This is a genomic window from Leptospira jelokensis (genome assembly GCF_004769635.1).
GTDB lineage: Bacteria > Spirochaetota > Leptospiria > Leptospirales > Leptospiraceae > Leptospira_A > Leptospira_A jelokensis.
Genome location: NZ_RQGH01000009.1, coordinates 1 through 57,671 on the forward strand (window position 1 = coordinate 1; position 57,671 = coordinate 57,671).

The following is a 57,671-nucleotide window of genomic DNA, read 5'->3' on the forward strand; positions in this document are numbered from 1 at the left end:
CATGCAGGGAATGCCTTTAATGTTATTCCGGAGACTGCCGTTTTACATGGAACAGTGAGAACGTATTCCAAATCAGTTTATGAAATGGTCCCTAAAAAAATGAAACAATTGGTGGAACAAATCGGATTAGGATTTGGAGCAAACATTGATTTGGAATACGTTCTCACTGTTCCATGTAAAACGGCAGTCTCCGGAATAACATTAAAGGCATTCCCTGCATGAAATGAACCAACTGTCACAACACAAGGTTCCAAAGGATCAACATTCCTTGAAACTAATGTTTGCAATGCGGTGACAAGATGGCTTCCCACAACGATTGGATCAACGGTATGTTGTGGCATAGCCCCGTGGCCTGAAGTACCTTGCACAGTGATTTTAAATTCGTCAACCGAAGCCATCATGGTTCCGTTTACCACACCCACCTTGCCAAGATCGATATGATTCCAAACATGAAGGGCAAAAACAGCATCCACTTTGTAACGATCTAAAATTCCTGAAGCGATCATCCTGTCGGCACCAGAACCACCTTCTTCGGCTGGTTGGAAACAAAGTAAAACTCGACCCTTGGGAACAAAACTTTGGAAATCATTTTTTAGATCAGATGATAACGCAAGTAAGATGCTCGTATGCCCGTCATGCCCACAAGCATGCATTTTCCCGTCTGTTTTACTTTTGTATGAATGTGTATTTTCTTCGTGAATGGGAAGGGCATCCATATCAGCCCGCACCAAAATGGTTTTTCCCGGTTTTCCCGAATCAAAAAGTGCGACAAGTCCAGTTTCTGCAATTCCTTCTTCCACTTGGAAACCCAATGATTCTAAATGGGTTTTTGCAAAATGGGCAGTTTCCCTTTCTTCGTATTTGAGTTCAGGGTTTGCATGGAAGGTTCGTCTGTAACGAACCATTTCGTCTTTTCTATGAGTGGGAAAGGGTTTCATAATTTGTCTGTTTCAAGTTTGGCACGTTTTTCGACTTCTTCCAAGATGGAATAGAGGTCTAGTCCATACTTTTCAAAAAGTGAATTTTTCGCCAACTCATAACGAACCAAATTGATATTAAAATTGATTTTGGCTTGGGTGACCGCAAGCTCCGTATTTGCCAAACTATCCAATGCATTTTTTACATTGACCGCTGTATATCGACCTTGTTTGAATCGTTCCATAAGCCCGTTGTAAAAAATTTCCGTTTCACGTTTCGTTTTGAGTAAGTCTTTTAAAAGTGCATGGCTTGCAACCAGAGCTTCGTAACGAATTTCGATTTCTTGTTCAATTTCTTGTTCTAAGTTTTGGATTTTGAGTTCGTTCACTTTTAGATTGGTTTCTGCATCCCGAATCCCTGCTTTGATCCCTAAATCCCATAAAGGGTATGACATTTTTAATTCGGCATTGATTTGCGGATAAAGGAAGGAGGTGACCCCACGTTGCCTAGCAATGAAGTTTTCTTGGGGAGATAAAAAGTTTTGTCCAATGGAACTATAAGATACCGTTGCAAGGAGAGATGGGTCATCTTCTGCTAGTGCTGTCTTTAACGCGAGTTTTGCGATCTCTCTTTCGCGTTTTAATATCAGATAATCAGTTCGATGGGAAAGTGCATACTCTTTATCATTTTTAAGATTGATTCCAGTGGGTAAGGTTTCACTTAAATCCGTAACACCTTCAATTGAGGAAGCCGTATCTACATTTAAAATACGAATTAAGTTCCGTTCCGCTTCAATCCGATCTACTTTTGCTTTTTCAAGAAGGGATTGGGTTTTTAGATACGCTTGGTTCCATTGGTTCACTTCAAAACCTTCTGAAAGCCCAAGTCCTGTTTTTCGTAAGGTCAACCGACGGATCTCTTCCGTGTTTTTAGAAACCTTTTCGTAAGTAGCAATCCGAGAATCAACAATGCTCAAAGACCAATAATCGACTAAAATCTTTACCACAAGTTGGGTGAGGGTATTGATGTAATTTTCACGAACGAGTAATGTTTGGTTTTTCAGTAATTTTTCTTTGTCTTCCTCGGTTTTTCCAAATCCATACTTCAAAAGTTCTTGGGAAAGGGTGACAGAAAGGGCACCTGTGTACATGGGAGGAGCTGCCAGGAGACTAGCAAATCCAGCTGTCGCAGGGTCTGGATTTTCAAACGCATTTACGTCGTAACGCACGGTGCTAATCTCTGTTTTGAAATACGTACCGGTTCTAAATTGTTTTTCAACCCCTGCGGCAATACGGTCTTGGGACCTGATGGTTCCGGCAAAGACGTTGTTTCGATTGTTTGGTAATAATTGTTTTGCGGATTGGATGCTTGCAAGAGCCTTCCATGAAAATTTAGATTCGTTTTTCCACTCTGGGCTATCCGCTTTTACGATTTCTAATTTTGCATTTTGTACGATGGTGTTGTTTTCGATGACTTGTTCAATTGCTTGGGCAATGGACAACCGAAGTTTTTTGGGACCAGTGCCTTGTAACTCCGAAGGCAGCACCTCTCCATTTTCCCATTGGGCAAGTTGCATCCTTTTGATTTCATCATCAAAATCGGTTTCTGCAAAGATTGGTAAACTGAAAAGACTTAAAGATATTAACCAGCTGGTCAACTTTCGAGAATTTATGGCAAATGGTGGGGAAAAAAATTGATACACTTTCAATGGAAACCTTTTGAACCCCTTACTAGAACAAGATGAAAAAATCAATCTTGTCAATCAACCGAAATTGCAAAAAGCTTGGGTGGGAATGCCTATTTTCTAGGAGAACATTGTGGCGAATTTGTCTAAAAAACCGAATCGATTGGTCCATGAAAAAAGTCCTTCTTTGTTACAACATGCACACAATCCTGTCGATTGGTTCCCTGGGGAAATGAGGCTTTTGAAACAGCCGAAAAGGAAGATAAAATCATCCTTTTGTCCTAGGATATTCAACCTGTCATGGGTGTCATGTGATGGAAAGGGAATCCTTTGAAGACCCATCCACCGCAGAACTTTTAAACCGTGACTTCGTATGCATCAAGTTAGACAGAGAAGAAGTCCAGACATAGATAAAATTTATATGGATGCCCATTATGCCATGGGAACGCAAGGTGGTTGGCCTCTTGCATCTGTTCCTCACTCCCAAAAGAGAACCAATCCTAGATGGTACTTATTTCCCACCCGAAAATCGTTATAGGTAGGGAATGGAATCCCTGATTATGTATGCCAAAACTTCTATTGTGAACTCACCCGCAGAGATATGGGAAGAAACCATCGCCCTTATATAGAAATAGGGCTTGCATCCCCCCAAAGTCGGTCCAGTGAGTAATAAGTTCTCATCTCGTCCGTCATGATATGGACACAAATTTCACCGTAGTCGAGTAAAATCCAACCCGTTGCATCTTTTGGTAAATCCGCAAAATTTTGGCGTTTGACCGCGAGTTTTAATGGTTTCATGTATTTATCGATTTCTTTGGCACAAGACCTACCTTGAGTTTCGGTTTTGACAGAAGCAATGACAAAAAGAGATAAATAAGAATGCACATCTTTTAAATCAAGAAACTGAATGTTTTCACATTTTTTCTCAACTAACGTTTGTTTGATTTTTTTTAAATGTTCTAATGTTTCCGCGCTGATGTTTGGCATTTTAATCCTTGGAATTTTGAAAGTCTTCCCCAACAATAACAGTAGCATCCAAGCCTAAATCCTTCCGAAGGGAAAAGAATACCTTTCTTCCTTGGAAAGTATCTGAGATCATATCTGTATAATGGGTATTTCCGGATCGGTTTAGGATGACTGTGGATTTAAAATTTGAATCCCAGGCGTTTTCAACGGTGAGTACTTTCAGACCCTTATCATTGAGTAATACTTTTCCATATTTGGCAAGTCCATTTTTTGAAGTTCCATTTAAGACTTCAATCCGAGCACGTTCTCCTTCTGCAAATGTTGGGGAACGCAAATCACTGGAAAATTTAAAAAAAGCAACTTTGATTGTCTCTTCGTTTGCCTTTATGACTTGGTCTTTCAATTTCAAACGAGCTACCGGTTCGCCAGGCACTTCAGAGACACCAAATTGAAGTTTTTCTTTTTTTAAGAAATCGAAAAACGTTTCCCATTCTTTTTGAGACATGTTGGTTGTCATTTGGCTATGGAGGTACACGAGTTTTTGTTTTCCAATTAAATCTCTTTTTTCATGGATCGTTTCAAAAAGTGTCAACATTACCGTTTCTTGAATTTCTAATCTACGAAAGTAAGATAAAATGGAATCATCAGCCAAAGAACTCATCCAATCAAAACAATCCTGGCCATCCAATAGATAAGATTCTTTGTTCCTAGAATAGTTTTGTGTTATGTGTAATGATTTTGGTTCGAAGAATAAATGCAATCCACCAAGCAAATTGATCCAATTTTGAAACTGTTCTTTTGTCCAAACAATCTTAAACGGAATATTGGAATCCAAAGTATCCTCAAGCACGGATTCTACATAGGAAGGAGCTCCATTCCCTTTTTCCTTTAAGGATTTTTCACCATCATCAAAACTCGTTTTAGGATTAACAAAAAAAAGTGCTGCCTTTTTTTCATTGGGATAAAATTCAGCATATATAGAAAAAAGATATTCATCTTTATCACCAAGGACGGAGAAAAGAATCGGCATTCGTTTGCTTTGTGCAAATTTTTGATCGAGTGAAAATCCAGTTTTTGATTTCAGCACTAAAAAAATTAAGGCAAATAAAAAAAAGGAACCTGCTGCTATCAAAAGTGTTTTTGCAGGGATCGTTTGTTTTTTGGGAGCTTCGCGTAACATCTATTTGGTTTCCTTTAGCGATTGTAATGCATGATTGTATGTAAAAAATGTATTAGGATGGATGACTTCTTTTTTTTCCATGAGAAAGGAGATTGTCTGGAATGCTTTCATAAAAATCCCAAAATATAAGTTTTCTTTCGTTTTTTGAATCCAATTTGGTAACTCAGTTTGTTTTTGGCAATAATCGGAACCCAAAAAATCGGCTGCATAAACGATTTGGTCGAGGAGTGAGGGACTCTCACTGCCTAAAGTATGGTTTTGGATGGCAGAATGGATTTCTTTGTCATAAAATCCAAATTCCCTTTGTAAAAATAAGGGAACGGAATACGCATGATAGGCCTGCCGAGGAATCCCGTCTACATTCAAAGAAAATTCAGAAAATAAAGTTTCGTGCACTTCCCAATGCTTTTGTTTGGTGGTGTCGTGGATAAGCCCTGCCAAGTAAGCTCTTTTGGGATCAGGGAAACCATGAACTTCCGCCAATTGATTTGCAAAATTTGCCACTCGTTTGATATGTTCCCACCGGTTTTCTGTTACATGGTTAGGGACTTCCGCTTCAAAAAACTGAATCCATTCCTCTGTGGATTTGGTATGAATACGACTCATAAAAGGGTTGGATCTCTAAAATTTGTTTCGTTGGAATAAGCATCAAATAAATCTTTCGTTTTTGGTTTTACCGAATCCTTTTCCCAGGAAGAGCCAGGTTTTTCTCTTAATTCACTACTACTCATCGAGCGGATCGGATTGTTTAAAACCAAGAGTTTACCCATCGGTAGGCTCGTTGGAATTTGTATTGGCAAAGGATGGGGAGTAAATCGCCGAACCACAATTAACGATTGGATACTATTTAAAATCTCTTCGTAAGATTTCCATTTGTCAAAGGAGGGCAGATTGTCTTCTCCCATCACAAGGGAAATTGTTTTATCTGGCTCTCTTATTTTTAATGCCTTCAAGGTATCGATGGTATAACTAATTTGATTTTGTTTAATTTCTTCGTCCCAAAGTAGAACCCTGGTGGAAAGTAGAGATTCAAATTCAGTTTTGCACAAATTCCAAACTTCTTCCTTTGAAAACTTTTTTACATTTTGTTTGAAGGGGGATACGGAATTGGGACAAATATAGATTTTCGCGTTTGGGAATTCTTTTTGTAAGATGGAGATCACATGCCTATGCCCAATGTGAGGGGGATTGAAACTTCCACCAAACAAAATCACATCCATTTTACCCTCGGACTTGACCTTTCCCTGTTACATAAGTTGTCGTAGTAGTTAGGTGGATGAGCCCCATAGGACCTCGCACATGTAGTTTTCCTGTTGAAATTCCAACTTCTGCACCAAGCCCATATTCACCACCATCATGAAATCGGGTGGAACAGTTTACAAAAATGGCAGCACTGTCCAATCCTTGTTGGAATGTTTGGATCTCGGATACGTCTTCAGAGACAATGCATTCCGTGTGGCCCGAACTAAACTTTTGGATGTTTTCCATGGCATCCGTGACAGAATCGACTAGTTTGATGCTGAGTCTCGTGTCCAAAAACTCAGTATAAAAATCTTCCTCTGAGGCTTGTTTTGCCGTTGGCAAAAGTTTTGTAATCGATGCGTCACCCAAAACCTGGATTCCCGCCGACTCCAAATCCTGTAATAATTGTTTGATGTTTGGGTAATCTTTATGAATGAATAAATTCTCCAAAGCATTACAAACCCCAGGTCTTTGTACTTTCGAATTGATGAGAATGGGAAGTACTATGTCTGAATTTGCTTTGTTTGATAAATATAAATTGGTAACACCTTTGTCATGTTTGATGACAGGAATTTTACTATTTTCCGAAACAAAACGAATGAGTGCTTCCCCACCACGTGGAACAATGACATCAATCAGGTCATCCATTTGGAAAAAGGGAACCATTGCTTCTCGATTTGTATTTTCGACAAAACTCACAACATCTTTGGTAATGCCTGGCAAATTGGATTCTTCGATGGCTTTGTGGAATAAGGAAGATAGGATCAAATTCGAATGAAATGCCTCACTGCCACCGCGTAAGATACAAGCATTCCCCGATTTAAAAGATAAGGAAGCTATGTCTACAATCACGTTTGGTCTTGATTCAAAAATTGTCATCACTACACCAATAGGAACTCGTTTGGTGAGTAGTTCTAGACCATTGGGTAGGATTGTCCCTCGCACCACTTCTCCAACTGGATCTGGTAGGTTTCGTATTTCCTCAATACTTTTTGCCATGGCCTTAATTCGTTTCGAATCGAGTAACAATCGATCCATCATAGAAGATGAAAGATTTTTTTCTTTTCCATTTTGTAAGTCGATTTGGTTCTTTTGAATGATTTCCGATTCATTTGTTAGTAATAGAACTTCCATTTTTTGCAAAACCGCATTCTTTTGTAAGGTGGTAAGTTGTTTTAAAGCACGGCTTGCCAATTTTGTTTTAGTGGCAATTGATTTTGCATAAGTGGTATCGTCTAAAGCCATAATTTACTCCGCCTGAAATGAAAAGAAGTGGGATTGGATTTCGGAAGAAGTGGGAATACGATGGGGATAATTCCCATTGGCTATCAAAGTCCCAAATGATTCCTTTGTAAAAAATTCTGCAATTGCATGTTTTGTTTCTCCATTGACAATGCCAGTTTTGATACCAAAAGGTAACAACAGTTTGGCGGCGTTGATTTTTGTAAACATTCCACCTGTTCCAGGTCCAGATGGTCCCGTCGCAAGCGCTTCTGTTTCTTTGGAGATTTCGGTGAATAAATCGATTTTTTCTTTTCCATTTAAAAATCCATCCACACCGGTGAGGATAAGGAGGAGGTCTGCTCCCACAATGGATGCGACTATGGCTGACAGGATATCGTTATCTCCCAAATTGATTTCTTCTGTGGAAACAGAATCATTTTCATTTACGATCGGTAAAATTCCCCAGTCGAGAAGTTGTCGAAAGGTTTGTTTGAGGTTAGAAAAACTTTTTTCTTCGTTTAAGTCTTTTCTTCCAAATAGGATTTGTGCAATGGGCACATTCACTCGACTGAAAAAACTTTCGTAAAGATTCAGGAGTTTGTTTTGGCCCATGGCAGCAAAGGCTTGCTTTTCCGCTAAAGTGGTTTTTCCATTGGGAATTAGGTCTGGTCCACTTTTTTCAACTAAAAGTTTTTTCCCTTGCGCAATCGCCCCAGAGGAAACAAGGATGACTTCCTTTCCTTGGTCACGCAGAGACCGAATGTCACCCACTAAATCATATAAAAAATCATTAATTTTGGTTTCTTCACCGGAAACACGTGCGCTTCCGATTTTGACAACAATGAGTTTTGCTTTCTTTATGGAATCTAAAAAATCCTTACGTGTTTTCATAAACTAACTTTGCTTTTTCGGGAAAAAATACCTTGTCGATTCGTTCCAGTAAGGAATCTAAATTCAATTCTTTGTCTGCTGAAATACAAATGATTTCACCGAGGTGAGAATACTTTTTTTGGATATCTTCCGTGAAACTTGGATCATTGTCCCATATATCCATTTTGTTGATCACAAGAAGGAATTTTTTTTGGAGAAGGGAAGTATTATAATTCCCAAGTTCACTTCGTAACATTTCCAATTCTTCTTCCAGTTGTAAATTCCCGCCATCAAAAAGAAATAAAATCCCTTGGACCCGTTCAATGTGTTTTAAAAAACTGATCCCAAGTCCCACACCGCGCGATGCCCCTTCGATAATTCCAGGGATATCTGCTACTGTATAACGAAATAAATCTTCATGTCTATGCACCACACCAAGGTTCGGTGAAAGAGTCGTGAATGCATAACCCGCAATTTTAGGATGTGCATGGGTAATTTTAGCAAGTAAAGTCGATTTCCCTGCATTGGGAAGGCCTACGATCCCAATATCAGCTAATAATTTTAATTCTAATCGTAAGGAAAATGCGCCACCGTCTTCCCCAGGTTGGCTATAACGCGGGGCTTGTTGGACAGAGGTTTTAAAAAATGTATTCCCTTTTCCACCGCGTCCGCCGGTTGCGATAGTAAAACTCTCGCCGTCAAAACTGAAATCATAAATCAGCTCCATTGTCACAGCATCAATGATCTGGGTTCCAATGGGAACTTTGAGAATGAGGTCTTCACCATTTTTTCCATTTCGGTTTTGTCCAAGGCCAGGTTCTCCGTCTTGGGCCGCGTACATCCGATCGGGTAGGTAATTTTCCAAAGTCATCATACGACCTTCCGCAACGAAGATCACATCACCACCTTTGCCTCCGTCACCACCATCGGGCCCACCAAATTCAACAAACTTCTCTTTGTGGAAATGGACAGAACCTGCCCCTCCGTGTCCGGCTCGAATTTGAATGGGTACTTCGTCGATAAATCCGCTCATATCATCCTTTGGTCAAAAAAAAACCCGTTTAAGGGAGATCCTAAAACGGGTTTTGTCCTCTCATTTGTGGGAGAGGATTAAGCTTTCGGGTAAACGGAAATTTGTTGTCTTTCTTTGGTTACATGTTCGAAAGTCACAACCCCGTCAACGAGTGCATACAAGGTATGGTCACGACCAATCCCTACGTTTTTTCCAGGTTTGTATTCAGTCCCTCTTTGGCGAACGATGATGTTCCCAGCAATTGCTTGTTGGCCACCATAAACTTTAACACCAAGTCTTTTTGATACCGAATCACGACCGTTCTTTGTGGATCCACCACCTTTTTTTGTAGCCATTGTTTACCCCTTTATTAGTTCGTCGTGGATGGAAATCGCAGATGCATGAGAGTGTTCTATACTTCTCAGTCCAAATTCCACCATGAGGAGTAGGTTTTGGAAACCATCCCTTTGGTTCTCTTTGACTAAAAACGATAGATAACCGTCTCGTTTTGTTTCTGATTCCAAACTGCCTTGTGATGCGAGAAACGAGTGAGCACTCTGGACTAGAGTGGATACCCCTGCACACAATAGGTTTTCGCCTTTCGAACCAAAGTTCGATGGAGAATGCCCTTCTAGTTGGAACCCTGCGACTTTCCCTCCTAAATCTTTAAAAATTGTACTATAAATCAATTAACCGCTGATCGAAACAACTTGCAGTTTTTGGAGTTGTTGTCTGTGACCCCAAGACTTCTTGTAGTTCTTTCTTTTTTTGTATTTGAAACCGTGGATTTTATCACCCTTACAGTCTTCTAATACCTTCAAAGTGACTTTGGCACCAGACAATGCTGGGGAACCGATGTTCACTTTGTTATTATCGGAAAGGAGTAGGACTTTCGTTTCTACTGTGCTTCCAACCGAGTTTCCTGTTTTTTCTGCGACGAATACCTGGTCAGGAGACACTTTAAATTGTTTGGCTCCAAGTTCAATGATGGCGAACATATAACTATCCTAATCTCTTTCTCGAATGTAGTTCTTACCAGGATTTCTGACAGGCACCTCTTGTCAAACTGAAATCCCCATTTACAGCCTAACTGGATTAGAATTTCTGGTAAAAACAATGGAAATTCGCAACATAGCCATCATCGCACACGTCGACCACGGTAAGACGACACTCACAGATTGTATCCTTCGCCATACGGGCGCCGTAACCGCAAAAGAAGACCGAGAAAGAATCATGGATTCCAACGCTTTGGAACAAGAAAAAGGGATCACGATCCTTGCCAAGAACACTTCGGTAAAGTACAAAGGCACACGCATTAATATCGTAGACACTCCAGGCCACGCTGACTTCGGAGGGGAAGTAGAACGAGTTCTGTCCATGACAGACTGTACACTCTTACTTGTCGATGCTTTTGACGGACCGATGCCACAAACTCGTTTCGTCCTTGGAAAATCACTGCAACTTGGTCACAAACCAATTGTAGTTGTGAACAAAGTAGACCGTGAAGGGGCAAGGCCTGGTTACTCGGTGGACAAAGTATTTGATTTGTTTAGTGACCTCGGTGCCACGGAAGAGCAGTTAGACTTCCCGATTGTGTATGCATCTGCAAAACAAGGTTGGGCAGTGAATGATTTGTCTGAAGTTCCAGGTGTGAACATTGAACCAATCCTTGATAAAGTCCTCGCCCATGTGCCACCTGTAAAACGAGACAGCGACAAAGCACTCCAATTCCAAGTCACAGCACTTGATTATAATGAATATGTGGGTCGTATCGCCATTGGTAAAATCTACCAAGGAACCATGAAAAAAGGGGCAGATGTTACCCTTGCGAAAACCAATGGAACCACTGCCAATTATAAAATCACAAAACTCTACGGATACGAAGGCCTCACTCGTTACGAAATCGACGAAGCTGGTTCAGGTGATATCGTTGCGATGGCTGGAATCCCAGACGTATTCATTGGGGATACTGTTTGTGATTTAGGAAATCCACTCCCTCTCCCTGCCATCCAAGTAGAAGAGCCAACGGTATCCATGTTCTTTATGGTCAACAACTCACCATTTGCTGGGAAAGAAGGGAAGTTCGTCACAACGCGTAACCTCCGCGAACGCCTTGACCGAGAACTGGAAACAAACGTAGCACTCCGTTTGGAAGAAACAGAAGACAAAGATCGTTTTAAAATTTTAGGACGTGGAGAACTCCACTTATCCATCCTCATTGAAAACATGAGACGAGAAGGTTACGAACTCCAAGTATCGAGACCTGAAGTGATCATCAAACACAATGAAGCTGGTGAAAAAATCGAACCTTACGAAACCTTAGTCATGGACTTACCTGACCAGTACACAGGTGCTGTCATCCAGGAGCTAAACCGCAGGAAAGGGGAACTCACAGGAATGGACGCCCATACTTCAGGGATCACTCGTGTGGAATACATCATTCCAACCAGAGGGATCATCGGATTTAGAGGCCATTTCATCTCGGAAACGCGAGGAGAAGGGGTTATGTCTAGCCGATTCCTTCGATTTGATAAATATAAGGGAGAAATTCCTGGTCGTAAAAACGGAGCCCTTATCTCTATGGATTCCGGTGAATCGACAGCGTATGCGCTTTGGAAAGTGCAAGAACGTGGAGACCTTTTCATTGAACCACAAGTAGCAGTTTACCCGGGTATGATCCTTGGAATGAACAGCAGGGATTCTGATTTGGAAGTAAACCCAGTGCGTGAGAAAAAACTCACAAACGTTAGGGCTTCTGGCTCGGACGAAGCCATCCGCCTTGTGCCACCGAAAAAACTTACCTTGGAACAATCGATTGAATTTTTGGATGACGATGAATTGTTAGAAGTCACTCCTCAAAGCCTACGACTCCGTAAAAAGGTGTTGGATTCCAACATGAGAAAAAGGTCGAATAAGTAACGAACGTTTATTTAAAAAAACAAAACCAAGATGCTTTGGCTTAAGGGCCAGTGTCTTGGGAACAAAAAAGGGACCAAAAAGATCAAACTCTTTGGTCCCTTTTTTTGTGCTAAAGCGGAGTGGTGAAGGACTTTTGATCTATTTTGTTAGAATCCTAGTCCTTTTAAGGCATCACCCGCACCAGGGATTTTTTTCAAAGCATCACCAGCTTTCCCTTTGATCACTTCTTTTACTGCCCCACCAATGAGATCCGTAAGGGTACCGAGACCCACTCCCAGTTCTACATTGGGATTACGGATATCTCCATAGGTGCGAAAGGGAATGAACAAGCGGTCATCCTTTACCAAATTCCCTACAATTTTATTGCGGAGTGCTTTGGGGTCCCCTTGGCCTTTTGTGGCTTGTTTGATTTTTTCATCTACAGAAGCGAGGGATTTTTTGGACTCATCTTCGTCATACAACATTCCCATTCTCATTTCATGGTAATTGGTTGTGGTGACGATGTACGATCCCTTTGTGATTTGTAGATCGTAGTTCTTTGTTGGGAACGTAGGTTCGTCAAGAAAAGTAACCTTACCGTTGCTATATTCTACCTTAAAACTGACGTCTTTTTTTAGTTCGGCTTTTTCTTTTAATTTATCAAGTTTGAGACCGGCTTGGTTCATCGCAGGTAACTCCCCAGCGATGGCATCAAATGCAGCAAATCCAGAAAGAAACGAATCCTCTTTCATAGTGACTTCATACATTACTTTTGGATTTACGAGTCCTGTTTTTACGACAAACGGTGTGACCTTTCCACCGGTTTCGAGTAAAAACTTTGCTGCTTCTTTTTTATTCCTTCCAATGATCGTAACATCTGCATCAAAGTTCACATCTAGACTGTTATGCGAAGCGAGATCACTGCCATCAATATCAATATCAGTAATTTCTAAATCTAATTTTTGAACAAGGATTTGTTGTCCTGTTTTACGCATATTGACTTGGATGTTCCCTTCTTGGATCCCAACAAGTCCCATTTTAATGGCAATGGGAACATCTTTGATGGAAAAGGGACCCGAAGGAGGAGCACTTGCTTTTTCTTTTGCTTCTTCTTCCTCGGCAGCTTTTTTCTCAGCTAAGGCCTCGGGGGATAGGGCTGGATTTTTTTCCCCATCCACAATTTTAGGCGTTTTGAAAAGAGAAGTTAAATTATTCCCCCCATCTTCATTCATTGTAAGGGAAATTTCTGGCTGCTTTAACACCAGTTTGTTCACTTTTACTGTTTTTGTCAATAGAGCAAGGAAAGAAATTTTGACATCCACTTTGCCTAATTGGATCGTACCTTTCGGTTTTGATTTCCTTTCATCGAGAGGAGTGCCTTTGTTTGCGACTTCATCCCTTGGGGCAAGGATGATGCCTTCGATTTCTATCCCCGATAAAACATTGAAGAGATTGATATTTACTTTTTCGACATGGGCACGAACATTTAGGGATGATTCGATTTGTTTTACAAGGAAACTTGGAGTGATGATACTCCCAGCCAAAACAAATGCAATGATAATGATTAGAAGAATTGCGCCAAAAAATGCGCCAATTCCATAACCTATTTTTTTCATGGTGACTCCTAATTCCAACTAAAACGGTGGACTAGAAACTATAGAGATTTAGGAATCTGTAAAGTAGAATTTAGCTTAAAAATCTGACAGAACTGATGATATTGGTTAATTGTTGGAAAAGTTCATCTCCGACTTCTTCGTCGGAATTGTAGGTGAGTAAAATCATTCTTTCCTTATTGGCAACCATATACACCATCCACACTCTGTCTTCCCTCATGAATTCACAAGCACGGATCGACGAACCTTCGTTGTTTTCAAATACCGCTACTTTTTCTGGGTCATAATCTATTTCATGAATTTTTAAGTAGTTCTCCAGTTCTTTGTCAATGTCGAAGTGTTCGGCTTTGGATTCAAAGGCATACACCTGTAAGGCACCACCACCATCAGGGTGGAAAAAAGCAGGAATCTCTTCCACAACCATATGTTCCCAAGTAACGGGAAAAAGGAAAGAGTACCAACCTTGGGGGGAACGAAATTGTTTGTACATTGGTTTTGTCATGAGAAATCCCTTTTCTTTCCAGTAAATCTATGAAGGAATGGCAGTAAATGATTTTCAAATCAAAATGGGTTCGGGCCTTTTTCCTTTTTTCTCTCTCTGTTTTACCTTTTTTTTCGATTTGGGCTCAGATTACTGGATACGATGTCGCCTATCCATCTGCCTATTTATTAGGTTTGTCTTCCCAAGGTGTTGTCACAAAGAACCAAATGGGAAGTTTGTATGGAAACACTGCCTTTTTATCATACCAATCAAAACACATTATGGATGTTTCGCTAAACGGTAGTCATGCGAATGGAAAAGGTTCTCCCTTGTACATATCTGGTGCAGGTTATTATTCGTTTTCAGACTCTTTAGGATTTGGCCTCCGAGGAAAACCAGTTTACTTACGTTCCTTTCCTTCTGATGAACGATATTCGAATTATGCGTTCCAAACTTTTGCCAACTGGAAAGTAAGTCCCTATATAAGTTTTGGTCTCCAAATTGGCCCAAGTGTCTCGGGACGATTGGGGGGCTATAGTTCGTATTCCTGGAATGTCTCTCTTTCCACCGCCATCCAATATGAAAACTTTCGACTTGGAATCTTACTCGAATCTCCTGGTAAGTATCGATTTGATGAATACTTAGGTTCCGAACGACTTAAAGAAAAACTCCCCGAACGGGCATTAGTTGGATTTGGATACCAATGGAATGATTGGGTAGATTTACAACTAGAGTTCTCTCGGAAATTTTACGAAAGGACCAGTGTCAATTTAAACAATGCAAACCAATACATCTCATACCCAATTCGGACAATGTATTCGGGTAACGTAAGTTTGGCGATCGGAAAACAAGATGTATTCCAATTTATAACTGGTGTTGGAAGGGAAATTCGAATGGAAACGGAATTACGTGGATTTTATACGGCTTCATTGGGTTTTGCTGGTGCCTTATTTCCAACTTGGTTTGGGGAAGGGTATCTATATACAGTTTCCTTGCAAAGATCGGGACTCAGTGTACACGAAAGGGAAGGTGCCGAATCCAGAATGGCAGTCCAACTCCAAGCCCAATTCTAAATACGAACACCATTTGTTTATTTTATAAGCATTTTGGTTGTTTTCCATAAACACTCCCAAGACGATTTGCACAGAATTTCTCCAGTTTGTAGAGAAATATAGGATAATTTGACTTCTTTAGGCGAGATGCATCGTCGGTACGATACTTGCATCAATGTAAGAAAGGTATCCAATATGGTTGATTTCAAAGTTTCCAAACGAATGCTCGTCAACTTCCGCGGACAGAACAAAGTTGTGGGAGGATTAACAGATAAAGATAAAATTGCAATCCTCCTTTATATCTCCAAAGAATTTGCCAACTTAGATAGAGAAGACCAACTCTTTTCCAAGGTCATCCTGATTTGTCAGGAGATTTTTGAATCGGATAACACCACACTCCGGTTATGGGACGGTGAATATTTAGTCCCTGTAAAATTTGTAAAAGAAACAGAACCCCCACGAAGGAATTTAAACAGTGGAGAAGGGTATTCGGGAACAGTTTTCGAAACAAAAGAACCCATCCTCGTAAATGATTTATCAAGGTCAGCACATTACTTTGATGAGGGGGAAAAAACCAAATCGGTTATGTGTGTTCCCATCATGCAAAAAGAGGAAATTTTAGGAACCCTTGCGGTGGAAAGTGAAAGGGAGAACTTTTACATCATCGATGATTTGGAAATTCTAGAAGCACTCACTTCTCAACTTGCGCTCGCTTTGTATGGTGTCCGCCTCATTGAAGGGCTTGTGACAGCAAGGGCAAGAGAAGCTGCCATCCTCAACCAATTAGAATGGGATTTGAAAATGGGTCGCAATGTCCAAAGCCAAATCTTACCTCAAGACTTAAGTGCATGGAACGGAATCTATTTTGCAAGCCACTATGAACCAATGGCGGAAGTCAGTGGGGATTTAGTGGACATTGTCAGACAAGGCCACTCGCTAACAGCGATTAACATCGATGTATCAGGGCATGGAATTCCTGCAGCCCTTGTTACGATGGCAATCCACCACCAATTCAGAAGGTCGGTGATGGCAGGTCTTGGGCTTACAGAAATCATGGAGGAGTTAGGCGAAAAGTTACGTGAACAACTCCCTGAGTCCACGTATTTCACTGCCTTTATGGTACGGATTTTTAGTGATTATACCTTTGGGTATGTAAACGCAGGACACCAAAGGATGTTACATTACAAAGCATCTGATGATACCTTCATCCAATACGATACCAAAGGGGTTCCTCTTGGAATTTTACCTGTGCGCAAAGCTGATTATGAAGAGAAACAAGGGAAATTAGAACCCGGTGATTTTTTACTATTGATTTCTGATGGTTTCAGTGAACAGCGAAACCACTTAAAAGATGAAGTAGGTGTTGAAAGGATCCAAACTTGGTTACATGATGAACGGGAAAAACTCGTCATTGAAGGACGGGGGAAAGTGGATTTAAAAAAATTATCTGCATCCTTTATCAAACGTTTCCGTGCCTACCAAGGGGAAGTTCCCAACGGAGATGATTTGAGTTTCCTTTTCTTATATTGTGGAGATTCCATTCCTGAAGCTTCGCATTACATCCAGTTAGCGAAACAATCCAATTCTAAAATGAAAATGGAAGAAGCATATGCACAAGCGCTGAAAGCGTTTAGTATTGATTCTTCTTTAAAAGAAATTTTGGTTTTTCTCGGCAAAATGTATTACCGCGACGGCAAATACAAAGAGGCGATTCGGTATTTAGAAGAATACTTACGAACCTCAGGTGATAATACTGCCGCCTCCCATTTTATGATGGGTAGGGCTTACTACAAAGCAGGAATGATATCAGAAGCAAAACGTGCACTCAAGATGGCTCTTTCGAGTGATCATAGTTTTGCGAAGGCAAGTATTTTACTTGCACAATGTTATTTGAAAGAAAATGCGAAACCAAAAGCAATTAAGGTATTGCAACAAGGCGTAAAAAATACACCTCAAAGTTTAGAATTAAAATCTTCACTTCTGAGATTAGAATCACATACACAAAAAGCCAGTTAAGGAAAGTTATATGAAACATTTCGGAGTTTATTTTACAATTTTGGTTATGGTTTTATTTGGCACTTTGACTCTTGGTGCAGAATCAGCTGCACCTACAGAGAAAGAAAGCCTTGAATCTTTGGCAAAGGATTTGGCTGATATCAAATCCTCACTTGCCGAAACGAAATTAGCGCTCGAAACAACAAAACAAGAAGCCAATTGGGTTTGGACTTGTATTGCGGCTTTTTTAGTTTTTTTTATGCAAGCTGGATTTGCTTACGTGGAAGCAGGTTTTACGAGAGCTAAAAACGCGGTGAACATCCTGATGAAAAACTTCTCCGACCTCACCGTTGGTGCAATCGCCTACTGGCTCATTGGTTTTTCCATTATGTTTGGACCACAAGTATTGGATGGATTTGGGATTGGGGTTCCTTCCTTTGCAGAATCTCTGATCAATGCGGAAGATGGGAGCATGGACCCAAGTAAGTATACGTTTTTTATCTTCCAAATCGTGTTTGCAGCAACGGCGGCAACGATCGTATCAGGGGCGATGGCAGAACGAACAAAGTTTTCGGCCTATTTGATTTTCTCTGTGATCATCACTGCTTTTATTTATCCAGTATTTGGATCTTTTGCCTGGGGGAGTTTACTTGGCATCTCCACCGGATTTCTAGAAACTCTTGGACTTGGTGGCGGCGAAGGTGTTGGGTTCCATGATTTTGCAGGTTCTACCGTTGTCCATAGCATCGGAGCTTGGGCAGGCCTTGCTGGTGCCATCGTTGTAGGTCCAAGGATGGGAAAATTCCAAACTGACGGTAGGGTGTATCCAATCCTGGGTCATAATATGTCCATGGCAGCCCTTGGTGTTTTCATTTTATGGTTTGGATGGTTTGGGTTTAACCCAGGTTCCACTACCTCCATTGAAGGGGGGAGTTTTGCAAAAATTGCTGTGGTAACCCATATGGCAGCCTGTGCGGGAGCTCTGAGTGCCATGGCCCTCACTTGGTATCTTTTCAAAAAACCTGAAATTGGGCTGACACTGAATGGTGGACTTGCGGGCCTTGTGGCGATCACGGCGCCATGCGATAATGTGAGCATTCTTGGTTCGGTGATCATTGGGCTTGTGGCAGGCGTCCTTGTCATCATTTCCGTACTCTTTTTGGACAACCGAAAAATTGACGACCCAGTGGGTGCGGTTTCCGTCCACGGGGTGTGTGGGGCCTGGGGGACTTTGGCTTATGGTTTATTCAGTTTGGATACGGGGCTCTTTTACGGAGCAGGGTTCGCTCAGTTTGCTGCACAAGCCATTGGCGTGGCCACAGCTTTCTTTTGGGCATTCCCTGTGAGTTTACTTATGTTTTACCTGATCAAAAAGACGGTGGGTCTACGAGTTTCCGAAGAAGAAGAACTGTTAGGTTTGGATATCCTCGAACACGGAAACGAAGCGTATCCTGTTTCGAAATAGTCCTTGACCCTAGATTTTCTCTATGGGGAAGTCTAGGGTGTGTTCCGTTTTGTTTTATTTTTACTCGTTTTTTGTTATGGATGTTTTGAATACGAAGAGACCATTCTCTTTCGCAAATTGAGTTCAGGTACGGTTGAAATATCCTATACCGTACCTCTCAAAAAAGATTCCAATGAATCTCTCGTTAAATTTTTACCAACTTCAAAAGACGAAATCCTAACATCCGTTAAAAAGAAATCAAACAACAATTTACAGGTAAGGGATTTTACCTTTCGTGAATTAGAGAAATCGGAAACAACCGACATGTATTTCAAACGGAAAGGAAAAGTTTCATACAAACTTGACTTTGAAGACCCAACACATTTGGAAGGCGTCCTCATTGGAACCTTTACAATCAAAACAAAACCTCGTTCACTTTCAGTGAAACGAGATTTTCCGAATCTCACTGACAATGCCATTCTTGATTCGAGTGCAGGTGAGAAAAAAATCATTTCTGAAACTTCCCGTCTGCTCCGAGAAGGGAAAATTCAATTTAAAGTTTTATTTCCAAAAGATTCCGAATGCAGTTCTAACAGAGGTTTTATTGGACTTGGGAATTTGGTGTACCAAATCCCTTTGCAAGATACCTTAGAGAACCCGGAATCAAAATCTTGGGAATACAAAATCCGTTTTTTTTAATTTAGAGTAAGTTCAATTCTTTTGCAGTTTTGACGAAAAGTTGAAACCCATCCAAGTTCTTTTTTTCGGGAATATAGTGTAACTCTTGTTTTAGGTAGCGATCCGTGATGGCAATGGGCAATCGTTTTTCCTCACTGATGATACTCGGAAGTTCTTTTAACCCATATTCCAAAGCCGTCAAAAAAATCTGATTGTCCCAGCGTTTCCCTTTTGGATAAGCCCAAAACGCAAAACAGAAATAAAGACCTGTGATCCGATTCCACCATTCCGCGAGGTCCACAACTTGGTAACCGGGGACTGGGGTTTGGAGGAGTGCATGGTCACCAAATAACAAATGGGAACCATTCCCTTTTTCCATCATTTCCGAAATCTCTTTTGCATCGGTTGGGATCACTTCAACGGTTTTTCCATATTCCAAGTGGAATAAACACTGTAAAAGGCAAACACTCGACCTTGAGCCTTTGTCAGTAAAAACTTGTTTGGGAACCCCTGTTTCCTTTTCATTTTGGAAAAATAAAACAGAGCGAACGATATCCTTCGCACAAACACCTACAATTTTGGTATGGTCGAACCTGTCTTCGTTCCGGATACATTCGATGGAAGACACAAGCGCACAGTCGAGTTCGCCCTTTTTTAAGAGCTCAATGAGGACACTTGGGTTCTCATATACGGGAAAAAATTCAGGAGACCTTTCAAAATAGAGGGTAAGCGGGCGCGCATTTAGGTGTTTTACGATGCCAATCTTCATGAATGAACCTTTATTGGAAAAAACAACTTGTCAGATGGAAAAAACTCTGTTGAATCTTCGTGAGGGCAAATTGGACTTTCGAACATCTTTAAACACAATCGGTGATGCCGAGTTTGAATTCATCAAAAATTTAGTGTACAAACAAGCAGGAATTTTCCTCGCTCCACACAAAAAGATCATGGTGCAATCTAGGCTGAATGCAAGGTTACGTACGCTTGGGATTCCTAGTTTTGAAGACTACGTGGCAAAACTGAAACAAGATCAAAACTTTGCGACCCAAGAGATGCAGGAACTCATCAATCGCATAACAACGAATAAAACTGATTTTTTCCGTGAAAACCATCACTTTGAATTCTTAAAAAATGATTATTTCCCTCAATTGGAAAAACTTGTCGCAGAATCAGGTGCTCCAAAATCATTACGGATCTGGTGTTCGGCTTCTTCCACGGGTGAAGAACCATATTCCATTGCCATCACTGTGTATGATTATTTCCAAAACAAACCCGGTTGGAATTGTAAAATCTATGCATCAGACATTGATACCCAAGTCTTAACCACTGCAAAAAAGGGAGTGTACCGGGATGATCGGTTGGAACCTGTCTCCGAGGCCTTAAAGAAAAAACATTTTAACGAATTCAAAGAAAAAGACCATATTTACTTTGAAGTGAAACCTCACCTTAAGGCACTTGTTGACTTTCGCCAAATCAATTTGCTGCATTTTCCATTTCCGATTACAGACAAACTTGATTTGATCTTTTGTAGGAATGTTGTGATCTACTTTGACAAACCCACGCAAAAAACCTTATTCCAAAATTTTGAAGTGAGTTTAAAACCAAAAGGGTATTTGATCCTTGGCCATTCAGAAACCATGTTTGGGATCTCAGACCAATTCAAATTCCTTGGTCATACCATTTACCAAAAGAAAGTATAGTTGGATTAGTCTTCCATCACCCAAAGTTTTTTTAGGTCTTCCCACATTTGGTAAGGTTCGTAGATGACAATCCTTGTATTGGATAAAACATCAAGAAAACCCGCTTCATTGGGAAACCTAGGAACTATATGTTCGTGGATATGGGGGATGGAACCACCACTGTTTTTGCCAAGATTATAACCTGTATTAAACCCTTGCACCTTCCACTGTTTCTCTAAAATCCGCATGGTTTTTTGGGTTAACTGATGAATGTCCAAGGCTTCTTCATCTGTAAGTTCCAAATAACTGATGATATGGCGCTTAGGAAAAATGATGATGTGCCCAGGGTTGTAAGGAAATAAATTGATGGAAACAATGGATAGATCTGTTTCTGCAATGGTGAGGTTCGGGACAATTTCATTTCGATCCCTAACCCCACATAGGATGCATTCCACATTGGGTCTGTCCCCTTTGGCATATCCCAATTTCCCAACACTAAATAGGTTTTTACGTATGGAATGTTCTTCGAAGGAACTCATCGATACTTTCAATCTCGGGGAAGGATTAAAGGATTGCAAGGATTTTGACAGGAATACAGTAAGAAAGTAACAGTGTTAGAATCTCCCCACATACCCGTCCTCCCAAATGAAGTCATTGCCCTCTTACAACAGACCAAAAACCCAAATCCAAAATGGTTTCTGGATGGAACGGCAGGAGAAGGTGGTCATTCCAAACTCATACTCAAAACCTTCCCCGAAGCAAAATTAATCCTAATCGACCGTGATGCTGTGATGCTGGAACGAGCAAAAAAAGAAATCCAAAGGGAACTTGGCTCCCTTGAAAGAGTCCATGCCTTCCAAATGAACTTTTCCGAGGTGGATGAGTCGATCCTTTCAGAAGTTGGTTGTGAAGGCCTTGATGGGGCACTTGTGGACCTTGGAGTTTCTCTCTTCCACTTCTTACATTCAGGAAGGGGATTTACCTTTAAAAATGAAGAACCTTTGGACATGCGACTCGAACCACAAGTAGGGATGAAAACGGCAGCCGATGTCGTGAATTATAGCTCCATCCTCCATTTAAAAAAAGTATTTTGGGAATATGGAGAAGAAAGATGGGCTTTAAAAATTGCAAATAACATCGTACAGACGAGACACAAAAAAAAATTTGAAACAAGTACTGACCTTGCCAAACTTGTGGAAGCATCCATTCCGAGGAAATTTTGGCCCAAAGAATCCCACCCCGCCACAAGGATCTTCCAGGCCCTAAGGATTGAAGTGAATGAAGAGCTTTTGCATGCTGATAAAGGGATTCGTGCCTTAGCAAAGGTTTTAAAGATTGGAGGTGTTCTTACTTGTATCTCCTTCCATTCATTGGAAGATCGCATTGTGAAGTGGACCTTTCGGGATCTAAAAGCAACTGACCATTTTGAAATCCTCACCAAAAAACCCATTTTACCCACCGACCAGGAAATCAGAGAAAACAGAGCTTCTCGGTCTGCAAAATTAAGAGGGCTAATGAAAATTGATCCGATAAAAGAAAGTAGATGGGAAAAATGACACATTCAATCAAATCGATGCCAAAATTGGTATTTGATTTTTTGGAGCCAATCCAATCCTTGTTTGTCCTTTTTCCATTCCTTGGTTTTTTTTTCTTTCATGTGTGGCAAGGTTTAGAGAAAGCAAAACTGCAAAGGACAATCCATGAACGGAGTGCCACCAAAGAAGAGTTAAAGCGAAAAAATGACGAACTCAAAATTGGAATTGTATCCTACACTTCCGCGGAACGCATTGAAACTTTATACCGAAGGACCTACCAATTTTTACCAATCAGTTTGGGTAACCGAACCGTTACCATTGAATTACCTCCCATTCCAGAATCACCATCCCAAGTGAAACCATGAAACTCGCAGATATCTTAAAAAAAATTCCTGAAATCAAACTCATCCAAGGTGAAGTAGGCCAAGACATCCATTACATTTGGGCAGACAGCCGGAAATTAACAAGTTCAGATCTTTTTGTTTTACCTGATGGGAAAGAAGAAGTTTTAGAATCGTACATCCAGATGGCAAAGGAAAAGGGTTGCCAAGCGATTTTGGTTTCCAAACGACATTTCAAATTAAAAGGTTTGGAGTCAATAACCACCATATTGGAATCCGAAGACTCGTTAGGTGACCTTCATGGAAAGATCGCTTCGTTATTAGCCGGTTATCCTTCTAAAAAATTAAAAGTTATAGGGATCACTGGCACAAATGGAAAAACTTCCCTCACATTTATTTTATTTCATATCGCAAGAAAACTTGGGAAAAAGGCAGCACTGATTGGAACTGTCCAAATCCAAATATTAGACCGGATCTTAGAATCAGGGTACACAACACCTGACGCTTCTTCACTTAACTTGTTACTAAAGGAGATGTTAGAAGAAGGTGTGGAATATGTGTTTATGGAGATGAGTAGCCATGGATTGAAATTAGGGAGAGTGGCTGGTGTGGAAATCACATGCGCTGGATTTACGAACCTTACACAAGACCACTTAGATTTCCATGAAAGTATGGAAGATTACTTCGAAAGCAAATTTAAAATTTTCCAACTCCTGGAACAATCATCAGTCAAAAACAAATTTGGACTTGTGGCAGGAGATGTTTCCTTTGGTGATCGGATGATCCAAAAAATCAGAGAGGCCAAACTCAAATCCCCCATATATATCTTAGGAAAATCGGGCGAATTCCATTATAGTAATACAAAATTATCCTTACTCGGCAGTGAATACCGTTTCCATAAGAAAGAGAAAAATCTACCATTTATTGAAGTACGAAGTGTTCGTACCAATTTACTTGGAAATTTTAATGTATTTAACACAGCCTTTGCCTTATCCATTGCCTATGAATTAGGATTTCCCTGGGAAGAAGTAGTTTCTGCAATGGAATCCATTCCCACAGTTCCAGGTCGATTCCATGTGGTTCCTTATCCAGATCGTTCTAGGATCGCGGTTGTCGACTATGCCCATACACCAGATGCCCTTGAGAACATCTTAAAAAGTTGTGTAGAAATCGGACCAAAACAACTCATCTGTTTGTTCGGGTGTGGTGGGGACAGGGACAGAACCAAACGCCCACAAATGGCAAAGATTGCAGAAACTTACGCTGATTATGTGATCCTCACTTCTGACAATCCTAGAACGGAAAATCCTGAATCCATTTTGGATGAAATCGAGTCAGGTTTTTCCAGAGGATTCAAACGATATGAAAAAATAACGGATAGAAAAATTGCAATTGATAAAGCCGTTTCCCTTCTCGATAAAGATGGAATTTTGGTAGTAGCAGGCAAAGGGCATGAAACCTACCAAATCATCGGGAAAGAAAAAACAAAATTTGTTGATTTTGAAGAATTAGAGAAAGCTTTTATAAATTTGAATAGCGGAAGATAGAGGATACAGTATGTTCCAATGGATTTATGAATCATTTGGTAATGATTATGGTTTTTTACGAGTGTTTAGTTATGTAACACTCCGAGCAATGATGGCTGGCCTCACATCCATGTTCATCACCTTTATCTTTGGAAAATCGTTAATTTCCTTTTTATTGTCTTTGAAATTTCGTGAGTCTGTACGAAATGATGGGCCACAATCCCATGCTACCAAATCGGGAACACCGACAATGGGTGGACTGATCATGATTTTATCTCTTACCATCTCCACACTGTTATGGGGAAACTTATCCAATTTAAATGTGATTTTACTTTTGGTTTCTGCGATCCTTTTTGCCGGACTTGGATTTACAGATGATTATATGAAATCGGTGAAAAAAATCAAAGGAGGGATGCGGGCCCGTACGAAATTCATTGTGACCATTGTTTTTGCCGTGACCATCACCACTTTATATTTTTATTTCACGGGAAAATCCAACACAAATGGAAACAAAGGGATTGTATTTACCATTACTGATTTGTTTTTACCTTTTGTAAAGGGACCAGTTTGGAATTTAGGATTCCTTGCAGTACCATTCGCTATACTCGTGTTAATCGGTAGTTCCCATGCCGTGAATTTGACCGATGGATTGGATGGTTTGGCTTCGGGAACGGTTGTAATATCCACAGCCACTTTTGCCTTGATATCCTATGTATCGGGTACACCTTCTGCTGCAAATTATTTACACATTCCTTACCTTCCTGGTTCCCACGAATACTCTGTTTTTCTTGCAGGACTCTCAGGTGCCTTATTAGGTTTTTTGTGGTTCAATTGCCACCCTGCCCAAGTATTTATGGGAGACACTGGTTCACTCTTTTTAGGTTCCACATTGGGTTTAGTGGCCATCATGTTAAAAAAAGAAATACTACTCGTGATCCTAGGTGGAATCTTTGTTGCGGAAGCAGTGAGTGTGATATTACAAGTTGGTTCTTTTAAACTCACTGGAAAACGTATCTTTAAAATGGCTCCTCTCCACCATCATTTTGAACTCATTGGTTGGTCAGAGGAAAAAGTTGTGATCCGATTTTGGATCATTGGAATCATCCTCGCGATCATCACACTTTCAACATTAAAAATCCAATAATGGAATTGATTCGTTCCATAAAATCCATATTGAGAATTGGTTCATCAAGGTTTGATGGACCATTATTATTTTCGATGTTTTTATTATTTGGAATCGGCATCATTGTGATGTTTAGTGCATCTGTCATTCCTGCGGAACGCGAGTTTTCAGATTCTTATTATTATCTAAAAAAACAACTGTTATGGGGTGGGATTGGAATTTTTTTATTCCTCATTTTTTGTCAGATTCCCTATCAGTTTTTGGTAAAGTGGTCTTTTGTATTTTCCTTACTGAGTTTGCTATTACTCGTTGCAGTGTTTGTCCCAGGGCTCGGCAAATCAGTAGGAACCAGTTATGGTAGGAGTTTCAATCGTTGGATCCAAATCGCAGGATTCCAAATCCAACCTTCTGAATTTTCAAAAATTAGTATCTTACTCTTTTCCTCTTATTTTTTTTATAATTTTGATTTTAAGAAAATCAAATGGGACAGAAAAAAAATCATCTCACTCGTTGTTATCTTTTTAACACTTTTACTCATTGTGATTGAACCTGCCTTTGGAACCACTGTTGAATTACTTTTAGTTTTATTTTTCTTTGTTTTGCTAGCTGGTTTTCCATTGAAACGACTTTTTATTTTAGGTGCTTCTGTGATTCCACTTCTTGTGGTACTTGTGACCCAGGTAGGTTACCGGAAAAAACGTTTAGAGATTTGGCTTGATCCTTATAAATTCCGGTTTGATGAAGGCCACCAATTGGTCACTAGTTTTCGGGCTTTTTTTGATGGGTCAACAACAGGGAAGGCTGTTGGAACAGGTTATGCACACAGATATCTCGCGTACAGCCATACAGACTTTGTTTTATCATCCTTTGTCGAAGATTTTGGATTTCTTGGGTTCCTATTTTTTATCCTCGTCGTAATCTTTCTTATGGTGCGTATCTTTTTATTATTAGAACGAACGAAAGACAAACTAGGATTTTTTTTGGGTTCAGGGATTCTCATTCTATTTGGATTCCAAACCATTTTAAATTTATTTGTGATCACAGGGATTGTACCTGTGACAGGGATTTCCCTTCCTTTTATGAGTTATGGTGGGTCGTCACTGCTTACAATTTTCATCCTCTTCGGAATTCTTGCCAACATTACAAGTAAAGAGAATTTGGTCGTATGAGTGGATCTGTCGTAATTGCAGCGGGTGGGACTGGAGGTCATATTTCTCCAGGAGTGGCTCTTGCCGAAATTTTAAGTGAAAAAGCAAATGTGTTTGGATTTGAAAACGTTTACATCCATTCTCTTGTCAGAAACAAAAATAACCCAGATCTTTTGCAACCACCTTGTGAAGTATTATGGCACAATGTACCACAACTAGGTGGTCTAAAAACAATCTTCTATCCAGTTTTATTTTTGATCCCTTTTATCAAAACTGTCTTACAATTTCGACGTTTGCACGTGAACGCAGTCATTGGCATGGGTGGGTATTCAAGTTTACCTGCGATCCTTTATGCCATTTTATTTCGTAAGCCATTGTATTTATGTGAACAAAACTGTGTTCCAGGAAAAATCACGAGGGTCTTCTCCAAATTCTCCAAAAAAATTGCCTTTAGTTTTCCTTTAGCCGAAGAGTTCCAAATCCCTGGCAAAACGATTGGAAACCCAATCCGTGGTCGTGTCATTCCTGAACATTTAAATATCAGACAAAATGAAAATCTCCATGAAGGAAAAAAGAATACAATCAACGTTCTTGTGTTAGGTGGCTCTCAAGGAGCAAGGCAATTAAACCAGATGATTCTTAAAACAATGGAAAACTCTGAAATTGCCTCCAAATATAAATTTCGATTGTTGACTGGAACAAACCTTTATGAAGAAACAAAAAGTCGGGCAAATGATGGTGCAGAGATCATATCCTATGCAAATGATATGAAACCTAATTACGAATGGGCCAATTTAGTAGTGGCAAGGTCAGGAGCTGGGGTCGTAGCAGAGTGTTTGGTTTTTGGATTGCCCATGATCCTTATCCCATATCCGTTTGCCGCAGATAACCACCAAAAGGCGAATGCCGATTATTTAGAGAAAGAAGGGGCAGCAGTCACCATCCATTCTACAAGTGATGACCCAACACCTCTTGTTAAGTATTTATTGTCTTGGAAAGACCATTCAGAAGTTTTAAGAGAAATGGGTCACGTGAGTTTGGCTCTGTCAAATGTAAATGCCGCTTACCAAACCGTTTCCTATTTTTTTTCTGAAGCAAAGTAGGACAGGGTAACAAGTGAAAGGTCCGATATTATTTTTAGGAATCGGTGGGAGTGGGATGTCTAGTCTTGCCCATATGGCCCTCGACTTAGAAATCCCAGTCATCGGTTACGACAAAAAAAGTTCGGAAGCCACTGAATTTTTACAAGAACGGGGAAGCACCATTTACCATTCGATTGAAACAATTCCTCTGGATGGAATGCAAATGGTTGTCTATAGTTCGGCGATCAATGATAAACACAAAGATGTTTTTGATACTATCAAGGGACTTGGGATTCCTTTGAAACATCGATCTGAGTTTATGCACTTACTTGTATCCAAACAAAAATCTATTTCTGTTGCCGGTAGCCATGGGAAAACATCCACAACCACAATGGTATCCCAAATCCTAACAGAAAAGGGATTTGATCCGACCATCATGATTGGCGGTGATACAAGTTTACTTCAAAAACGTGGTGGAAAAATCGGATCTGGAAATTTTGCTGTTTATGAATCAGATGAATCTGATGGGACCTTCCTTGGGCATAAAGCGGAATATAGACTCCTCACGAATATTGACAATGACCATCTTGATTACTATAAAACTCGAGAAAGGTTAGAAGATGCATTTTTTGAATACATGGGATTCCAATCAGCCGGAGAAACCATTCTCTTTTGTGGTGACCCTGGAATCAAAGCGGTTCTGCAATCAAAACACAAAGACTTAGCTTTTCATAAAGGATTCCACATAAGCCTTCTCGTCACAGAAGATATTGTAAAAGAAGAGTGGTTCCAAAATTTACAAAACCATTGGGCAAATCAAATCACAACGATTCTCTACAAATTAGGAAAGGACGAATTAACATTTCAATTAGGAAATGAAACGTATCGATTAACATTGCCATACCCTGGTGTTCATTACCTGACCAATGGACTTGTGGCACTCACTTGTGCATTCAGGATTGGTATCAGTCCAAATGATTCCATTGCAATCCTCTCGCGTTACATTGGAGTGAAACGGCGCCAAGAAATCTTAGGCCAGTGGAAAGCTGTGACTGTGGTAGATGATTATGGCCACCATCCTACGGAAATCAAAATGGTCATCCAATCCTTGAAAGACAAACACGCAACCAAAGGCAAACTCCATGTTCTGTTCCAACCACATCGTTTTACGAGAACAAAATTATTATTAGAAGACCTCGCAAATTCACTATTAGGTGCAGACTTTCTATATTTACTGCCTATCTATTCGGCAGGAGAAACTCCAATACCAGGAATCACGTCGATGAGTTTTTTACCATTTTTAGAGGCAAATCCTCCAAAAATGCTAAGTGGGGAACTCACGGCAGATTTAGAAATATTAAAACAAAATTTAAAACCAGGAGATCTGCTCTTGTGTTTAGGTGCAGGGAATGTGAGAGACTGGGGTGTAAGTTTGCTATCAGAACCCGAAGCCAGGTGAATTTTTTCGCTACAGTTCATGGAAAAGGGGATTCACCTCTTCTAAATTTCCTTTAAAATTCATATGACCCATCTTCCTTCCTGGTTTTGCATCCTCTTTTGCATACAAATGCAGTCGGTAACGATCATCTTTTAACAATTCATCCGCAATTTTTAAACTTTCTTGATACGAATTCCCAAGAATGTTTTTCATAAGAGTTGGCTTTGGCCTAACATCTGTTGGGGGAAGTTTGCCAGTAATGGCTTGTACATGCAAATAAAATTGTGAAAAACTTTGGCAATCTTGTGTGTAATGACCAGTGTTATGTGGTCTTGGTGCAAATTCATTTAAATACAATAAATTGTCCTTTAAAAAAAACTCAACACCCATGGTTCCCACATACTGCAAGGACTCAGCAAGTTTGGATGCCATTTCAATTGCTTCCAAATTTAAACTCACAGGAATCCTTGCAGGAAAAATAGACAGATCCAAGATATGGTCTTTGTGTTCGTTTTCCACTGCACCGTAACAAACGATGTCACCATTATGAAAACGAGTGAGGATGATACTGATCTCTTTTTGGAATGGAATCACTTCCTCAATCAAGTATTCGGAACTTTCAGATGGAAATGCAGAAATTAAAAATGCATCGTATTCGGTTTTGTTTTTAATTTTGACTTGGCCTTTGCCATCATATCCAAACCGTAATGTTTTGATGATCCACGGAAATTCGATAGCCACTTCTATGTGTGAAGTCTTTTTAGTAAGGTGAAAAAATTCTGCCGTGCGAAATCCTAATTTTCGAAAATGTGATTTCTCCAAAAAACGGTCTTGGGCAATGATTAGGGCTTTTGGTGGAGGGAATACATTCACAATTGTTTGTTCATTTAAGTATTCCAAAGTTGGCTTCGGTATGTTCTCAAACTCAAAGCTAAGAATATCCACTTGTTCTAAAAAAGTTTTGATCTCTTTTTTAGATTCGTAAGGGGCGATGGTACCTTTTGCTCCTACTTTTTCTGAAGGGGAATGGGGATCGGGGGAATAACTATAAAATTCATACCCAAGTGGAATGGCTTCCAAACACATCATTTGGCCAAGTTGGCCAGAACCCAAAACACCAATTTTCATTGGGCATCCAGATTCAATTGGTCATTTTTGGAGAGCGCTGCGATTCGGTTCGATTCCGCATATGTCTCTAGTTTCTTTGAAAGCTCTGGACTTGTGATGGAAAGAATCCTGACAGCAAGTAATCCAGCATTGGCGGCGCCACTTGTGCCTATGGCAAGTGTACCAACAGGTACACCTTTAGGCATTTGTACAATAGAGAGTAAACTATCCATTCCATTTAATGCCTTGGAAAGTACGGGAACACCTAATACAGGCAAGGTGGTAAGTGAGGCGGTCATCCCAGGTAGATGGGCAGCGCCTCCCGCGCCCGCAATGATCACACCAAATCCATTGTTTTTTGCATTTTTTGCAAACTCAAACATACGTTCTGGAGAACGATGGGCAGAGACAATTTCCTTTTCAAAAGGAATACCAAATTCTGTAAGGATTTCACATGTTTCCTTCATGGTTTCCCAATCAGAATAGGAGCCCATGATCACGGCTACTTTAGGTATTTGGTTTGTCATACGTTGAATCTAAAAAAGCCTCTCTCCCTTTCAACCTTTAAATGTTTGGAGTTCCGAAACGATTTCTTCCATTTTCATAGATCGTGAACCCTTTACGAGAATGACACTATGTTTTGGGATTTCGGTTTTGATGAATTGGATCAGTGCTTTTTTATCTAAAAAATGTTTTCCTCCATTTACTTGTTTTACCATAGGAAGTGTATCTTCACCTAATCCGAGTAAAGTTCCCTTTCCAATTTGATTGAGTTCTTTTCCAATTTGCTCGTGGTAATACTTTGAAAAGGTTCCCAATTCCTTCATCGTCCCAAGCACCCATACAATTTGTTTATTTTCAGCAAATTGTAAGCTGGCATCGATACTAGAGGACATAGACTCTGGATTCGCATTATAACAATCATCGATGATGGTATAATATCCTTTGGTGATATTCAAACGTTTATTCGGGCTTTTATAGGAAGTGATTGTTTTTAAGATTTGATTTTTTGAAATGCCAAAATAATTTCCAACTGCAAACATCCCTCTGACATTACTCAACAATTTTTGGCCAGGGATGTTCCAATGGACCAACTCATTTTTCCATGAAAGGATGAATCCATTTTTTTTAACAGAATTCACTTTGAGTTCTGGTTGTTTGGTATGTTTCCAAATCATAAGGTTTCGTTTGCTTTGTTTTGTCCTAACCTTTGCAAGCTCTAAAAAATCTAGATCGTCAGGTACAAAGAGTACACCACCAGGTCTTAGGCCCGAGATGATATCAATTTTTTCTTCTGCTATGTTTTTTCTAGATTTTAGATTTTCAATATGGGCTGAACCAATATTGGTAATCAGTGTATGAGTGGGTTCTGCAATGAGAGAAAGTCTTTTGATTTCACCTCTATGGTTCATTCCCATTTCACAGATGACAACACGTGTGTTCTCTGTGATCCGAAACAAAGTGAACGGAACTCCAATTTCATTATTAAAATTTTTTTCGGTCACAACCAAGGTTTTTGGATTTAAAAATCCAAAAAGGCCACCTAACAAATCCTTTGTTGTTGTTTTTCCGGATGAACCAGTGATGGCAATGAGAATTGGAGAAAAACGATTTCTGTGGTAGTTTGCGAGTCTTCCCAGAGCATGCAGCGTATCGTTTACAAAGATTGCTTTTTTTTGATCTGCAGTGGGTAAAACCTTTAGGACTGGGTGGTTTGGTTCACACAAAAAGCCTGTGGCACCATTTTTTAAGGCATCCAAAATAAACTCATGACCATCCCGATCTCCACGTAAGGGAACAAAAAGTGTATTTTTTTTGATCTCTCTTGATGAGGTGGAAATCCATTGGAATTTTGGATTCAAAGGGTTTTCCCAATCAGGTTTCGAGGAAAACAAACTTAGAATAGTTGACAGGGAATATTCAAATGGTGCGATCATAGCTTCTAAGCCAGATTTTCGGATGAAAGATAGATTTTAAAGAAAAACTTACATGAAACCACCCAAAATCAATGTGATTCTCATCGGCTTAGGAAGGATTGCCTCAAAACTGGAAAAGGATCCATACCGCAAAAAACCTTGTACCCATATGGGAGTGATCTCTTCTCCATGGGGGAAAAAAAACTTCAATTTTATTTCTGGGTATGACACAAAACGAGAAACATGTGAGGAGTTTGCAAAAACTTGGAAGGAGCAGGCACAAGTTTTACCAAAAGAACTTCCATCCGGTTTTGTTTTTCCAAACGCAGACCTTGCAGTTGTCGCAACACCCAGTCTCACTCATGGATTTTTTGCCAAACTTTGTATGGCTTCCGGAATCAAACATGTACTCATTGAAAAACCTGTTGCGATGGATGCAAAAGAAGCAAAATCCCTAGAAAGAATGGCAAAGGCAAAGGGATGCAAACTTTGGATCAACCACGAAAGGAGATACCACCCTAGTTACCTTTTTGTCAAAAATGAAATAGGAAAAGGTAGTTTTGGAGTTTTAAAATCAATTAGAGCTTCCGTATTCACTTCTGCCAAAAATCCTGGTATCGCATTTTCTAAGTTTGGTGGTGGACCATTATTGCATGACGGAACCCATGCTGTCGATTTAATCCACTGGTTGGTGGGAAAACCCAAACTCATCCATGCCTCTCTAGAACGTCCTAAAAAGGGGTTCGTGGAAACAAGAGCATTTGCAAATTTTCGCACAAAAAACCAAGTGGAAATCAATTTGGATGTTTCAGGGGGTCGTGAGTACTTCCAATTTGAACTTGATCTCCATACAGATTCCCACCGGATCATTTGCTCAAATGATGGGTTCCAATTCTATCGTTCCATTCCATCCAAATTGTACAAAGGATTTCACAGCTTGCAGTCCTATCTACCCAAAGGTTTTCCGAAACCTGAAGTTTCGAATGCTTTTTTAGGAATTTATTCCGAAATTGTAAATGTAATCCAAGGTAAGTCAAAACATATGGAAGGAACCATTGGAGAGAATGTGCAAATATTAGAAAGTATTGAATCCATTTACAGGTTTCCGAAATGAACCCAAAACAAAATCGTTCCATTTCCATTTATTTTTTTGTTCTCAAAACCTATTTTCAATACTTAGTTCTATCAAAAATTACGAAACGAATCCATTCTAAAGAAAACTTCCAAACAAAAAGAATTCAGTTTCTAAAAACGAAAGGCATCGAAACGAAACATCTTTTTTTCCAATTAGGTGGTGTTTACATTAAAATTGGCCAATTCCTTAGCAATTTATTCCATATCCTGCCTGAGGAATACTTATGGGAGTTACAAGATTTACAAGATAAAATTCCTCCTAGAGATTTTAATGAAATCAATGCTAGGTGGGAAAAGGATTTTGGAAAGTCCTTACACCAAATTTTTGATTCCCTTGACACGAATTCGTATGCCAGTGCCTCAACTGCCCAAGTTCATATTGGTTATTACCAAGAAAAAAAAGTAGCAATCAAAACATTGTACCCAGGCATCGAGGAAACTGCGAAATCTGATCTCGGAACAATATCAAAGGTCATTTGGTTTGTGGATCGATTTGTGGTAAAAGTTTCTGGGAAAGAAGTAGTCGAACAATTACAATCAATGATCCATGCGGAACTCGACCTGAGAACCGAACTTAAAAATTTAAAAATCTTAAAACAGTTGTTTGCACTCGAAAAAGATTTTTACATTCCAAATCCAGTCGAAGAATTTTGTAACCGCCACACACTCGTGACTGAGTTCGTCGAAGGCAAAAAAATTTACGAATTGGAATTGGACTTAGCACCAACAAAACGTAGCCCTCATTTAGAAAAATTAATACGCGCTTTCATCCTGATGATTTTTGAGTATCGTTTCTTTCACGCTGACCCACACCCTGGAAATTTGATTTTTATGGAAACGGGAGAACTCTGTTTGATCGATTTTGGTGCGGTCCAATCCATTTCAGAAGAAGAAACCCAAATTTTGGAACGTATTTTGGTTGGGGCAATGCGAAAAGACTACCACCTTGTTTCGGAATCCTTGGTAGCACTTGGTGCTGTAACAGGTACTTTGTCGAAAGAAGAATTAACACAAATCGTAAAGTATTCACTTGAAAAACTAAACCGCATTTTAGCAGATACCAATCATTTTCGTAATTTAAGTTTTGAGACTCTGAAGCCAGGCGAAGACTTACGATTTTTAAAAGAAATCCAAGTCAGTTTGAAACGCTTGTTATCGAGTTTGAAACTGCCTCCAAATTTCCTCAGTTTGCACCGAGTGCTTGCCTTATTACTTGGAAATTCCTCTTATTTGGATCCATCCCGTTCCATGATTGAATATGCGGAAAAACCTTTTTCACAAATTGTATTAAAGGGAAGTAGTTTCAAACGCCTCTGGAAGGATGAAGGGGAAGAATTTTTAACAAGTTTGTTTTCCTTACCAAAAGAACTAAACGAATTCCTTTACAAATGGAACCGAGGTGAATTGACGAACCAAAACCAAACCAAAACGGATGAACTCAGATTGAGGGAAATATTTACCTTTGGAGTTCTCGGATCATTATTTTTCTTTTTTGGAATGTATTATGCGGAAAAATTCTGGAAAGAACCAAGCATAATATTTTATATACTATCAGGACTTAGTTTTTGGTCTCTTGCTAAATCGAGTCTAAGTTATTGGAAACAAAAATAAACGGAAAAATTCAAACACCATCTTTATGAAATTACCTAACATTCCCTTTTTTTCAGTATTTAAGCCTGGTTATTTGGCATTTGTTGCTTTTGGTCTATTTTTAGACTTACTTACAAAATACATTATCATCGTAAAAATGTCCGCTGATGAAAGTATCTCAGTCCTTGGGGACTTTTTTAGACTCTCACTTACGTTTAACACAGGTTTTGTTTTTGGCCTTTTCCAAGACAATGCTTTACCTTCTTTATTTGCGACAGGTTTTGCCATTGTTTTTTTGATTTTTTACCGATGGCAAAATTCTGATTTGGGAAATGTATGGGGATGGAATTTTGTGATGGCCGGAGCCTTCGGAAATTTTATTGATAAATTTTTTGTGAAAATCCCAGGCAGTGGGTTTCGATTTGGATTCACACCTGAAAAACCAGGGATAGAATTCATCGGTGTTGTTGACTTTTTGGATTTCGATTGGCCAAACTTTTTACTGTTTACCAGATGGCCTGCATTCAATGTCGCAGATTCTTGTGTTTCCATTGGTATTGTCATTTTACTCTTTACCATGGATTGGAAGGAGATGGATAAAAAATAACCAAAGGAGGAATCGAGAAAACGCATTCCTTCTTTCGTTCAGCCAAGGATCCCTTGGAATTAGGTTCCAATTCCTGGGGTTCCTTCTTCGTTTTGATTCTTTTTAGATAATTGTCATTGTTAGAGGGACTGGTTTTCCTTTTTTTAGTTAAAAAGTTTTCCGTTCCTTCCTTTTTTCTAAAGCAAATAACTTCTCATCACATTGACGGAAAGTGTTTTGAAAACATCTTTGTCTTCCTCAATTTTACCGACCTTCCAATTGATCCCAGAGGGAGACGCATACAAACTTCTGGCAGGTATACCTTCGGAAGGCCCACAAACTCGGATTAAGTGGATGTTTTTTGATTTGGCTAAACCTTCATAAAAACTTAAGTCTTCCTCATAGGTGTTTTGGTTACGAGTTGTATCCAAATGAAAGATGATTTCAATGTTCTCTTTATGGAATTCATCCCAAATGGACTGGTTTCCCAGATCATCACCGAGCATCACTCCAAAACGAAGCCCACCCATAATGAAAATGGATTCCGTTAACCCTGGTTTGGTGCCCAAATCAAGGGTTACATTTGGGGTCTTTTTTTCATAAAAATCGACTAACACTAACGACTGAACGATGGGTAGGGCAGAAACCAAATTCCCTTCTTCGTTCGTTCGGTAGTGGCTACCACCTAGGATCACTCCAGAAAACTTTTCTGAAATTTCCAATAGATGGTCTTGGTATTCCTTTTCGTGTTTCGCTGCGTCGGAAGGAGTGGAACTTTGGAAAAAATGCGGATACCCCTCTGGCAGAAGTAAAAAATGAGCCTTACTTTGTTGGATCTTTGTAATTTCGTCTGCGGTGAATCGTTTGTGAAGGTTCTTTTGGTAAATTGCGATTTTGATGACTGCCATTAAAATGGATTTCCTGTGGGTAATATGTCATCATCAGAGAGGTCGTCCAAACTGTCATTTGTTTGCCCATCTAAAGAAGTACCTTCTTCTGTGGTGATGGGTTCTGTGGGTTTTGTTGCCTCTGCGGTCACTTCTGCTTTTGCATCCCCCTCTAGTTCAGAAGCATCCGGAGAATCAGATTCTTTCGCGGCTTCCATGTCCACGCCGAAGGAAGATTTCATTTGTTCAGGTGTGAGTTCCACAAGCCCACCATAAAGGTCTCCCGTTTCGATTCGGTCATGAAGGGCTAACAAGTAACAGTAAGCCTCCATAATGCATTGTTTCACCGGTTTTTTATTGAGTCGTTTCCGAGATTCCATGGAATCCAAAGTCAAAACATCATTCATATTCGCGACAATTTCCTTTTTGCCCTTCATGTCTTTGATGAGGGTGAGAAGGGAATCTCTCGACTTTAAACTAAAGTCTTTGATGGCCATCCGAACTGTCCTTGACTGTCCTGTCCTTTTTTGTTCGATCCCAGTCAGTTTTTTGGAAGCTTCGATGTAATTGGCACCAGGGTTCGCTTTGTGTTTTTCTAATTCTCTTAAAATATCATGGTAGATACGAAATTGGTCTATGATGGTACGAGTGCTTTCGTAAATATCCAACATCTTTTGTCTGTAATCCACCTTTACCCCGTTAATCGAACCAGGTTTGATATCGATTTTTTTAGTGGTCATTACAAAGGAATATTCATCATCAAATTCATAAAAATAAAATAATGCAAGTAGGGCTTTGTCAGCGTCTGGGATATTTGCATATTCATTTTTGGGATCAAATTTTTTACGTAATTTAGGAATGGAGTACATCTGCATCAAACGTAATCCATAGGCTTGTTCTTTGGATAAGGGGACTTCTTCTTCCTTTTTTTCCTCTTCCTTGGAAGCATTTTCTGCTTCTTTCTCTTCCTTGGTTTCTACCTGTTTGCCACCGGGAACATTTTCCCCTGATTTCCTTTGGCCAGGTTTTTCTTCAGGCGTGATACCCAAAAGATTTTCCATATAACGAGAAATAAGTGGGATATTTTTATTTTCAGCACGAATGACAACGAGATACAATCGGTCAAAAAAACCATCAAACAAGGTATCAATTTCTTGTAACACTTTCCGTTTTTTATTCGCATAAATGAGGGCAGGTTTTCCCTCTAACTTTTGTAATTCGTCATAGGCTTGTGCAAAAGACTTTTTTAAAGTTTCTTGGTACGGGTAAAGGATGTACATCCTTTTGAATAGGGAATAAATCTGATTTTTGACCCTTTCAATCGCTACCGGAGATTCTGGCGCTGTCATGATGGGTTCTGTAATGTCTGTTAACTCAGGGCCATTGTATAATTTTTGACCCATGGCAAGTAATTCTACAAGAAGGGGATTGATCCGATCGAGTGCTTTACTCAGTTGGGGTGAATACTGTTGGTTTGCAAGTAACTCGTTCCCACTGTATTGCAATTCGATTAATGCTTGTTTGGCACGAATGGAAAAATCGTGCATAAACTTCGGAGTGAGATCACTGGATCCAAAGGGAGTGACACGGGCTAACCAACATTTAAGTTTGATGGAAAAACGAGCAGTAAAACTACTGATCTCTTTTTCATATTGGGCTTTGGAATCGATTTGTGATTTGGAAACATTGGCATCTTCTTTGGAAGGACTCCTTCCTGAAGAGGAACTCCCTCCGCGACTCCCAGAACGACTTTCATCTCCCCCTCGAGAAACGGTGCCTTGTCTGACCTTTGGCTCTGGTCGACTTTTCCTACCGTCATCTTCCTTTGCAGGAGGTTTTTCTTTGATGACTTCTCCACCTGCGCTCTTAAACTTATTGAACATATCCTTTCTCTGAGAATCGTCCAGTTTGCCAACGCCAATGGCTCGTTTGGTATTATCGAAATCGCCCATAGTTTTATTATCGTTCCAATTTCTCACTATAGGAAGAGAAGTTTCTTTCAAAAAGCAATTTTTAGTAGATTCCCCCGTTTTTCGAAAAAGATTGGAGTCCAAAAGGTAAAGACATGGCAGATTATATCCTATCAGAAGACTTAAAAGAAGCGGTCCAAGTGGCAGAGATCACAAAACGCCCACTCCTTTTAAAAGGGGAACCAGGAACTGGGAAAACTCTACTCGCTAGTTTCCTTGCCGAATCCAAAAAACTGCCTTTTTACCGATGGCACATCAAATCCACAAGCCTTGCCAAAGAAGGTTTGTATTTTTATGATGCTGTTTCCAGGTTGAACGACTCAAGGTTCCCAGAAGAAGAGGCAATGCAACGCGTACGGGATGTAAAAAACTACATTCGGTTAGGTGCCCTTGGAGAAGCCTTTTTACAACCAAACAAATCAGTGGTGCTGATCGATGAAATCGATAAAGCCGACATTGAGTTTCCTAATGACCTTTTACTGGAATTAGACAAAATGGAATTTTTTATCCCAGAAACAAAGGAACACATTGTAGCGAAAGAAAGACCGATTGTCATCATCACTTCCAATAACGAAAAAGAACTACCGGATGCGTTTCTCAGACGTTGTATTTTCCACTACATTGAGTTTCCGAAACGTGAATCGATGAAAGAAATCATAAAAGCCCATTTTCCATCCATCGAAACTGAGTTTATGGAAAAAGCGCTCGCTATGTTTTACTCCATTCGTAAAATCGAAAGCCTTAGAAAAAAACCTTCCACAAGTGAGTTACTGGATTGGATCCAAGTTTTACTGGTTTCGGGAGAGAGCTTGGAATCAAGTAAAATCCCATTTGCAGGGACTCTGTTTAAATCAGAAGAAGATTACCGGGTCTACTTAAACTAATATGTTTTTGGATTTTTTCTACAATCTGCGAAAAGAAACAGTTCCTTGTTCCACAGGAGAACTCGTCGCTTTCTTAGAAACAATCCGAAAACTCACAGACCCTACAGGTTACATCAATCTTGACCAATTGTACAGGGTGGGACGACTTAATTTTGCAAAAGATTTAAAACATTATGATGCCTATGACCTTGCCTTTGGCAAAACCTTTGGGAGTTGGAAGGAACAAAGGATAGAGTTTCGGGACATCCTTTTTGAGTGGCTGGAAGAAAACATTCCCAAAGACCTTTCTCTTGAACAAAAAGAAAAAGCACCTAACATGAGTATGGACGAGGTCATTGAAGAATTAAAAAAACGCCTGAACGAACAAAAAGAACGCCATGATGGTGGGAGTAAATGGGTAGGTACATCCGGCACAAGTCCTTTTGGAAACTCAGGGTTCAATCCGAATGGGCTTTCCATCGGAGGTAATACGGAAGGACAAGGCAATCGTTCGGGTGTGAGCCTTTGGAACGAAAGAAAATACAAAGCCTACCGAGAAGATGAAATTTTAGATACTCGTTCCATCCAATTAGCATTAAAAGAACTTCGGTTTTTGAAAAAAGAAGGCAAACGCGAGTTACATGTTGATAAAACCATCGATAAAACCTGTGAAAATGGGGGAGAAATCGAATTGGTGGAAGAAAGGGAAAGGAAAAATTCATTAAGGCTTGTTCTTATCATGGACATTGGTGGCAGTATGACACCACACTCAGACCGAGTAAGCCAACTCTTCAGTGCGAGCCGTGGGCTGTATCATTTTAAGGAAGTGCACCACTATTATTTTCATAATATCTTTCATGAATACCTCTATGAAAACCATGAGTTTCAATCCAGAATCTCTCTGAAACATTTTGAAGAAAAATTTCGAAAGAACACAAAACTGATTTTTGTAGGGGATGCCTATATGGCCCCATATGAACTTATGGGAACCCCATATAATCTCTATGCCTACCATTCTCATTCCAAAGAAGAAAAAGAGAAAAAAGCCAAAAGTGGATTGGAATGTTTGAAAGAGCTAGTTGGATATTTTCCTGATGCGATTTGGCTAAACCCCGAACCAAAACGATTTTGGGGAGCACCCACAATTGAAGCCATTGAGGACGTAATTCCTATGTTTCCTTTGACCATCGAAGGTTTACGAAAAGCGGTCAAACGATTGGTTTAATGCTTTAAAATCAATGGTTTTGATTCATTTTCCGAACTGCAATTGTCGTTAATAAAAGTAAATGTCCATACAAATATCCATTCCAAGTCTGGTCATTTTTCTAATCAATATTTGCACCTTAGCGTTTTATTATTCCTTTTATCGTTTCCATTTCTACCGGTTTACGGAAGGATTTTTACAATACACAGCACTTGCATTCTCTTTGTTCAGTGCAGGTTTTGCCATAGCGATCCAAGCCTTGTTTTTGTATTGGATGCCAAATGTAGGAGTTTTTTGGAATTCGTTTCTCCTTTCTTCCTTTGTGGAAGAATTTGCAAAATTACTAGGGATCTATTTATTTTTTAGTAAAAACCAAGATGAGTTCACTGTAACGGATGGGATTTTTTATGGCCTTGTCCTTGGTGGAGGGTTTGGGCTTGTTGAAAATATTTTGTATTTTATCAATACAGGTCTTTGGTCTCAAGTGTTACGTTCCATCACCGCACTTCCCATCCATATGATGAACGGGGGCCTTGTGGGTGCTTTTACAATGATGTTTTTGTTTCACAAAAACCCTGTATTCAAATGGGGGAATTTGATCACGGGTTTTTTTGTTTGTGTTTTCATCCATGGTCTTTATAACCTCTCTTTGTTCCAAGAAATTGACCTACTTGTGATTTTACCCATTTGTATCCTCACGTTATTTTTTATGTTGGAACTTACGATTGCAAAATCGCGTATCCTTGTACCAGGCCAAATCCTAAAGCTTATGGATATGAGTATGGAAGAGTATGAAATTTTGAGCCGTCACAACCGACATGAAGGTTGGATCCAAAATGTTCAAAAACACATCTCCACTTCAGGCATTCGCCTGTTCCAATACCCTAACTTACGTCATACGATCCTTACGATTTTCTTTTTGATACCTGGAATTTTATCCATTTATCTTTTGTATGAATCACCAGACTGGATTTCCAGAAAGTTTCCTGATTTAGTCATCCAAGATTATTTTGCATTATTTGTGATGTACCCGATTGTACTCTCTTTCATGTTCTTTTTTGCAGGGATACTCAATCCATATTTTTTTAGGGATCGGATGCTTGCAGTACCTTTGTTTAGTTCAGTGGATATGCATGTTGGTGATAAAGAGGAAAACTCAGCGATTTTTCACATCACAGCCAATATGTTTTATCTTCCAACGTCTCAAAATTTTCCGAAAGATACGGAGGTTACCTTTGACCTATGGATTGGTTTAACTTGTTTTTCTGGGCTTCGAGGTAAAATCTTATGGAGCAGGGAAAATGAAGAAGGGAATTGTGGGGTGATGTGCCAACTAAATTCCATTCCCTATCTCTTCTTATTGCAATGGAATTTGTTACGTTTCAAACAAAATTTAAAAAATCTATTCTTACGCAAAGTTCAAGTTTAAACCAACCTAAAACTAAAATGATGTTTCAAAACTCAATCCATAATGGAGGGATTCATTCGGATTTTTCTCTGTTTTTGATAGGAAATAAGGATTTGGATTGTATTTCCAATCTAACATTGGTTTGAGATAAACTGCTTGTGAACTATCCTTTCCTGAATCCCTTTGTCCCAAGTAAAAACTATCTAAGAAACTATATGTAAGTACAGAAGCAAATACAACAGCATACATCGTAAATCTTTGCCTATGAAAATCATAACGATCGTTCCCAAGTATGTTGGATGCTAAAAACACCCGCCCATCTCCCGTGGGCAGGTATTCCACGTCTTGGTTGATCGCTTTCACAGACATATTGTATTCATATGCCATCCCAAGCCCAGACACAAGTGCCGTTCCAAAAAGAAAAATAGCTTTTCCGTATCGTTTTTCAGAAATGGAAGTATAACCAGGGATCACCTTTGGGGTTTCTTCTTTGATCACTTTGGCGATCACCGATTTGTTTTGGTATTCAAAGGAAACAAATTCTAAGATGTCGGCTGTTTCCAATTTTTTATCTTCCGTCTCAATCGTCATCCGACCTCGGTCCAGTGACTTATAAAGTCCTGTTACTTCTTTGGTTTTAAAAGTCCACTTTCCCTTGGTACCAATTTGGATGTAACGGTCCACAGGAAGGCCTGATTCTTGAGACACCTTTAGGTTAGAGATTTTTTTAATGGGGATGGTTTCAAGTTCTAAGGGGCTACTTTTTTTGGAAAAACTAGCACTGGTTTTGGTAAGTCTTGTGAGGATGAGATCGCAGTCCTCCACACCAAACGTTTTGTAATCGGCGCAAGCTGGCAGTCCATCATAACCCACATCGATGCCCAAAACTTCTTCATTTAAAAATTTGTATTTTTTCCCTTGGTCAACCCATTCCACATGAGTGGGGGTCACATTCTGTACCTTTCCATTCAGTACTTCCCCCGATTTCAATCGTATTTTATCCGCAGAAAGGGTCCCCGTAAGCAAAAGCATTCCCAAAAGGAAACTACGGAGTCCCAACTCACGAATCTTTGCTATGTGGATCATGAAAACCAATGGAAAATCTCAAATTTGTGATAGATTTCTATCACTTAATTATCGACAATACTAGTAATTGCCGTGAACAAAAGCAAAACCAAAACGACGAATTCCTTACGCTTTAAGATTGGACTCTTTTATTCTCTCTTAGCCTTCTTAAATATCATCTTTTTTACGGTAATGATCTTTGAAAACCAGTCCGATTTGCTTCTGAAGAACTTCCAATTCCAATCCGAAAATTTGGCAAACACTATCCTCACTGACATCCAAACCATTGGACTCACAGGCGAACGAGACCAAAGTTTTGAAGCCTTCCGAAAGACACTCAAACTTTATGAAATCACAAAATTTACTTTTTTTGACACAGATGGAAAGGCCATCCAAACCGAACCTGAAACAGATCTCACAAAAATTACCATCCCCGAATCTGTTTTAAAAAAAACTAAAGATGTATCTTCCGATAAAGAAGGTAATTTATTCAAAGCACGTTACAGTTTGGAATTAAATGAATCTGACTTCACAGTGAACTTTTTATTACCAATTCGATTGGCAGATGGCAGGGAAGTGTTTTTATTCACTCACTTCAATATATCCTCCATCCAAGACAGATTAAAACAATTGTACATCCAAGTGGGTTATGCTGTGATATGGGGAGTTTTTTTCCATATCATTTTTGCCATCTTGGTCTACCGAGCTATTTTTAAACGAGTTGGAGCGTTGGAAGTTGCCTCCAAGGATATGGCTTCTGGGAATTTACAATCTAGAGTCAATTGGAATTTTAAAAGTAATGATGAATTGGATAGTTTAGGAAACTCCTTTAACCTGATGGCAGAGGAAATCCAAAACAAAGTAACAACGATTACGCGACTAAACCAAGAAATCAACCAAGAACTTCAAATTGGTAAGGAAGTACAGGAACTCTTTTTACCTTCTGTGAAAAAATACAAAAAATTCAACATTGGTAAATTGTACAGACCAATGAGAGAAGTTTCAGGGGATTTGTACCAATACTTCCATGTTCCGGAACAAAATTTTTATGGATTTTTTTTGGCAGATGCATCTGGACATGGAGTTTCAGCAGCCCTTGTAACTGTTGTTATGGCAATGTCTCTACAGTCCATCATGAAAGAAAACCCGGCTCCCATTCATGCGATCAATTCACTTGGTGAAGTGATTGCAAATAGGTTACAAGCATCCTTTTTTGCAACTGGTGTTTTTGTGGTTTTTGATGAACCAGGTGTCGTAAAGTTTGTCAATGCAGGCCACAATGCTCCTTTTATCATCCGACCTTCGACAAAAGAAGTGAGGTTCATCGATAGTTCTGGGCCACCACTTGGAATGGGAGATGATATCCAATATTCCTTAGAATCCTTTCCTGTACTTCCAGGTGATAAAATCATTTTATACACAGATGGAGTCGTGGAAACTCCCATCAAAGAAGGTGGACTTTTTGGTTTGGAACGGTTTACAGAAATTGTCTTGGAAAACATCCATTTGTCAAATGCAGAAATTGTAGAAAAAGCAATGGCAGTTTTGGATGAAAAACATGAAGAATATAAGGATGATGTCACCATGTTAGTCCTTGATGTACCGGAATGAAAAAGTTTTTTTTATTCTCTATTTTTGGATTCTTATTTTGTTTTTTTGCTTTGGCCTCGGATGCCATTGTTAGCGTGAAACTCCAAGAATTACGGTTTGGAATTTTACGGGACCAATTGATGAATTATGAACTTTCTTCGCAAACCTTGCGGGAACGTTTAAAACAAATGTTTTTATCGAAAGATGATTACATGACTGAAGTGAAAGTGAATATCTTGGAATCGGGAATTATGAATTCCGAAACGGAAGGTATGGATTTAAAAATGGGTTGGAAGGATCGTTTTGGCCTTTTTGTGATCAATACCGTTCGGTTCCTCAATTTTAAATCTCCTCTCGAGTTAGAAGAACAACAAAAAACCATCATTCGTTTGCAGTTTGCCTTTTATATGGAAAGGACTAGAAAATATCCGATCGCTGCTAAAAAATACCAAGAATTGGAAGAATCAATCACTTCCAATTTATCCGATGAGATGGCATTCACATTATTACACCATGGCTATTGCCTCGTTATGATGGGGGAAAGGGAAAAAGCATTTGTAAAATTGAACAAAGCAATCGATTTATTCCCCGGTTCCCATTATTCTGAAAATGCAGCACTTCTCATCAGTTTTTTAGAAGATGGTGAAAAGAAAAAAGAAGAGTTAAAGTCGAAAAAGAAATCACCAGAAGAATTGGCGTATTCCCTTTTCCAAAGTGGGGATTATGAAGAAACCCTTCGCACTTTAGAAAGTTTACCAGTCCTTACGAATGACCAATCTTACATCAAAGCAAGGTCCATGGAGGAACTTGGAAAAACTTCCAATGCCGTAAAAGAATACATCCAACTCGTAAAACAAAAAGAAAACAAAGAAGTAGCGATTCGTGCGAACAGGCGGTTGTTACTCATTGGTAATTTTTACCAAGAAAACAAATCCCTTGTTGCTTTCTCGAAAGAAGAAGCAAACAAATTAGGCGATGCAAAAGCAGCCGAAAATATCGAAGAAGGAAAAACCTTAGTTTTAAAACCTGTCATCATCGAAAAAATTCTAAAAACCGAATCCACTGGAAATTTGTCTGCGGAAGAAACAAAAGAACTGAACCAAATCAAAGAAGAAATCAAAGTTTCGTTTGAAGATTCAAAGGAAGAAACCAAAAACTTAGCAGCAGTCGTATCGGAAGAAAAAATACCTCTCATCTCAGAAACACTGCAGGTACAAGAAACCAAATCAGAAACACAAACAAAACGCACCGTAGCAGAAACAACAGAAAACCATTTGCCCATCAAACTGAAAGTGAAACTTAGGGATGGAAGGGAAGTTGTGTGTGAGGAAGTCATCATTGAAGGAAAACTTGCCAATCTCAAATTGGGTAGTTTTGGACTCAATGTCCCCTATGACTTAATTGTTTCTGTGAAATCCACAAATCCCAAAAAAGGAAAAATCAAATTGGGAACTGAGAGTGGGGTTGCAGGTGAGGCAAAACAATGGAACCAAAACCAGGTTGGAGATTGGGTAATCCCGTCGGCTATCGACAATCCAGTGGTGCGAGCCGAAGTGAAATTCTTTCGGCTCTAAGCGCAATTGAAACCCTTAAGGGAGTTCGCCTTCGCTTCCTAAAATGGTAAAAAATTTGTCCAAACTGGATAGTTTTAAAATCACCATCACATCTTGGCTCACATTCAAAAGGAAAAATTGACCTTCCTCTGATTTGAGTTTCTTTTGCAAATTGGCAAGTAAGGCAATTCCGGAAGAGTCCAATAACTTGATATTGATCATATCGATTGCTACGGATTCTGCTCCATCATCTATAATTTTATGAAGCTCTTTTTTGAGTGCTGGTGCAGAATAAATATCGAGGGAACCCTCTAAGGTAACAACTGTATGATTTTTAACTTGTTTTGTTGTGAAATTCATTGAACTTCCTACTGGCACGTATACTATCTGTTTTTCATGTAATTTTGTAAAGAATTTTTGTAGAAACTCATCCCTTAGGAGTCAAGAAGACAAATTTACTAGAAAAAACCCTAGTTTTGAAGTTTTTTTAAGACCAAAGTGATAGCCTGGTTAAAGCCATCATAACCACCTTTATCATAGTCATTTAAATCTTTGTATTCTAAGTCACTCATTCCAAGAAGGAGTTTCCTCAACTCTTGTTCTAAGTATTCCTTACGGATATAACTCGTTTCAAAAACCTTCGGGTGCACTGGACAATTCGACGAAATTAAAGGAAATTTTTGAATCTTTTTTCGGTTGAGATTTTTAGTTTTTTTGCGTACAGTTTTCTGGGAAACAAAGCCGGTTCGGCATCTATAATGGCAAGTCCAATCAGTGTTTTAATTTTAGAAGATGACTCAAATAGCGTTTTCGATTTAGTCAGGGAAATGAAGGCCAATGGCCTAAGTCCCTTATACCGAGTGGTTGAGTCATTGGCAAATTTTGAACTCACAGTACTCGAGGAAGATTGGGATGCAATCATTTGTAGCACCCATTCAACCTTCCAATTAGAAATCCCTCATTATTTAAAATTCCTAAACGAAAAAAATTTAGACATCCCTGTCATTTTAATCAGCGAACCTGAAGACTTCCAGAAAAACTTAACTTATATGAAGTCTGGTGTAAACGATATCATTGATAGAAAAACACTATTACGTTTAACAGAAGTTTTGGAAAGGGAAAGAAGGGAACTTGTGTACAGAAAAGAAAAAAACACAACAGAAACTTTTTTATACCAATCACTTAAAGAAATCCAATTACAAAAATTTGCATTAGACCAAGCAAACAAAGTGTCCATCACCGATGCCAATGGGATCATCACCTATGTGAATGATGCCTTTGCAAAAATCACAGGTTACGAAAGTTTTGAATTACTTGGACAAAACCATAGAATTTTAAAAAGCCAAAATAAATCCAAAGAGGAATGGGAAAAGATTTGGGAATCCATTCATAAAGGGAATGTTTGGCGCGGAGAAATCCTCAATACAAAAAAAAATGGCAGTTTGTTTTGGGTGGATACAACCATTGTTCCGTTTATTGGTTCTGATGGATCAGTATTCCAATACATAGCCATCCACCATGACATCACAGATCGTAAATTAGCAGAAGAACAACTTACCCATGATGCTTTTTACGACAATCTAACTGGTTTGCCAAACCGAGCCTTGTATTTAGCAAGGATCGAACAAAAAATTTACACATATAATATCAAAAAAGATGGGTATCCAATTGTATTTTGTATCAACATCGATAATTTCAAACGTATCAACCATTCCTTGGGGAATGAAGCAGGTGATGAAATATTAATTATTTTTGCTGAAAAATTGAAAAAGTTTTCTGACAAAGATGCCATTATCACTCGGTTAGGTGCTGATAATTTTTCCATTTTAATGGATCACCTTTTATCCATTGAAGAAGCAGTTGATTATGCTTATCGATTGTTTGAGTTTTTAGGTGATCCCATCCCACTTGCAGGATACGAAATTTACCTAACTGCCTCTTGTGGGATTTCTGCCTTTGGGCTCGGTGGAAAGGAAGCAGATGTCTTACTTCGGAATGCTGAAATTGCGATGTTCCATGCAAAGTCACAGAAAGTCGGAACTGTTGCCGTTTTTAACCAAGCCATGCAGGAAAAAATTCATTTCCAATTGGAAATCCAAAATGATTTAAAAAAAGCCCTCAAACAAAATGAAATTTCTGTTTTTTTCCAACCCATCCTTGATCTAAAATCAAATCAAATTGGACACTGGGAAGCTCTTGTTAGGTGGCGACATCCGCAAAGGGGTATGGTATCTCCAGCTGAATTCATTCCGCTCGCAGAGGACTCTGGTTTGATTGTTCCTATCACTCGATTTGTTTTGGAACAAACGGCCAATGTCATTGAAGAAGTCCAAATCAAAAAAGGATACCCAATCTCCATCGCGGTAAACTTAAGCCCTCAAGTATTTTACGACCAAAATATTTTCCATTGGATTGTAGATTTACACAAAAGAAGGAAGATCCCGTACTCTTCTTTACAAGTAGAAATTACAGAAAGTTTGGCGATGAAAAACCTTTCGGAAACTGTACCGATCCTCTCCAACTTAATTGATATTGGAGTGAAGGTAGCATTGGATGATTTTGGAACTGGTTTTTCTTCCTTATCCTACTTAGAAAAATTACCTCTATCAATCCTTAAAATTGATAAATCATTTTTAAATAATGTCCATGTTGGTTCAAAAGAAAGTTTTTTACTCATCTCAATCATCAATATGGCACATGATTTAGGTTATTCGGTAGTCGCGGAAGGTGTGGAAGAGTTAGAACAACTTGAACTCTTAAAGTCCTACCAATGTGATGAAATCCAAGGGTATTGGTTATCCAAACCAATCCCTTTTCCAGACATTATCCCATTTTTAGACCAATTTTACAAAAAGGAAACCTCATGAATCGAAGTTTAATCTTCCTATTCACAATTTTAATTCTCTACCAATGTAGCACGTCACCGACAGGTCGAAAACAAATCATTTTGTTAAAAGATGATCAAATGAATGAGATGGGAAATGAAGCATTTTTGGACATGAAATCCAAAACTCCAATTGATACCAGATCCAATACAAATGCTTATGTGAATTGCATTGTGGATTCCCAATTGCAAGTGACCACCGACACAACGGGAGTTACCAAATGGGAAGTAGTTGTCTTTAAAGACAATACACCCAATGCCTTTGCCTTACCTGGCGGAAAAATAGGTGTTTACACTGGAATGTTTTCAGTAGCGAAAAACAAAGACCAGTTAGCTGCTGTAATTGGACACGAAATTGGACATGTGATTGCACGCCATGGTAATGAAAGAGTCTCTCAAAACCAACTCACCTCTGGTGGGCTAAAAGTATTAGAATCAATGGGAAAACCTGCTGTGGCTGGTGCTCTAGGAATGGGTGCAAAGTTCGGGGTGCTTTTACCATTTTCGAGAAAACATGAAACAGAAGCAGATTTGATCGGATTGGAAATCATGGCAATGTCGGGATTTGATCCTAGAGAGAGTGTCAATCTTTGGAAAAATATGAGTGCCATCAGCTCTGGAAAACCAAATGAACTTTTATCGACACACCCATCGGATGAAACTAGGATGAAACAACTCAATGAAGCCATGCCAAAGGCGATGTCGTTGTATGAAACGGCGTTGCAGTCTGGCAAAAAACCAAACTGCCATTTATAAACGTTAGGTCACTCGCAGAGAAGTTTTCTCCCCGAGATTTTACAGTTTCGGGATTTTCCTTCTTCTAACAACACTCCGATCCCTTCTTGGCCATCGGAGCTAAAATCCCCCGATACCGATTTTCCATCTTTAAACGTGTAAGTACCTTTTCCGTTGATTTGGCCATTTTGGAATTCACCTACGTATTTATCTCCGTTTTTGAAATTGTATTCACCAGGACCCTGTTTTTTATCTTCCACATAGGTTCCGTTAAACTTTTCTCCATCGGCATATAAAAAATTTCCAGCACCATCCCGCACATCATTTTTGAAGGAACCTGTGTAGACGTCTCCGTTGTCATAGACATACTTTCCAACTCCATTCACACAATTCCCTTCTATGCATCCAAATTTTTTTCCCCCTTTTTCAGGGTCTTCTAAATTGGCACTACGAGAATTTGATTTTGGATCTTGTCCTTTGGCATCTGCCGATTCTTTTGTATCATTAGAAGCACAATTCATTGAGATAGTAGCGAGTAGGAATCCAATAAGGATTGTTTGCCAGTGAAATTTCATAATTACTCCAAATCCGTCTCTATTGGATAAACTTAAAAAAATAAATCAATTCAAAAAGTAATTTTGTATGGATTGGAAGGGGTCGTTTCCTCCGTCATTTTTTCTAACATTTTCTTCTTTGGATACGTTTTGGTTTTGGGTAAAAGAAATTTTAGTTAATAATTCACCTTCATTGGGTAAATCCGAAATGAAACGACTAACAGAGGTATATCGATTTTTTTCATTAACCAAAGGATAGGTAAAATATAGGGATTGTTTTGCTCTAGTGATGGCAACATAAAATAATCTTCTTTCTTCTTCCAATTCTTCTACAGTTTTGATCCTGTGATTGGGTAAAACTCCTTCCACAATCTGCATGTTCACCACAAATTTCCATTCCAGTCCTTTGGCGGAATGGATTGTGGAAAGGGTCACAAATTCGCTTTCCCGATCATCATCGGATCCAATTTCTTTTCCCTCCACCGGATTTAAAATGAGTTGGGAAAGGAATTCCGTTAGGTTTGTTTCTTTTTGGGAAAGGTAAAGTAAAGCATCCAAATCTGGTTTTCGTTTTTCAGCATCATCATAATGAGAGGTGAGGATGGGTAGGTAATGGGTTAAAATATGTTCTAAGATTTGACCCGATGTTTGATTCCCCAACCGACAGCCTTGCAAACATTCTAATAAACGCAAAAACGAAAGTTTTGTTGCTTCAGGGATTCCTAAAAAGAACTGAGGGTCAGTTTCCAAATCAAATTGATTGGTTTCTAGTTGTTTGTAGAAGAGATTTGCATATTTTTTTCCAATATGGTCCTCTAATAACAAAATGCGATTCCAAGACAAAATATCTTTTGGATTTTCGATAACTTTTAGGTAAGCGATCGTATCTTTCACATGTGCTAAGTCTAAAAATCGTTTCCCTCCATACTTTCGGTAAGGAATTTTTTTCGCAGTGAGTTGCATTTCCAAAAGATGAGAGGAGTAACCTGCGCGGAATAAGGCGGCCATTTCTGAAAAAGAATTTCCATTTTCATTTAAGTCCAAAAACAAAGATGAAATATAATCCGCTTCCTCTTCCAAGTTTTCTAATTTCACCAAAAATGGTTTATCAATGGAGTTAGTTTTCTTCGAAAAAAGATTTTTTTTATAGTTTTCCTGACTGTTTTCTAAAACTGCATTGGCAACATTTAAGATCGGTTGTACACTTCGATAGTTTTCTGTGAGTTGTATGATCTTTGTATTTGGAAAAATTTTTGGAAAATCTAACATATTCCTGACGTTTGCACCACGAAATCCATAGATACATTGTGCATCATCCCCAACTACCAGGATATTTTGGTGTTTGCTTGCCAGTAAACATGCAATATGGGCCTGGATACGATTTGTATCTTGGTATTCATCCACTAGAATGTATTGGTAAATGGATGCCATTTTTTCTCGGATGTTTTCATCCGACATCAAGATCATTCTTGTTACATCAAGTAAATCATCAAAATCGAGAGCATTGTGTTTCCGTTTGGATTCAATAAATTTGGTTTTGATTTCTTGGATCTCTTTTGTTTGCCCAAGGAACATTGGGTATTCTTTTTGAATCAATTTCTCCAAGGAAAGTTGTAAGTTAAAACTCGTAGAAAATATTTCTGCCAATGTTTCTTTTTTGGGAAATCGAAGTTTTGTATTGGGAGTGACCACTTGGTCTCTTGCCATACCAACAAAATCATTTCGGTCTTCTTCATCCAAAATGGTAAAGTTGGGAAAGACGGATGCGGAATGACCATAACGACGCAGAAACAGTTGGCAAAAGGAATGGAAGGTTCCCCCTTTAACAGACATCATCCTTTGGTCTAAAATCCCGGAAGCTCTCCCAAGCATTTCTTTTGCCGCCCTTCGTGTAAAGGTAAGGAGGAGAATAGATTCAGGATTTGTACCTGTTTTGACTAGGTGGGCCAGTTTGTGTACTAGAGTATTGGTTTTTCCAGTTCCTGCTCCAGCCACGACCAAAATGGGCCCATCTTTTGTGAGCACCACTTCCTTTTGGGCATCGTTTAAATCCTTGGTCACAATACAGAGATTTGTTGTCTGGATTCTGTTGACAAACTGAAATTATTCTATTTGATTGTTAGGACTGGTTATCGAAAACAATGACAACAATGGTTGGAACTGAAAAAGAAACAGATGTAAAAAAAATCCTCGTCGTTGAAGATGAGAGGATCATTGCCATTAATATTTGTTCCACGCTCAAACAATATGGTTACCAAGCAAGTTATGTTTCAGAAGCGAATGATGCCTTGGAACAAATAGAATCTGAACATTTTGATTTGGTTCTTATGGACATTATGTTGAATGGCCCAATGGATGGGATTGAGATCGCAGGTAGGATCAAACGAACAAAAGAAATCCCAGTCATTTACCTGACAGCCTATTCTGATGAAGCAACGATCAACCGTGCCAAAACCACGGAACCATTTGGATACTTAATCAAACCATTTAACAGTCGGGACTTGTACATCTCTGTCGAGATGGCCATTTACAAATCACAAGTGCAAAAACACATCCGTGTTGTGGAAAGCCGCCTTGCGGAAAACCAAAAATGGGAAACCATTGCCCTTGTTGCGTCAGGGATTTCCCATGAAGTGAATAACCCTCTCACATCCATTTTAAACCTTGCCGATCTCATTGCCTTAGAAGCCAAAAAAACGGGGAATTCCTCCCTAAAAGAAAAAGCGGATAAAATTACAGAAGAATCGGAACGAATTGCCAAAATCGTAAAAAATTTAGTATCATATTCCCAATCGACGAGTTCCCAGTGGACTTATTCCAATTTGATCAGCATCTTAAGTGACACCCGATCATTCTTACACCAATACTTTTTGAAAGAGGGCATCCAATGTGAATTGGAAATGGGAGACATCCCTCATGTCTATTGCCAACCACAAAAGATCAAACAGGTTCTCTTGAATCTCATCCAAGATGCAAGGCTTCGTGTGAATACAAGAGAAGATTCCATCGGACGAAAGATAGCAGTGGCCCTTTCCATGAAAGAAGAAGAAGGAAATGAATTTGTGGAAATCAAAATCAAAGACAATGGCGGGGAAGATATGATGATGGGCATCTCGCAGATGAATTCCTTGGATGTCACAAGGAGCATCATAGCCGAACACAAAGGTGCTTTGCGAAGGGACGACTCACATTCGGCTTGGATCTTCACCTTGCCAATTGTCAAACCAGTTTCCTAAACCTTTTTCGTTTCTTATAATTTGCCAGAGAGGATGGGCTTTTTTTCCTGTTTGGGCAATTCAATCATCTTAAAAAACAATTCGATGCGATTGGAGTGCAACATCCAATTGTCTTCTGACAAAAGCCCAGCTAAGAAAAAATTAAATTCTTTGTAATGGGCAAATGAAAATTGGGGATTTTTTGTAAAATCAAGTAAGATTGCCAATGCCAGTCGGTTGGCACTTTCTTCTGGTCCAAACCCATCCGTAAGGATCTGGATAGAGGGCTCCGGGACTTGGACAGAATGTTCTTCGATTCCCTCTCTTATTTTGAGAGTGTACCGTAATGTACCGGGGATCCTTTCTCCAGAGTAGGTTTTCGCCATTCAAAACTCACCTATGCCCACAGATTCGAGCCATTTGATTATGTCCATTTCCAAGTAACTGATGCAACCTCTTTTTTTAAAAGATGGGAGGAGAATCTGCCTCGAATTTCTCCCTGGTTTTCCATTGATTTTTTCGATAGGTGTAAAACTCTCGTTCTATACTTCCGAAGCCCGCTGTGCAAAAATCCATACGTTTTCTCATCTACATTTGTTCTTTGCTCATCGGAATGGAAATTCTGGCTCAGGACACCAATGGGTTAAAATTACTCTTTCCTGACCAAACTTTACCTACCAAAAACCAACAGGAAGAAGAAAGAAAACAAACCACCACACAAATCCAACGAGGGATCGTTCGAAAATCTGTGGATCTTATGACAGATCGGGAAGTGGAAGACAACCTTCGCAACCTAGGACTCAATCCAACAGGAACCATTTACAGCAAGCGGGAAAGACTCAGAGAAGCACTTGTGCCACCCGAAGAACAACAGTTAACTCCGGAAACTCTCCTCAGTTCCCAACCAAAAAAAGGTCCGCCCATCCAAATCCAAAACGCAGCAGAAGGGCAACTTTTAAACATCGATAAAACCAAAGGTGGAGTCCTTGTCCTTCGTGGGAAAGTCCGTGTCAAAATCAAAGCGGGGGAACTCGTTGCTGATTCCGTATCCATTGATGCCACAAGACAAGAAATTTATGCAGAAGGTGGTGTGGAATACAAAGACGGAAACGCCAAGGTCATAGGTGATCGGATGATCTATGATCTCAAATTAAACCAAGGTGTAGTTTACAATTCAAAATTGAGTATGTTTCCATCCCATTTCATCGGTCAAAAAATCAAACGATTGGATGAAAAACGTTACCTTTTGGAAATGGGTTACTTCACAGCTTGTAATGCAGAACTCCCACATGAATCTTTCCAAGCCAAACGCATCATCATCCACGATGATAAAACCGTAGTGGCACAATGGGTATCTTACAAAGTGGGGGGCACAACTTTATTTATGCTTCCGATTCTCTACAATTCAGAATCTGGAAATGGTGTCACAACACAGTTTGGTAAAAATAATTCCCAAGGATGGTTTTGGCAAAACTCCTACCAATGGTCCGATTCTTATCCCAATAGCTTATTCTTAGCAAATGGATATAAGTTTCGTTTTGATATGTATGAAAAAACTGGGCAAGCGGCACAGTTGGAGATGTGGAAACTATCTCCCATCATTAATTACAATATTAACTTAGGTTATGCAAATTATAAAAACAATGCAATCACTCCAGTTTATGAAGATCGATTTAAAAACGGTGGGATTGGAAATGTTGCTGTCACAAATAATGTAGATCGAGGGGAATTATTCCCAAACTCAGGATTACCGTATCGTAACACAGGCGTTAACTATGATCCTTGGTGGAAAGCAGACCTACGATTAAACGCAAAATTTAATGATTTTTCGAAGGACTACACTCGAAACATCCAAGTGCAGTATGAAAACTATAGCAATCGATTGTTTGATTACGAATTTGGTAATCGGTACCAACCTTCCAATTCCTTACAATCGTTATATACGTTTCGAGATGTTCGATTTGGTCTCATCCGAAACCTACTCAACTGGAACTTCAATTATACGGAGAACCGCGGTGATTTGAGTGTTGGCATTTCCATGAGTCGAACTTTAATTTACCAAATCCAAGCAAACCAATACTTTGCAGCCCAAGATACCTTACCTGCCGTAACGATCAGAAATTCTAGTAACATTGGTTTAGTTCCAGGAACAGCAAGTCCAATCTATTGGGATATGTTATTCCAAACCAATATCAATCGCATTTATGGCCCACCACAACAAAAAGTAAATCCAATCAATGGAATCGTGGACCCACGTAGCCAATTCCAAGATTATGTTTTAAGATCCCAAACGAATGTGATTGGAGAAACAGGACTTCGTTCTCCCATTGCGATGGGAACCTATGTTTCGTTTACACCTTCCGTTTATATGGGTGCAACAAAACAAACAGTTGAATTCCCAGGTTCAGGTAGTGAACTTAACGGTCCAGATAGAGACGTTAACAGAGCTTATGCGACTCTACTCAAACAGCAATCCTATCAGTATGTTCGCCAAGCACATACAGTCAGAATGGGAATTCCAGAGATATTTTTATCCACTACCTATCGAAGATTAGATGCTGATAAAGCAGAAGCAAAGGATCCAATTTTGGGGAATTTGCGCCAACATGAGGCGGAAGTTTCCCTTGAGAGTTATGCATTGAATGACTGGGACATTTCGGTCCGCACCATTCGAGATTTACGCCAATTTTCTTCCACATACAATCCGGGCTTAACCAATATGCAACGTTGGTATTATACTGTGGTTCGAGTGGGTGGGTTTTTTGATTTTGTTGATGGGTTTACGACAAGAAGGCCAAGTTTATTGGAACGAAAACGTAATTTTTATTCAGGGCTATTCATTAACAACGATTATGTGCACCACACACCACAAAACCGTTCCTTATCAAACAACTTAACATTATCCTATAAAATGGGTGGGTTTTCTTGGCCTATCATTCGTGCCTTCCGTAGTTTAGAAATAGGATCTACTTGGTATCATGTTTACAAAGATAGTTTTTTGGATAGTTACCGATTCTTCTTCAAAACAGATGTAAAGGTAACAAGATACACTGGAGTAGAACTTGAACTAGATTCTCGAGTCACTGAACCTTGGAGGTTAACCGCCTTAGCCCAAGGGCAGTTTTACGCAATGAATACGAGTCCTGAGTTGTACACCTCCCAAACGGGAACAAATTATGACCAAACAACGATTTGGGAAGACCTTGCCGCAGGGACTGGGGCACAAGGCCAAAATGAAAGGCAAAAAACAGTTTTTAATATCAATCGGTTTATGATGACTCTAAAAATGGACTTACACAATTGGGAATACCGATTGGGATATAGTATGAATTTACGTGCATTGCCAGGTGGTTTGACATTAAACAACCAACTAACTTTTTATGACCAGTCCGTCTATTTATCTGTTAACCTTACCAATTTCAGTTTTGGTGATTCTGCCTCTGCACAAGCGACAAGAGTGCGTTTGTATCGTTTTAGAAAACGTCCTTTGGATGGAACAACCACTGACCTTACGGAATAAAATATGTTAAAAGAAAGAAGCCAATCATTCAAACTTTTGTTTCTGGTTACTGACTTTTTTATTGGTTTAACTGGTTTTCTGATCGCTTATATCATTCGGTATTATCTTTCACCAGACTCTAGTTTCCAAATCCAAACCATAGAACCTATCAACTATTTGATTTTGGGAATCGTACTTGGGTTTTCGCAAGTGTTATCATTTTTATCGATAGATTTGTACCATCCAAGAAGAGGTTTATCTTTTTCGGATGAACTCTTTGCGATCATCTCAGGTGTGATTCTAAACTTACTTGTTGTTTTATCTTTACTCTTTTTCTTTCGAGGCGAAAGTTTTTCACGGCTTGTGATCGGTTATTTTGCTGTGTGCACTGTCATACTCACTTCTTTGTCACATTTTGTTCTCCGATCCTTTATGCAATACTTACGGAGCAAAGGTTACAATCTCAAATCAGTTTTGATCATTGGAACTGGAAAATCTGCTATCAATTTTTCAAAAACTCTGGGCAAACATTCCATTTACGGATATACAGTAAAAGGTTTTGTTTCAGGGAAAAAGAATTTATCTCCAAAAACAATACAATCAGTAACTACAACCAAACAACTCGAATCTTATGTTGAAAAAAATCAAATTGATTTGATTGTGTATGCATTATCCCATGAAGAAGGGGATTCTTTAAAAGATGTTATTGATATCGCAGACTTCCACGGAATCGATTTAAAGGTAATCCCAAGTTATGAAGAGATTGTCACAGCTAAGGGAAG

At 39.4% G+C, this 57,671-nt stretch carries 52 protein-coding genes and 2 pseudogenes (1 of these 54 running past the window's edge); 27 read left to right on the plus strand and 27 right to left on the minus strand.

The genetic code is table 11. From position 1 onward, the window contains the following. Positions 1–119 precede the first annotated feature (119 nt). Positions 120–938 (minus strand): annotated as a pseudogene (locus tag EHQ62_RS03080) (M20 metallopeptidase family protein); the annotation flags it as partial. Beyond that, positions 935–2,494: a TolC family protein gene (locus tag EHQ62_RS03085; protein ID WP_135640982.1), complete on the minus strand. Its 1,560-nt coding sequence runs from the start codon at positions 2,492–2,494 to the stop codon at positions 935–937. The gene EHQ62_RS03085 and the pseudogene EHQ62_RS03080, both read right to left, overlap by 4 nt. Before the next feature lie 241 nt (positions 2,495–2,735). Between EHQ62_RS03085 and EHQ62_RS03090 the strand changes: the two are divergent. Beyond that, positions 2,736–3,138 (plus strand): annotated as a pseudogene (locus EHQ62_RS03090) (DUF255 domain-containing protein); the annotation flags it as partial. A gap of 85 nt (positions 3,139–3,223) precedes the next feature. Here the strand turns inward: EHQ62_RS03090 and rsfS are convergent. The 10 genes from rsfS to rplU all read right to left on the minus strand — a co-directional run bounded on the left by rsfS (position 3,224) and on the right by rplU (position 10,094). Beyond that, complete coding sequence (gene rsfS, locus EHQ62_RS03095; RefSeq protein ID WP_135640786.1) at positions 3,224–3,589, minus strand: ribosome silencing factor; 366 nt, start codon at positions 3,587–3,589, stop codon at positions 3,224–3,226. Position 3,590: 1 nt separating this feature from the next. Continuing rightward, on the minus strand, positions 3,591–4,748 hold the full coding sequence (locus EHQ62_RS03100) for a LytR C-terminal domain-containing protein (protein WP_135640787.1): 1,158 nt from the start codon (positions 4,746–4,748) through the stop codon (positions 3,591–3,593). Further along, positions 4,749–5,354 (minus strand): bis(5'-nucleosyl)-tetraphosphatase (symmetrical) YqeK, encoded by a 606-nt coding sequence (gene yqeK, locus EHQ62_RS03105; protein ID WP_135640788.1) that lies wholly within the window; start codon positions 5,352–5,354, stop codon positions 4,749–4,751. Next, entirely contained in the window at positions 5,351–5,968 is a 618-nt protein-coding gene (locus tag EHQ62_RS03110) for a nicotinate-nicotinamide nucleotide adenylyltransferase (RefSeq protein ID WP_135640789.1), read from the minus strand. Before EHQ62_RS03110 ends, yqeK begins: the two co-directional genes overlap by 4 nt. Position 5,969: 1 nt before the next feature. Further along, a complete protein-coding gene (locus EHQ62_RS03115) occupies positions 5,970–7,235 on the minus strand; it encodes a glutamate-5-semialdehyde dehydrogenase (protein ID WP_135640790.1) in 1,266 nt (421 codons plus the stop codon). A gap of 3 nt (positions 7,236–7,238) precedes the next feature. Beyond that, the gene (gene proB / locus EHQ62_RS03120; RefSeq protein ID WP_135640791.1) at positions 7,239–8,105 is read right to left on the minus strand and encodes a glutamate 5-kinase; all 867 of its coding nucleotides are present in this window, start codon (positions 8,103–8,105) and stop codon (positions 7,239–7,241) included. Next, complete coding sequence (gene obgE / locus EHQ62_RS03125; RefSeq protein ID WP_135640792.1) at positions 8,092–9,117, minus strand: GTPase ObgE; 1,026 nt, start codon at positions 9,115–9,117, stop codon at positions 8,092–8,094. The genes proB and obgE overlap by 14 nt, the downstream gene beginning before the upstream one ends. Before the next feature lie 77 nt (positions 9,118–9,194). Beyond that, positions 9,195–9,452, minus strand: a complete 258-nt coding sequence (rpmA, locus tag EHQ62_RS03130) for a 50S ribosomal protein L27 (protein ID WP_015678054.1) — start codon at positions 9,450–9,452, stop codon at positions 9,195–9,197. Between the two features lie 3 nt (positions 9,453–9,455). After that, positions 9,456–9,785, minus strand: a complete 330-nt coding sequence (locus EHQ62_RS03135) for a ribosomal-processing cysteine protease Prp (RefSeq protein ID WP_135640793.1) — start codon at positions 9,783–9,785, stop codon at positions 9,456–9,458. Beyond that, entirely contained in the window at positions 9,786–10,094 is a 309-nt protein-coding gene (rplU, locus tag EHQ62_RS03140) for a 50S ribosomal protein L21 (protein WP_135640794.1), read from the minus strand. A 118-nt stretch (positions 10,095–10,212) separates the two neighbouring features. Here rplU and typA point away from each other — a divergent pair, with 118 nt between their 5' ends. Continuing rightward, positions 10,213–12,015 carry a translational GTPase TypA gene (gene typA, locus EHQ62_RS03145; protein ID WP_039928969.1) on the plus strand — a complete coding sequence of 601 codons (1,803 nt, stop codon included), beginning with the start codon at positions 10,213–10,215 and terminating at the stop codon, positions 12,013–12,015. A gap of 146 nt (positions 12,016–12,161) precedes the next feature. Here the strand turns inward: typA and EHQ62_RS03150 are convergent, their stop codons facing one another. Continuing rightward, entirely contained in the window at positions 12,162–13,610 is a 1,449-nt protein-coding gene (locus EHQ62_RS03150; protein WP_135640795.1) for an AsmA family protein, read from the minus strand. Between the two features lie 70 nt (positions 13,611–13,680). Further along, complete coding sequence (locus EHQ62_RS03155; protein ID WP_135640796.1) at positions 13,681–14,109, minus strand: hypothetical protein; 429 nt, start codon at positions 14,107–14,109, stop codon at positions 13,681–13,683. Between the two features lie 47 nt (positions 14,110–14,156). Here EHQ62_RS03155 and EHQ62_RS03160 point away from each other — a divergent pair, with 47 nt between their 5' ends. The 4 genes from EHQ62_RS03160 to EHQ62_RS03175 all read left to right on the plus strand — a co-directional run bounded on the left by EHQ62_RS03160 (position 14,157) and on the right by EHQ62_RS03175 (position 19,278). Beyond that, positions 14,157–15,161, plus strand: coding sequence for a hypothetical protein (locus tag EHQ62_RS03160; RefSeq protein WP_135640797.1), 1,005 nt, complete (start codon positions 14,157–14,159; stop codon positions 15,159–15,161). 174 nt (positions 15,162–15,335) lie between these two features. After that, positions 15,336–17,156 carry a GAF domain-containing SpoIIE family protein phosphatase gene (locus EHQ62_RS03165; RefSeq protein ID WP_135640983.1) on the plus strand — a complete coding sequence of 607 codons (1,821 nt, stop codon included), beginning with the start codon at positions 15,336–15,338 and terminating at the stop codon, positions 17,154–17,156. Positions 17,157–17,166: 10 nt separating this feature from the next. After that, entirely contained in the window at positions 17,167–18,600 is a 1,434-nt protein-coding gene (locus EHQ62_RS03170) for an ammonium transporter (RefSeq protein ID WP_135640798.1), read from the plus strand. A 39-nt stretch (positions 18,601–18,639) separates the two neighbouring features. Continuing rightward, on the plus strand, positions 18,640–19,278 hold the full coding sequence (locus EHQ62_RS03175; protein ID WP_135640799.1) for an LIC11874 family lipoprotein: 639 nt from the start codon (positions 18,640–18,642) through the stop codon (positions 19,276–19,278). 1 nt (position 19,279) lies between these two features. Here EHQ62_RS03175 and EHQ62_RS03180 read toward each other — a convergent pair whose 3' ends face one another. Then, entirely contained in the window at positions 19,280–20,026 is a 747-nt protein-coding gene (locus EHQ62_RS03180) for a menaquinone biosynthetic enzyme MqnA/MqnD family protein (protein ID WP_135640800.1), read from the minus strand. A 34-nt stretch (positions 20,027–20,060) separates the two neighbouring features. Between EHQ62_RS03180 and EHQ62_RS03185 the strand changes: the two genes are divergently transcribed. Further along, on the plus strand, positions 20,061–20,957 hold the full coding sequence (locus EHQ62_RS03185) for a CheR family methyltransferase (protein WP_167482832.1): 897 nt from the start codon (positions 20,061–20,063) through the stop codon (positions 20,955–20,957). A gap of 5 nt (positions 20,958–20,962) precedes the next feature. Here the strand turns inward: EHQ62_RS03185 and EHQ62_RS03190 are convergent, their stop codons facing one another. Then, on the minus strand, positions 20,963–21,475 hold the full coding sequence (locus EHQ62_RS03190; protein ID WP_135640801.1) for an HIT family protein: 513 nt from the start codon (positions 21,473–21,475) through the stop codon (positions 20,963–20,965). A 72-nt stretch (positions 21,476–21,547) separates the two neighbouring features. Here EHQ62_RS03190 and rsmH point away from each other — a divergent pair, with 72 nt between their 5' ends. From rsmH to murC, 7 genes are read left to right on the plus strand one after another with little or no spacing between them, the layout of a single operon-like run. Then, entirely contained in the window at positions 21,548–22,492 is a 945-nt protein-coding gene (gene rsmH, locus EHQ62_RS03195; RefSeq protein ID WP_135640802.1) for a 16S rRNA (cytosine(1402)-N(4))-methyltransferase RsmH, read from the plus strand. Beyond that, the gene (locus EHQ62_RS03200; RefSeq protein ID WP_167482833.1) at positions 22,480–22,836 is read left to right on the plus strand and encodes a hypothetical protein; all 357 of its coding nucleotides are present in this window, start codon (positions 22,480–22,482) and stop codon (positions 22,834–22,836) included. The genes rsmH and EHQ62_RS03200 overlap by 13 nt, the downstream gene beginning before the upstream one ends. After that, positions 22,833–24,359, plus strand: a complete 1,527-nt coding sequence (locus EHQ62_RS03205) for a UDP-N-acetylmuramoyl-L-alanyl-D-glutamate--2,6-diaminopimelate ligase (protein ID WP_135640804.1) — start codon at positions 22,833–22,835, stop codon at positions 24,357–24,359. The genes EHQ62_RS03200 and EHQ62_RS03205 overlap by 4 nt, the downstream gene beginning before the upstream one ends. A gap of 10 nt (positions 24,360–24,369) precedes the next feature. Continuing rightward, positions 24,370–25,482: a phospho-N-acetylmuramoyl-pentapeptide-transferase gene (gene mraY / locus EHQ62_RS03210; protein ID WP_135640805.1), complete on the plus strand. Its 1,113-nt coding sequence runs from the start codon at positions 24,370–24,372 to the stop codon at positions 25,480–25,482. After that, positions 25,482–26,630, plus strand: coding sequence for an FtsW/RodA/SpoVE family cell cycle protein (locus EHQ62_RS03215; RefSeq protein WP_135640806.1), 1,149 nt, complete (start codon positions 25,482–25,484; stop codon positions 26,628–26,630). The genes mraY and EHQ62_RS03215 overlap by 1 nt, the downstream gene beginning before the upstream one ends. Then, entirely contained in the window at positions 26,627–27,712 is a 1,086-nt protein-coding gene (locus EHQ62_RS03220; protein ID WP_135640807.1) for a UDP-N-acetylglucosamine--N-acetylmuramyl-(pentapeptide) pyrophosphoryl-undecaprenol N-acetylglucosamine transferase, read from the plus strand. Before EHQ62_RS03215 ends, EHQ62_RS03220 begins: the two co-directional genes overlap by 4 nt. A 13-nt stretch (positions 27,713–27,725) precedes the next feature. Continuing rightward, positions 27,726–29,150 (plus strand): UDP-N-acetylmuramate--L-alanine ligase, encoded by a 1,425-nt coding sequence (gene murC, locus EHQ62_RS03225; protein ID WP_135640808.1) that lies wholly within the window; start codon positions 27,726–27,728, stop codon positions 29,148–29,150. Between the two features lie 9 nt (positions 29,151–29,159). Here murC and EHQ62_RS03230 read toward each other — a convergent pair whose 3' ends face one another. The 3 genes from EHQ62_RS03230 to EHQ62_RS03240 are packed head-to-tail and all read right to left on the minus strand — an operon-like array spanning position 29,160 to position 32,098. Beyond that, the gene (locus EHQ62_RS03230; RefSeq protein ID WP_135640809.1) at positions 29,160–30,257 is read right to left on the minus strand and encodes a 5-(carboxyamino)imidazole ribonucleotide synthase; all 1,098 of its coding nucleotides are present in this window, start codon (positions 30,255–30,257) and stop codon (positions 29,160–29,162) included. After that, positions 30,254–30,763: a 5-(carboxyamino)imidazole ribonucleotide mutase gene (purE, locus tag EHQ62_RS03235; RefSeq protein ID WP_135640810.1), complete on the minus strand. Its 510-nt coding sequence runs from the start codon at positions 30,761–30,763 to the stop codon at positions 30,254–30,256. The genes EHQ62_RS03230 and purE overlap by 4 nt, the downstream gene beginning before the upstream one ends. A 30-nt stretch (positions 30,764–30,793) precedes the next feature. Then, positions 30,794–32,098, minus strand: a complete 1,305-nt coding sequence (locus EHQ62_RS03240; protein ID WP_244241612.1) for a UDP-N-acetylmuramoyl-tripeptide--D-alanyl-D-alanine ligase — start codon at positions 32,096–32,098, stop codon at positions 30,794–30,796. A gap of 127 nt (positions 32,099–32,225) precedes the next feature. Here EHQ62_RS03240 and EHQ62_RS03245 point away from each other — a divergent pair, with 127 nt between their 5' ends. The 3 genes from EHQ62_RS03245 to EHQ62_RS03255 are packed head-to-tail and all read left to right on the plus strand — an operon-like array spanning position 32,226 to position 35,483. Then, complete coding sequence (locus tag EHQ62_RS03245) at positions 32,226–33,266, plus strand: Gfo/Idh/MocA family protein (protein ID WP_135640812.1); 1,041 nt, start codon at positions 32,226–32,228, stop codon at positions 33,264–33,266. Then, positions 33,263–34,897 (plus strand): ABC1 kinase family protein, encoded by a 1,635-nt coding sequence (locus tag EHQ62_RS03250; RefSeq protein WP_135640813.1) that lies wholly within the window; start codon positions 33,263–33,265, stop codon positions 34,895–34,897. The genes EHQ62_RS03245 and EHQ62_RS03250 overlap by 4 nt, the downstream gene beginning before the upstream one ends. Before the next feature lie 25 nt (positions 34,898–34,922). Then, positions 34,923–35,483 carry a lipoprotein signal peptidase gene (locus tag EHQ62_RS03255; RefSeq protein WP_135640814.1) on the plus strand — a complete coding sequence of 187 codons (561 nt, stop codon included), beginning with the start codon at positions 34,923–34,925 and terminating at the stop codon, positions 35,481–35,483. 176 nt (positions 35,484–35,659) lie between these two features. Here EHQ62_RS03255 and EHQ62_RS03260 read toward each other — a convergent pair whose 3' ends face one another. After that, positions 35,660–36,370, minus strand: coding sequence for an amidohydrolase (locus EHQ62_RS03260; RefSeq protein WP_135640815.1), 711 nt, complete (start codon positions 36,368–36,370; stop codon positions 35,660–35,662). After that, positions 36,370–38,301 carry a hypothetical protein gene (locus EHQ62_RS03265; RefSeq protein WP_135640816.1) on the minus strand — a complete coding sequence of 644 codons (1,932 nt, stop codon included), beginning with the start codon at positions 38,299–38,301 and terminating at the stop codon, positions 36,370–36,372. The genes EHQ62_RS03260 and EHQ62_RS03265 overlap by 1 nt, the downstream gene beginning before the upstream one ends. 113 nt (positions 38,302–38,414) lie before the next feature. Here EHQ62_RS03265 and EHQ62_RS03270 point away from each other — a divergent pair, with 113 nt between their 5' ends. The 3 genes from EHQ62_RS03270 to EHQ62_RS03280 all read left to right on the plus strand — a co-directional run bounded on the left by EHQ62_RS03270 (position 38,415) and on the right by EHQ62_RS03280 (position 41,815). Beyond that, on the plus strand, positions 38,415–39,203 hold the full coding sequence (locus EHQ62_RS03270) for an AAA family ATPase (protein WP_135640817.1): 789 nt from the start codon (positions 38,415–38,417) through the stop codon (positions 39,201–39,203). A 1-nt stretch (position 39,204) separates the two neighbouring features. Next, positions 39,205–40,407 carry a VWA domain-containing protein gene (locus EHQ62_RS03275; protein WP_135640818.1) on the plus strand — a complete coding sequence of 401 codons (1,203 nt, stop codon included), beginning with the start codon at positions 39,205–39,207 and terminating at the stop codon, positions 40,405–40,407. Between the two features lie 61 nt (positions 40,408–40,468). Continuing rightward, positions 40,469–41,815, plus strand: a complete 1,347-nt coding sequence (locus EHQ62_RS03280; RefSeq protein ID WP_135640819.1) for a PrsW family glutamic-type intramembrane protease — start codon at positions 40,469–40,471, stop codon at positions 41,813–41,815. 12 nt (positions 41,816–41,827) lie between these two features. On the opposite strand, the gene EHQ62_RS03285 is transcribed toward EHQ62_RS03280, so the two are convergent. Next, positions 41,828–42,880, minus strand: a complete 1,053-nt coding sequence (locus EHQ62_RS03285) for an LB_137 family protein (RefSeq protein WP_244241613.1) — start codon at positions 42,878–42,880, stop codon at positions 41,828–41,830. Between the two features lie 72 nt (positions 42,881–42,952). Between EHQ62_RS03285 and EHQ62_RS03290 the strand changes: the two genes are divergently transcribed. Next, a complete protein-coding gene (locus tag EHQ62_RS03290; protein WP_135640821.1) occupies positions 42,953–44,470 on the plus strand; it encodes a PP2C family protein-serine/threonine phosphatase in 1,518 nt (505 codons plus the stop codon). After that, complete coding sequence (locus EHQ62_RS03295) at positions 44,467–46,023, plus strand: tetratricopeptide repeat protein (protein ID WP_135640822.1); 1,557 nt, start codon at positions 44,467–44,469, stop codon at positions 46,021–46,023. The genes EHQ62_RS03290 and EHQ62_RS03295 overlap by 4 nt, the downstream gene beginning before the upstream one ends. A 15-nt stretch (positions 46,024–46,038) precedes the next feature. Here the strand turns inward: EHQ62_RS03295 and EHQ62_RS03300 are convergent, their stop codons facing one another. After that, positions 46,039–46,362: an STAS domain-containing protein gene (locus tag EHQ62_RS03300; RefSeq protein WP_015678390.1), complete on the minus strand. Its 324-nt coding sequence runs from the start codon at positions 46,360–46,362 to the stop codon at positions 46,039–46,041. A 110-nt stretch (positions 46,363–46,472) separates the two neighbouring features. After that, positions 46,473–46,652: a hypothetical protein gene (locus EHQ62_RS03305; RefSeq protein ID WP_039929030.1), complete on the minus strand. Its 180-nt coding sequence runs from the start codon at positions 46,650–46,652 to the stop codon at positions 46,473–46,475. Between the two features lie 108 nt (positions 46,653–46,760). Here EHQ62_RS03305 and EHQ62_RS03310 point away from each other — a divergent pair, with 108 nt between their 5' ends. Together EHQ62_RS03310 and EHQ62_RS03315 are read left to right on the plus strand one after the other, a co-directional pair. Further along, a complete protein-coding gene (locus EHQ62_RS03310; protein ID WP_135640985.1) occupies positions 46,761–48,869 on the plus strand; it encodes a GGDEF domain-containing phosphodiesterase in 2,109 nt (702 codons plus the stop codon). Continuing rightward, positions 48,866–49,642, plus strand: a complete 777-nt coding sequence (locus tag EHQ62_RS03315) for a M48 family metallopeptidase (protein WP_135640823.1) — start codon at positions 48,866–48,868, stop codon at positions 49,640–49,642. Before EHQ62_RS03310 ends, EHQ62_RS03315 begins: the two co-directional genes overlap by 4 nt. A gap of 8 nt (positions 49,643–49,650) precedes the next feature. Here EHQ62_RS03315 and EHQ62_RS03320 read toward each other — a convergent pair whose 3' ends face one another. Beyond that, on the minus strand, positions 49,651–50,196 hold the full coding sequence (locus EHQ62_RS03320) for an MORN repeat-containing protein (RefSeq protein WP_135640824.1): 546 nt from the start codon (positions 50,194–50,196) through the stop codon (positions 49,651–49,653). 45 nt (positions 50,197–50,241) lie between these two features. Then, positions 50,242–52,236 (minus strand): ATP-dependent helicase, encoded by a 1,995-nt coding sequence (locus EHQ62_RS03325; protein ID WP_135640825.1) that lies wholly within the window; start codon positions 52,234–52,236, stop codon positions 50,242–50,244. 80 nt (positions 52,237–52,316) lie between these two features. On the opposite strand from EHQ62_RS03325, the gene EHQ62_RS03330 reads away from it, so the two are divergent. After that, positions 52,317–53,411: a response regulator gene (locus EHQ62_RS03330; RefSeq protein ID WP_135640826.1), complete on the plus strand. Its 1,095-nt coding sequence runs from the start codon at positions 52,317–52,319 to the stop codon at positions 53,409–53,411. A 14-nt stretch (positions 53,412–53,425) separates the two neighbouring features. On the opposite strand, the gene EHQ62_RS03335 is transcribed toward EHQ62_RS03330, so the two are convergent. Further along, on the minus strand, positions 53,426–53,776 hold the full coding sequence (locus EHQ62_RS03335; RefSeq protein ID WP_135640827.1) for a hypothetical protein: 351 nt from the start codon (positions 53,774–53,776) through the stop codon (positions 53,426–53,428). A 227-nt stretch (positions 53,777–54,003) separates the two neighbouring features. Here EHQ62_RS03335 and EHQ62_RS03340 point away from each other — a divergent pair, with 227 nt between their 5' ends. After that, positions 54,004–56,910, plus strand: coding sequence for an LPS-assembly protein LptD (locus EHQ62_RS03340; protein WP_135640986.1), 2,907 nt, complete (start codon positions 54,004–54,006; stop codon positions 56,908–56,910). A 3-nt stretch (positions 56,911–56,913) separates the two neighbouring features. Further along, on the plus strand, positions 56,914–57,671 hold the 5' portion of the coding sequence (locus EHQ62_RS03345; RefSeq protein ID WP_135640828.1) for an undecaprenyl-phosphate glucose phosphotransferase. 643 nt of this gene lie beyond the right edge of the window; only the first 758 of its 1,401 coding nucleotides appear in the window; the start codon lies at positions 56,914–56,916; the stop codon falls past the right edge of the window.

Bases quoted from the DNA above. Each gene is read 5' to 3' on its own strand.
- EHQ62_RS03085 (WP_135640982.1), bottom strand. From the start codon at position 2,494: ATGCAACTTGCCCAATGGGAAAATGGAGAGGTGCTGCCTTCGGAGTTA.
- rsfS (WP_135640786.1), bottom strand. From the start codon at position 3,589: ATGCCAAACATCAGCGCGGAAACATTAGAACATTTAAAAAAAATCAAA.
- EHQ62_RS03100 (WP_135640787.1), bottom strand. From the start codon at position 4,748: ATGTTACGCGAAGCTCCCAAAAAACAAACGATCCCTGCAAAAACACTT.
- yqeK (WP_135640788.1), bottom strand. From the start codon at position 5,354: ATGAGTCGTATTCATACCAAATCCACAGAGGAATGGATTCAGTTTTTT.
- EHQ62_RS03110 (WP_135640789.1), bottom strand. From the start codon at position 5,968: ATGGATGTGATTTTGTTTGGTGGAAGTTTCAATCCCCCTCACATTGGG.
- EHQ62_RS03115 (WP_135640790.1), bottom strand. From the start codon at position 7,235: ATGGCTTTAGACGATACCACTTATGCAAAATCAATTGCCACTAAAACA.
- proB (WP_135640791.1), bottom strand. From the start codon at position 8,105: ATGAAAACACGTAAGGATTTTTTAGATTCCATAAAGAAAGCAAAACTC.
- obgE (WP_135640792.1), bottom strand. From the start codon at position 9,117: ATGAGCGGATTTATCGACGAAGTACCCATTCAAATTCGAGCCGGACAC.
- rpmA (WP_015678054.1), bottom strand. From the start codon at position 9,452: ATGGCTACAAAAAAAGGTGGTGGATCCACAAAGAACGGTCGTGATTCG.
- rplU (WP_135640794.1), bottom strand. From the start codon at position 10,094: ATGTTCGCCATCATTGAACTTGGAGCCAAACAATTTAAAGTGTCTCCT.
- typA (WP_039928969.1), top strand. From the start codon at position 10,213: ATGGAAATTCGCAACATAGCCATCATCGCACACGTCGACCACGGTAAG.
- EHQ62_RS03150 (WP_135640795.1), bottom strand. From the start codon at position 13,610: ATGAAAAAAATAGGTTATGGAATTGGCGCATTTTTTGGCGCAATTCTT.
- EHQ62_RS03155 (WP_135640796.1), bottom strand. From the start codon at position 14,109: ATGACAAAACCAATGTACAAACAATTTCGTTCCCCCCAAGGTTGGTAC.
- EHQ62_RS03160 (WP_135640797.1), top strand. From the start codon at position 14,157: ATGATTTTCAAATCAAAATGGGTTCGGGCCTTTTTCCTTTTTTCTCTC.
- EHQ62_RS03165 (WP_135640983.1), top strand. From the start codon at position 15,336: ATGGTTGATTTCAAAGTTTCCAAACGAATGCTCGTCAACTTCCGCGGA.
- EHQ62_RS03170 (WP_135640798.1), top strand. From the start codon at position 17,167: ATGAAACATTTCGGAGTTTATTTTACAATTTTGGTTATGGTTTTATTT.
- EHQ62_RS03180 (WP_135640800.1), bottom strand. From the start codon at position 20,026: ATGAAGATTGGCATCGTAAAACACCTAAATGCGCGCCCGCTTACCCTC.
- EHQ62_RS03185 (WP_167482832.1), top strand. From the start codon at position 20,061: ATGGAAAAAACTCTGTTGAATCTTCGTGAGGGCAAATTGGACTTTCGA.
- EHQ62_RS03190 (WP_135640801.1), bottom strand. From the start codon at position 21,475: ATGAGTTCCTTCGAAGAACATTCCATACGTAAAAACCTATTTAGTGTT.
- EHQ62_RS03200 (WP_167482833.1), top strand. From the start codon at position 22,480: ATGGGAAAAATGACACATTCAATCAAATCGATGCCAAAATTGGTATTT.
- EHQ62_RS03205 (WP_135640804.1), top strand. From the start codon at position 22,833: ATGAAACTCGCAGATATCTTAAAAAAAATTCCTGAAATCAAACTCATC.
- mraY (WP_135640805.1), top strand. From the start codon at position 24,370: ATGTTCCAATGGATTTATGAATCATTTGGTAATGATTATGGTTTTTTA.
- EHQ62_RS03215 (WP_135640806.1), top strand. From the start codon at position 25,482: ATGGAATTGATTCGTTCCATAAAATCCATATTGAGAATTGGTTCATCA.
- EHQ62_RS03220 (WP_135640807.1), top strand. From the start codon at position 26,627: ATGAGTGGATCTGTCGTAATTGCAGCGGGTGGGACTGGAGGTCATATT.
- EHQ62_RS03230 (WP_135640809.1), bottom strand. From the start codon at position 30,257: ATGAAAATTGGTGTTTTGGGTTCTGGCCAACTTGGCCAAATGATGTGT.
- purE (WP_135640810.1), bottom strand. From the start codon at position 30,763: ATGACAAACCAAATACCTAAAGTAGCCGTGATCATGGGCTCCTATTCT.
- EHQ62_RS03245 (WP_135640812.1), top strand. From the start codon at position 32,226: ATGAAACCACCCAAAATCAATGTGATTCTCATCGGCTTAGGAAGGATT.
- EHQ62_RS03250 (WP_135640813.1), top strand. From the start codon at position 33,263: ATGAACCCAAAACAAAATCGTTCCATTTCCATTTATTTTTTTGTTCTC.
- EHQ62_RS03255 (WP_135640814.1), top strand. From the start codon at position 34,923: ATGAAATTACCTAACATTCCCTTTTTTTCAGTATTTAAGCCTGGTTAT.
- EHQ62_RS03260 (WP_135640815.1), bottom strand. From the start codon at position 36,370: ATGGCAGTCATCAAAATCGCAATTTACCAAAAGAACCTTCACAAACGA.
- EHQ62_RS03265 (WP_135640816.1), bottom strand. From the start codon at position 38,301: ATGGGCGATTTCGATAATACCAAACGAGCCATTGGCGTTGGCAAACTG.
- EHQ62_RS03270 (WP_135640817.1), top strand. From the start codon at position 38,415: ATGGCAGATTATATCCTATCAGAAGACTTAAAAGAAGCGGTCCAAGTG.
- EHQ62_RS03275 (WP_135640818.1), top strand. From the start codon at position 39,205: ATGTTTTTGGATTTTTTCTACAATCTGCGAAAAGAAACAGTTCCTTGT.
- EHQ62_RS03280 (WP_135640819.1), top strand. From the start codon at position 40,469: ATGTCCATACAAATATCCATTCCAAGTCTGGTCATTTTTCTAATCAAT.
- EHQ62_RS03285 (WP_244241613.1), bottom strand. From the start codon at position 42,880: ATGATCCACATAGCAAAGATTCGTGAGTTGGGACTCCGTAGTTTCCTT.
- EHQ62_RS03295 (WP_135640822.1), top strand. From the start codon at position 44,467: ATGAAAAAGTTTTTTTTATTCTCTATTTTTGGATTCTTATTTTGTTTT.
- EHQ62_RS03300 (WP_015678390.1), bottom strand. From the start codon at position 46,362: ATGAATTTCACAACAAAACAAGTTAAAAATCATACAGTTGTTACCTTA.
- EHQ62_RS03310 (WP_135640985.1), top strand. From the start codon at position 46,761: ATGGCAAGTCCAATCAGTGTTTTAATTTTAGAAGATGACTCAAATAGC.
- EHQ62_RS03315 (WP_135640823.1), top strand. From the start codon at position 48,866: ATGAATCGAAGTTTAATCTTCCTATTCACAATTTTAATTCTCTACCAA.
- EHQ62_RS03320 (WP_135640824.1), bottom strand. From the start codon at position 50,196: ATGAAATTTCACTGGCAAACAATCCTTATTGGATTCCTACTCGCTACT.
- EHQ62_RS03330 (WP_135640826.1), top strand. From the start codon at position 52,317: ATGACAACAATGGTTGGAACTGAAAAAGAAACAGATGTAAAAAAAATC.
- EHQ62_RS03335 (WP_135640827.1), bottom strand. From the start codon at position 53,776: ATGGCGAAAACCTACTCTGGAGAAAGGATCCCCGGTACATTACGGTAC.
- EHQ62_RS03340 (WP_135640986.1), top strand. From the start codon at position 54,004: ATGGAAATTCTGGCTCAGGACACCAATGGGTTAAAATTACTCTTTCCT.